Here is a 57,671-nt window from a genome sequence, read left to right on the forward strand (position 1 = left end):
TCTCCACGACGTCGGGGTCCGACGGATCGCGCACGACGACCTCGATCCGCAGCGGGAGCGGGTCGGGCCCGGCGGTGAACGGCTGACGGGCGGTGCGACGCGCCCACCGGAGCCGATGGCGCTCGGCGGGGTCGGCCGGTTCGCGGGCGGCCAGGACGGAGGCCCAGCCGGGCGTGGTGAGAAGCGAGTCCAGGGCGTCGAGCAGTGCCTCCCGCTGTCCGGGCCGCCAGTCCAGCAGCACGCTGGGCCCGCTGTGCAGGTCGAGCGCGAGAGCGAGCAGCGTGGCGTAGTGATCGAGGGACGGGGTGAGACGGGAGGCCCGGGCGATCACGGCGGCGTACACGGGCACGGCGTCCCGGTAGTTGCGGATCTCCGACTCGTCGTGCCGCGGACTCGTCATCCGCGCCAGCAGACGTGCCCCCTGAGCCAGGATCCCCTTGTCGACCGGATCCTCGCGGAGAAGGTCGGAGAGGAGAACGCTCTGTGCGATCCGCCGGGCGATCGTGGAGTCCACGGCGCGCGGATCCATGGGCACCCGAAGCAGCCAGGCCCGCGCCGACTCGTCGTCGCGGGCGGTAAGGGCGTCGATCAACGGTCGCAGCTCACGCCCTTGAGTGCAGCGACCGAGCCACAACAGGGCTGCGGTCGGGGCGTCGATCGCATCGAGTGCCCGGATCGCGGACCGGGTGAAACCTGGCAGCAGGCCGAGGGTCCTGAGGTAGGGCACGTCCTCCGGCTCGCCGAGGCGCGTGAGGAGGACGATGCCGGTGCCCACGGCGTACGCCGTCGTGCCGGTACGCGTGAGTCGCCTCCCGAGTGTCCTGGCCCGCCCCTCGTCGTGCAGTGTCATCTTGTCGACGGCCGTGGAGATGTGACGGATGTTCACCCGGGCCTCGCGCAGGCGGCGATCCACCTCTTCGGCGGCACGGGCCGTGTCCGCCTCGGTCAGCAGGGGTTCGAGGGCCTTACGCGCGGCCTCCACGGACTCCCGCCAGTCGCGGCGGGGCCGGGTCCGGCGCTCCGGTGACGGGGGCCGGGTGTCCGGTCGTGAGCAGCCGCCCTTCGGCAGACGGTCGTCGGGCTCCCCGCGCTGCAGGCGCAAGGCGTAGGCGTACAGGGAGGCCGGCCGGGGCAGAGCGCTGCGCTCTTCCAGGGCGCTCACCAGGCGGGGTGGGACTCGATTCCGTAGGTCATGCGGGGATCATGGCACGCCGATTCCGTTGACACCAACGGGATTTACCTGCCGGCCGAACGCGAGAGTCACGCATCCGTACGACGTGCCGACAACCTGCGCCGACGACCGCGGGCGCAGGCCCCGACCCCCGGAGCAGCTGTGACAAGGGCGTGGGGTCGCCGGCCTGACCGGAGGCGGCGCAGTCGGCCGGAACTGCCGCGAGCGGCGAATTCATCGCGGCCATGAGGGACTTCGTCGCATCACGCCGCCGTCGGCACCGCCCCCGGTCAGTCCGGGAAGAAGTCGATCGGCGCCGGCGCGCCGGCACATGCGGCGCCACCTCGTGCGTCTGCCCCGTCAGGGTGCGGTGGCGGCCTCGGGGGAGGGCGGGGCCACCGTGCGGGCACGGCGGCCCGTACCGTTGGGCACATGAACATCTGTGTCTTCCTCTCCTCCGCCGACCTCGACGACCGGTACACCGTCCCGGCTCGCGAGTTCGCGAAGCTCATCGGCAAGGGCGGCCACACGCTCGTGTGGGGCGGCTCCGAGTGCGGGCTGATGAAGGTCGTCGCGGACGGTGTGCAGGAGGCGGGCGGACGGCTGGTGGGCGTGTCCGTGGAGTTCCTGGCCGCGAAGGCCCGGGCGAACGCCGACGAGATGGTGATCGCCAAGGACCTGGCCGAGCGCAAGGCGCTGCTGCTCGCCAAGTCGGACGCCGTGGTGATCATGGTGGGCGGTGCCGGGACGCTCGACGAGGCCACCGAGATCCTGGAGCTGAAGAAGCACGGCAGGACCACCAAGCCGGTCGTGCTGCTGAACACGGCGGGCTTCTACGACGGGCTGAGGCAGCAGTTCCTGCGGATGGAGGAGGAGGGCTTCCTTCCGGTGCCCTTGACCGAGCTCGTTTTCTTCGCCGAGGACGGGGCCGGGGCGCTGGCATACCTGGAGGAGTCGGCGGGCGTGCAGTAGCGCCGAAGTGCGAGCATGACGGGCATGGCTACACATCTGATCACCGGCGCGGGATCCGGCATCGGCGCGGCGGTCGCCCGCCGGCTGCACGAGCGCGGCGACTATCTCGTCCTCGTGGCACGGGACGCGGGCCGGGCCAAGGAGCTCGCGGACCGTTACCCCGGCGCCCGTACGCTCGTCGCCGATCTGGCCACCCCGGACCGCATCTCCTGGGCGCTGGGTCACCAGAGCCTGCCCGACCGGATCGACTCGCTGCTGCACATCGCCGGCGTCGTCGAACTCGGACCGGTCGGCGAACTGACCCCCAGGACCTGGCACCACCAGCTCGACGTCAACCTTGTCGCACCGGCGGAACTGACCCGTCTCTTCCTTCCCCAACTGCGCGTCGCCCAGGGCCAGGTGGTCTTCGTCAACTCAGGCGCCGGGCTCAACGCCCATGCCGAGTGGGGTGCGTACGCCGCCTCCAAGCACGGTCTGAAGGCGCTCGCCGACTCGTTGCGCCACGAGGAGCACGGCAACGGCGTACGCGTGACATCGGTGTACCCGGGGCGTACCGCGAGCCCGATGCAGGCCAAGGTGCACTCCCAGGAGGGCAAGGAGTACGACGCCTCCCGCTGGATCGACCCGGAATCGGTGGCGACGACGATCCTGCTCGCGCTGGACCTGCCGCGCGACGCCGAGATCAACGACCTGACGGTGCGGCCCGGACGCTAGGGCCGCGGCGGGAACGGGGGTCCGGCGCCGCGACGTACGCTTCCCGGGTGAGCGAGAAGAACGACTTCAGCTGGGGCCCCGCGACCGGTGTCGGGTCCATGCCCGGCGGCGACGTACGCGAGAGCGCCAAGACCGTCGCCGGGTCCTTCGAGGACTTCCCCTACCTGGCCGAGCTGCCTGCCCGCGGCCCCGGCGCCGACATGATCGGGCGGACCATCGGGCTGCTCGTCGAGATGTACGCCCATGTCGAGCCCAGCGGCTGGCGGATCAGCGACCGGCCGGGTCGTGAGACCCGCCGGGCCCACTCCTGGCTCGGCGAGGACCTCGACGCACTGGAGGAGTTCACCCAGGGCTACCGGGGACCGCTGAAGGTCCAGGCTGTCGGGCCGTGGACACTCGCCGCCGCACTGGAACTGCGAGGCGGCGAGGCGGCGCTCGGCGACCCGGGCGCCTGCCGCGACCTCGCGGCCTCGCTCGCCGAGGGGCTGCGCGGCCATCTCACCGAGGTACGCCGCCGGGTGCCCGGCGCCGAGGTCGTCCTGCAGCTCGACGAGCCGTCGCTGACCGCCGTACTGCGCGGGCAGATCAGGACCGCCAGCGGCTATCGCACCCACCGGGCCGTGGACCGCCAGATCGTCGAGAGCAGGCTGCGGGACGTCGTCGAGGCCGGTGGCGGCGGCCCGGTGATCGTGCACTCCTGTGCACCGGATGTGCCCTTCGCGCTGCTGCGCAGAGCGGGGGCCGCGGGTGTCTCGTTCGATTTCGGACTGCTCACGGAGCGTGATGAGGAGTCGATCGGCGAGGCGGTGGAGGCGGGTACCAAGCTGTTCGCGGGCGTGGTGCCCTCCACCGACGCCGCATTGTCGGACCCTGCGGGTAGCGTCATGGGTGTCAGGACGCTGTGGCGCAGGCTGGGGCTGAATCCGGGGACTCTCGCCGAGTCCCTCGTCATCACCCCGTCGTGCGGGCTCGCGGGCGCTTCGCCCGCGTATGCGCGGGCGGCGCTCGCCCACTGCCTCCGGGCCGCGCGATCGCTCGCAGACAACCCTGAGTGACGGGGTGCACGCAATACGGGAGGACGAAACGGTGGCTGGCGAACAGCAGACGGCACTGCCCGCGGACGCACGGGAGCAGCATGCCCGACTCGCCGAGCAGATCGAGGAGCACCGCTTCCGGTACTACGTGAAGGACAGCCCCGTCATCAGCGACGGGGAGTTCGACAAACTGATGCGCGCGCTCGAGGCGCTCGAGGAGGAGTACCCCGCGCTGCGGACCCCCGACTCGCCGACCCAGAAGGTCGCAGGGGACTACGAGACCGAGCTGACCAAGATCGAGCACCGGGAGCGCATGCTCTCCCTCGACAACGCCTTCGACGAAGCGGAGCTCGCCGCCTGGGCCGATCGCGTCGCCCGTGATGTCGGAAGCTCCGGCTACCACTTCCTGTGCGAGCTCAAGGTCGACGGACTCGCGGTGAGCCTGACGTACGAGAAGGGCCGGCTGGTCCGCGCCGCGACCCGCGGTGACGGCCGGGTCGGCGAGGACATCACGCCGAACGTGCGTACGATCGCCGACATCCCGAACCGCCTTCAGGGGGAGCGCATCCCGGAGTTCGTCGAGATCCGCGGCGAGGTCTACTTCCCCATGGAACAGTTCGCGGAGCTCAACGCCCGACGGGTGGCGGACGGTGAGCAGCCCTACGCCAACCCGCGCAACTCCGCGGCCGGTTCACTGCGCCAGAAGGACCCCAAGGTCACCGCGAAGCTCCCGCTGCACATGGTGGTGCACGGCATCGGCGCGCGTGAGGGCTTCGACATCGACCGTCTGTCGCAGGCGTACGAGCTGCTGCGCGAGTGGGGTCTGCCCACGGCCCGGCACAACAAGGTCGTCGACTCGCTCGACGCCGTACGGGAGTTCATCGCCCACTTCGGCGAGCACCGCCACTCGGTCGAGCACGAGATCGACGGTGTCGTCGTCAAGCTGGACGAGATCCCGCTCCAGGGCCGGCTGGGCTCCACCGCACGCGCCCCGCGCTGGGCCATTGCCTGGAAGTACCCGCCGGAAGAGGTCAACACCAAACTGGTCAACATCCGGGTGGGCGTGGGCCGCACGGGCCGGGTCACACCGTACGCCCAGGTCGAGCCGGTCACGGTGGCCGGTTCCGAGGTCGAGTTCGCCACCTTGCACAACCAGGACGTGGTCAAGGCCAAGGGCGTGCTCATCGGCGACACGGTCGTGATCCGTAAGGCCGGTGACGTCATCCCGGAGATCCTCGGGCCCGTAGTGGACCTGCGGGACGGCACCGAGCGGGAGTTCGTGATGCCGGCCGAGTGCCCCGAGTGCGGTACGGCGCTGATGGCCATGAAGGAGGGCGACATCGACCTCCGCTGCCCCAACTCACGTTCATGTCCTGCCCAGTTGCGGGAGCGGGTCTACTATCTCGCCGGCCGGGAAAGCCTGGACATCGAGAACTTCGGCGAGGTGGCCGCCGCCGCGCTGACCCAGCCCCTGGAGCCCGCCGAGCCGCCGCTCGCCGACGAGGGCGATCTCTTCGACCTCACCATCGAGCAGTTGCTGCCCATCAAGGCCTATGTCCTGGACCGCGACAGCGGACTTCCCAAGCGCGACCCGAAGACCGGTGAGGACAAGATCGTCACGGTCTTCGCCAACAAGCAGGGCGAGCCGAAGAAGAACGCCCTGGCCATGCTGGAGAACATCGCCGCGGCCAAGGAACGTCCGCTCGCCCGGTTCATCAACGGCCTGTCCATCCGCCATGTCGGACCGGTCGCAGCCCAGGCGCTGGCCCGCGAATTCCGCTCACTGGAGCGGATCGAGCAGGCCACCGAGGAGGAGCTCGCCGGCACCGACGGGGTCGGTGAGATCATCGCGGCCTCGCTCAAGCAGTGGTTCGCCGAGGACTGGCACCAGGAGATTTTGCGCAAGTGGCGTGCGGCGGGCGTCCGGTTGGAGGTCGAGGGCGCCGGCGAGGACACGGGGCCGCGACCGCTCGAGGGACTGACCGTCGTCGTCACCGGAACGCTCCAGAACCACACCAGGGATGGCGCAAAAGAAGCGCTCCAGAGCCTCGGCGCGAAAGTGGCTGGTTCCGTTTCCAGGAAAACGGCGTTCGTCGTGGTGGGCGACAACCCCGGTTCCAAGTACGACAAGGCAGTGCAGCTGAAGGTGCCCGTGCTGGACGAGGCAGGCTTCGCCGTACTGCTCGAGGAGGGCCCGGAAGCGGCGCGTGAGGCAGCTGTGCCTGCGGAGGCGTGACAAAGGGGGGCATGGGCGGCGCTCACCGGGGGCGCACGGGGCACTCGAGTACGACAAGAGGGGCCGGAAACAGACGTGTTGAGCGCCGGTGGAACGCCCAGTACAGGTCACCCGTTCAGCGCATAGCAGATGGAGAAGGGTGGCCTGGTCGCATTCGGGCAAGAGCTGTAGAGCGCTGCCCGTCCGAGCCTCCTGCGGCCTACTGTTGAGATGTGCGCCTGTCGTGCACGGCTGCGTGGTGGGATTTCAGTCGTGGTGGCATGACAACGGGAGCCATCGCGAGGCATCGGCACCGCCGGCTGTGAGAGGGACGGGAATGAAACCGACCGAGAGCGCCGCCCCGGTCCCACGGCCGCGTGCACTCGCGGCCCTGGCGGGCAGGACACCCGGGCTGGCCGCAGCCGTTGTCGCGAGTGCCGCGCTCGTCCTGCTGACGGGCATCGTCCAGACCGTCCGGGAGGGCCGTGCGCTCTTCCCCTCGGGCACTGTCGGCTGGTCGCTCGCCCTGCTCACCGGGATCATTGTCGGCCATCTCGTCGCACTCGGCCGCGAGCGCTGGTGGGGCGGCACCGGTTCGGGCTCCGCACTGACCCTCGCCGCCCTGCTGGTCTTCGGCTGGGTACCGGCCGGGCTGGTCAGCCTGGCCGTCGTGACCCTGGTCGGCGCCGCCTGCCCCAGCCGCCGGCGCAGGGGCGTGCTCCACGGGGCCGTCGACATCCTGGGCATGGGCGCCGCCGCGCTCACTCTCGCCGCGTTCTCCGTCGTCCCCACCGTCGAGAATCCCTGGGACCCGCTCGGCTGGGGGATCTCGGCGGTGCCGGAGGTGATCCTCGCGGCCACCGCATATCTCGCCGTCACCCGGCTGCTGCTGTGGTACGTGACGGCCCCGCAGGGCAGCGGGCTGCCCACCGTGGCCCGTTCGTCCTTGCTCCGGCAGGGACTTGTCGCCGTCGCCCTTGTCGCCATCGCCCCGCTGATCTGCGTGGTCGCCGTCGCCATGCCGCTGCTGCTGCCCCTGTTCGCCGTGCCGCTGATCGCCCTCGACTCCACCCTGTGGATAGCCAGGGTCAGGGCGGAAGAGCAGCTGCGCGACCCTCTGACGGGGCTGCCCAACCGCCAGTGGCTGCTGGAGCGCACCTGGGCCGCCCTGGAGGACGCCGAGAGCAGCGGCGCCCGGTCCGCCCTCGTGCTGATCGACCTCGACCGCTTCCGGTCCGTCAACGACACCCTCGGTCATCTCGCCGGCGACCGGCTGCTGCTGCAGATAGCCGAGCGGCTGCGCAACGCCCTGCCGCGCGGGGCCGAGGCGGCACGGCTCGGCGGCGACGAGTTCGCCGTCCTGCTGCCCACCGCCGACTCCACCACCAGTGCGCAGCGCGTCGCACGCCAGCTCGTCGCCGAACTCTCCTCGCCCCTCGACCTCGACGGCCTCACGCTCGTCCTGGAGGCCAGCGCCGGAGTCGCGGTCTTCCCCGACCACGCGCTCGACGCCGAGGGCCTGCTGCGCCGCGCCGACGTGGCGATGTACCAGGCCAAGCGCGACCGCACCGGCGTCGAGGTGTACGAGTCCAAGCGCGACAGCAACACCCCCGACCGGCTCGGTCTGCTGGGCGATCTGCGCCGGGCGCTGGACGCCGGCGACGTGGAGCTGCACTACCAGCCCAAGGTCCGCTTCGACGGTCAGGTCGCCGGCCTCGAGGCGCTGGTGCGCTGGGTCCACCCGGAGCGCGGCCGGGTCCCCCCGGACGAGTTCATCGCCATCGCCGAGTCCTCCGGTCTGATGCCGCATCTGACGGAGTACGTCCTGGAGACGGCGCTCGCCCAGGTCGCCAAGTGGCGCGCCCAGGGCCTGGAGGTGCCGGTCGCCGTCAATGTCTCACCGCGCGACGTCCACACGCCCGGATTCGCCGGGGCCGTCGCCGCCCGTCTCGCCCGCCACGGCGTCCCACCGGGCGCGCTCCAGCTGGAGATCACCGAGCATGTGCTGCTCGAGGATCCGCAGCGGGCCGCCGACACGCTGGCCGGGCTCGCCGACCACGGCGTGAAGATGTCGCTGGACGACTTCGGTACCGGCTACTCCTCCCTCGTCCATCTGCGCCGCCTGCCGGTCAGCGAACTGAAGATCGACCGGTCCTTCGTCGCCCGGCTCGCCGTCGACAACGAGGACGCGGAGATCGTCCGCTGCACGGTCGACCTCGCCCATTCGCTCGGGCTGCTGGTGGTCGCCGAGGGCGTCGAGGACGACGAGACCTGGGAGCGGCTGCGCGATCTGCGCTGCGACGCCGTACAGGGCTGGCTGGTCGCGGCCGCGATGCCCCCGCAGGAGACCACCGCCTGGCTCCGGGCCAGGGGCAAGCGCGGCTGGTGCCGTCCGGCGAAACTGCCCGCCACGCCCTCCGGCGCGGACGAGCCGTCGGGCCAGGTCGTGCCCTGAGCGCACCCGACCCGCGGTAGGCGTCGACCGGGCTGCTACGGCCCGCCCCGAGCAGCCCGGTCCTCACCGTTTCGTGGGCAGGGGCCCGTGACCCATAGGATTGGCCCAGAGCCCCGTAACCACCACACTCTCACCCCTGAGGATCGCTGCATGCCTGGCATTACGCGCGAGGAGGTCGTCCACCTCGCCCGGCTGGCACGTCTGGAGCTGTCCGGCGACGAGCTCGACCACTTCGCCGGACAGCTCGACGACATCATCGGCGCGGTCGCCCGCGTCTCCGAGGTCGCCGACCAAGACGTACCCCCGACCTCCCACCCGCTGCCGCTCACCAATGTCATGCGCGCGGACGAGGTCCGTCCGTCGCTCACTCCCGAGCAGGCGCTCTCCGGCGCGCCGGCCAAGGAGCAGCAGCGTTTCAAGGTGCCGCAGATCCTGGGGGAGGACTGATCATGACGGCCATCAACAAGATCGAGATCATCAGGCTCACCGCCGCCGAGACCGCCGCGAAGATCGCCGCGGGCGAGCTGACGGCCGTGGAGGTCACCGAGGCCCACCTGGCCCGAATCGAGGCCGTGGACGAGAAGGTGCATGCCTTCCTGCACGTGGACCGCGAGGGCGCGCTGGCCCAGGCCCGCGCCGTCGACGCCAAGCGCGAGGCCGGCGAGAAGCTCGGCCCGCTTGCCGGTGTGCCGCTGGCGCTGAAGGACATCTTCACCACCGAGGGCATCCCGACCACGGTCGGCTCCAAGATCCTCGAGGGCTGGATCCCGCCGTACGACGCGACGCTGACCAAGCGGCTGAAGGCCGCCGACATCGTCATCCTCGGCAAGACCAACATGGACGAGTTCGCCATGGGGTCATCGACCGAGAACAGCGCCTACGGCCCGACCGGTAACCCATGGGACCTGACCCGTGTACCCGGCGGCTCCGGCGGCGGCTCCTCGGCGGCGCTCGCCTCCTACCAGGCCCCGCTCGCCATCGGCACGGACACCGGCGGCTCCATCCGCCAGCCCGCCGCGGTCACCGCCACGGTCGGCGTCAAGCCGACCTACGGCGCGGTCTCCCGCTTCGGCATGGTGGCGTTCTCGTCCTCGCTCGACCAGGGCGGTCCCTGCGCCCGTACGGTCCTGGACGCGGCGCTGCTGCACGAGGTCATTGCGGGGCACGACCCGCTCGACTCGACCTCCATCGACGCCCCGGTCCCGCCGGTCGTCGAGGCCGCGCGCAACGGCTCCGTCGCCGGGATGCGCGTCGGTGTAGTCAAGCAGTTCCGCGGCGAGGGCTACCAGGCCGGTGTGGTCCAGCGCTTCGACGAGTCCGTCGAGCTGCTGAAGGAGCTGGGCGCCGAGATCGTCGAGCTGGACTGCCCGTCCTTCGACCTCGCGCTGTCCGCGTACTATCTGATCGCGCCGTCCGAGTGCTCCTCGAACCTGGCCCGCTTCGATGCCATGCGGTACGGACTGCGGGTCGGCGACGACGGCACCAAGTCCGCCGAGGACGTCACCGCGCTCACCCGTGAGGCCGGCTTCGGCGACGAGGTCAAGCGCCGCATCATGCTCGGCACGTACGCGCTCAGCTCCGGCTACTACGACGCGTACTACGGCTCCGCCCAGAAGGTCCGCACTCTCATCACGCGCGACTTCGAGAAGGCCTTCGAGCAGGGCAGTGGTGTCGATGTGATCGTCTCCCCGACGACCCCGACCACCGCCTTCCCGATCGGCGAGCGCGCCGACGACCCGATGGCGATGTACCTCGCCGACCTGTGCACCATCCCGACCAACCTGGCCGGCAACGCGGCGATGTCGCTGCCCTGCGGCCTTGCGCCGGAGGACGGCCTGCCGGTCGGTCTGCAGATCATCGCCCCCGCCATGAAGGACGACCGGCTGTACAGGGTCGGCGCCGCCGTCGAGGCCGCCTTCGTGGAAAGGTGGGGGCACCCGCTGCTGGAGGAGGCTCCGTCGCTGTGAGCGCAATGACCAAGAAGGCCAAGAACTTCAAGAAGTCCAAGTCCGGGCTGTATCTGTCGATCGGCACCACGGCGTTCGGTGCCATCAGCGTCTTCAAGCAGGCCAGGCTGGCTCACAACGAGAGCGACACGCTCCGGCTCATCGACGCCGCCGTGTCGGCCGCGGCCATCGCCACTGGCCTCGCCATCCTCTACCGCGAGCTGAAGCGCCTCGGCGACGACGACGTCCTGCTGGGCTGAGAGGGAAGTTTCACCGTGACCGTCACTGAACTGGTGTCGTACGAGGACGCGCTGGCGTCCTACGACCCCGTCATGGGCCTCGAGGTCCATGTCGAGCTCGGCACCAAGACCAAGATGTTCTGCGGGTGTTCCACCGAGCTGGGCGCCGCGCCCAACTCGCAGACCTGCCCGACCTGCCTCGGCCTGCCCGGCTCGCTCCCGGTCGTCAACGCGATCGGCGTCGAGTCGGCCGTCAAGATCGGCCTGGCGCTGCACTGCGAGATCGCAGAGTGGTGCCGCTTCGCCCGGAAGAACTACTTCTATCCGGACATGCCGAAGAACTTCCAGACCTCGCAGTACGACGAGCCGATCGCCTTCAACGGCTATCTGGACGTCCAGCTCGAGGACGGCGAGGTCTTCCGTGTGGAGATCGAGCGCGCCCACATGGAGGAGGACACCGGCAAGTCGACGCACGTCGGCGGTGCCACCGGCCGAATCCACGGCGCGCAGCACTCGCTGCTCGACTACAACCGCGCGGGCATCCCGCTGATCGAGATCGTCACCAAGCCGATCGTCGGTGCCGGCGAGCGTGCCCCTGAGGTCGCCAAGGCGTACGTCGCCGAGCTGCGCGAGCTCATCAGGGCGCTCGGCGTCTCCGAGGCCCGCATGGAGATGGGCCAGATGCGCTGCGACGTGAACCTGTCGCTGCGGCCGAACGGCACCGAGAAGTTCGGTACGCGCAGCGAGACGAAGAACGTCAACTCGCTGCGCTCCGTCGAGCGTGCCGCGCGGTTCGAGATCCAGCGCCACGCCGCTGTGCTCTCGTCCGGCGGAACGATCATCCAGGAGACCCGCCACTTCCACGAGGAGGACGGCTCCACCACCTCCGGCCGGGTGAAGGAGGAGGCGGAGGACTACCGCTACTTCCCCGAGCCCGACCTGGTGCCCATCGCCCCGCCCCGCGAGTGGGTCGAGGAGCTGCGCGCCACACTGCCCGAGCTGCCGCGGCTGCGCCGCAAGCGGCTGCGCGAGGAGTGGGGCATCTCCGAGCACGACATGCAGTCGATCCTCAATGCGGGCGCGGTCGACCTGATCGTCGCCACGACCGAGGCGGGCGCCCCGGCCGACCAGGCCCGTAAGTGGTGGATGGGCGAGCTGGCCCGTAACGCCAACGAGTCGGGCAAGGGCCTGGACGAGCTCCCGATCACCCCGGCCCAGGTCGCCCGGGTGACCGCCCTGGTCGCGGAGGGCTCGCTCAACGACAAGCTGGCCCGCCAGGTCATCGAGGGCGTGCTGGCAGGCGAGGGCGACCCGGACACGGTCGTCGACAAGCGCGGGCTGAAGGTCGTCTCGGACGAGGGCGCGCTCGGCACGGCCGTCGACGAGGCGATCGCGGGCAACGCGGCGATCGCCGACAAGATCCGCGGCGGCAAGGTCGCGGCGGCCGGTGCGCTGGTGGGCGCGGTCATGAAGGCCACCCGCGGGCAGGCCGACGCGGCGCGCGTCAAGGAGCTGATTCTCGAGCGGCTCGGCGTGAGCGAATGATCGAGCACCGTCCGGGGAAGGCCGGCGTCGTCGAGGGCTGACGGCGCGGGCCTCCACAGGCAGTACGTCACAGGGGTGGCGGGCACGGAACGGCGCCCGCCACCCCTGTCGTATGCCGCCCCCCTGGTGTGGGCGTGCGCCTGCCCCGACCCGTGGCCGCCGGGCCTTGCCCGGGCTCTCGTGTCCGCCCCCCCCGGCAGCTGGAGCCGATCTGCGCCTCAGTGGCGTATGCCGAGCCCAGGGAGCCACATGTCGCCGCGGTCCTTGCAGCTCACATCGCGGGCCCGCAGTTCCTCCGGCTCCCTGGTGCCGCGGGCGCGCAGTTCCGTGACCACCAGGTGGGCCAGCGCGGCGGCGTCCGCCCGGTCGGGGTCCGTGAAGTCCCGCTGCCACCAGCCGCGGTCGCAGGTCTGCCAGCCGCGCGCGAGCATCTGGTGCGCACGCTCCTCGCCGTCCGCGGCGTCGCGGTCGTCGATCGATGCGTGCAGCCCGTCCTGAAGGCTGTACGAGACCAGCAGTTGACGGCCTCGGTCGGCCGCGCTGGTCAGACAGAAGCTCGTCCAGTCCGTGCCCACCTGGACCGGTAGCTGTTCCACCCAGGCAGCGAGCAGCAGCTCCAGGGCGCTCTGGACATGGTCGAGGGAGGAGGCCGGCCGGCCGCCGGGCCGGTCGGCCGGGCGCTCGCCCGGGCCGCCGCGGTCCAACTGCCAGACGTACGGCAGGAAGTCGAAGTCGTGCGGCTCGCCCGCGGCCCAGGCGCCGCCCCATTCGAAGGTCCGGTGCTCCTCTTCCTCCAGGGCCCCGGGATCATGCACCGAGAGCCTCGCCCGCTGCCGGTCGCCGGCGAGGAGTACGAGTCGTGTGCTGTCGCGCCAGCGGACGTTCGGACCGTCCGACGAGCCTCCGTAGAGTGTCGGTTCGCCGATACGCGCCACTATCGCGTCGTACACCGCGCGGAACGCCTCCCGTCGCTCCCGCAGCGGCGCGCCCGGCTCGTACCCGAGCACCGGGACGGGGGGCCGGCCGAGGTGCGCGCCGGGTGAGTCATGGAGCAGCTGGGCGAACTCCGCGGCATCGCCCGGCGACAGCGTGGGTTGGTCGGTCCACGTGTGAATCCCCGTATTCTCCATACCGGCCATCGTGCCAGCCCCGCCGACAATTCCCGGGGCTCTTGCGGACCAAGGCCGATTCCCGCCGCAGAGTGCCCGCCGGCCGTCCGTACTTCATCGGCCCGGGCGGCCGGCGGGTGCATTGGTGACATGTGCAGACCAAAGCCGAAAGGGTATCGAGGGGGGCCGTGAACTGCCCGACGTTCACTGTCCGGCCGCCCCCGGGACCGGTTCACGCCATCCGGCCTCACTACTGTCCCGGCTGCAGCACTGGAGTCAGGAGGAACCCTTGTCCAAGGACATGTCACGGCGGCGTCTGTTCGCACTCGGCACAGGCGTCGTAGGTGCCGCGGCTGCCGGATCGCTGCTTCCACCGTCCCTGCGGGCCGCACTCGCCGCCGAGCCGCCGCCCGGCGGGCTGCGCGCCGTCAAACACGTGGTCGTCCTCATGCAGGAGAACCGGTCCTTCGACCACTACTTCGGCACCCTGCGCGGCGTACGCGGCTTCGGTGACCGCAACGCCGTCGAACTGCCCTCCGGAAAGCCGGTCTTCGAACAGCCCGGACCGCTCGGCACCGTGCTCCCCTTCCCGGTGCGCGACGCCGCCGAGACCCAGAAGCGGGACCTCCAGTACATCGGCGACCTCGACCACTCCTGGAGCGGCGGGGCCAAGGCATGGCGCCAGGGCTGGATGGACGGCTGGGTGCCGGCCAAGACCGCCGCGACCATGGCGTACTACGACCGGCGCGACCTGCCCCTGCACTACGAGCTCGCCGACACCTTCACCGTCTGCGACGCCTACCACTCCTCCACCCACACCTCGACCAGCCCCAACCGCAACCATCTGTGGAGCGGCTGGACCGGTTACGAGGCCGACGGCAGCCGGGCCGTGACGAACGCCGCGTACGCCGAGGGCACCCACCCCGGCTACCCCTGGCCGACCTACGCCGAGCGGCTGGAGGAGGCCGGCCGCAGCTGGCGGACGTACCAGGAGTGGGAGAACTTCACCGACAACAACATCGAGTTCTTCACCACCTTCAAGAACATCGCCCGCAAGGCCCTCGCCAAAGCAGGCGGCTTCACCTACATGGAGGCCTTCTACGCACAGGTCCGCGACAGTGCCGACGCCGCCGAGCGGGCCAGGCTGCTGGCAGCGCTCGAGGAGGGCGTGGCCACCCTCACCGAGCACGAGCGCTCGCTCTTCGAACGCGGACTGCGGCGCGGTGAGACCGGCACCCTGGCCGAGCAGTTCCGGGCGGACGTGGCGGGTGGCCGGCTCCCCGAGGTCTCGTACCTGGTGCCGTCCGCCGTCGACTCCGAGCACCCCGGGGCCTCGTCGCCCATCGCGTCCGCGTCCCTGGTGTACAAGATCCTCGACGCGCTCGCCTCGCACCCCGAGGTGTGGCGGCACACCGTCCTGCTGATCAACTACGACGAGAACGACGGCTTCTTCGATCACGTACCGCCGCCGGTGCCGCCCGCCGACAACACCGACGAACGCTGGAACGGGCTGCCGACCGGGCTCGGCATCCGTGTCCCGATGCTCGTCGTCTCGCCGTGGAGCACCGGCGGGTATGTGTGCTCCGAGGTCTTCGACCACAGCTCGGTCATCCGTTTCCTCGAGAAGTGGACGGGCATCGAGGAGCCCAACATCACCGGGTGGCGGCGCGCGGTCACCGGCGATCTGACCTCCGCCTTCGACTTCCGGCGGGGCCGGCCGCAACCCGAGGTGGAGCAGCCGGGACCGGTCCCGCCGTTCACCGGACGGTGGCGGCCGGTCCCCCCGGCCGTCCAGCGGATGCCCCTCCAGGAGGCGGGGACCCGGCCCGCGCGCCCGCTCCCGTACCAGCCCGACGCGCACGGGAAGGTGTCCGGCCGGGCCGTCACCGTGTCGCTCAGCAATCGCGGCCGGGCCGGCGCGCCCTTCGCGCTGTACCCGTACGCCGGTGAGTTCCCCCTCCCGCAGCACAAGGACGTCAGGGGCGAGGCGCAGTGGTCGGTACCCATGGCCGGGGATGCCTACCGCTTCACGATCACCGGTCCGAACGGCTTCCGCCGTGAGTTCGCCGGCCGGGCACGGGGCGGGGCCGAGGTCACCTCGGCCATCGACCACCACGACCGCGATGTCCATCTCACGCTGCGCAACAACGGAAGCGCTCCCCTGACGTTCACCGTCCGGCCGCTGGGCTATGTCGACCGGGCGGACCTGCACGGCTGGACCCGCCGGATCACGGTCAGGCCGGGCGGCAGCCGCACGGCCGTCCACTCGGCGGCCGATGCGCACGGCTGGTACGACATCGAGGTGACCGCCGAGGGCGACACCGGCTTCCGCCGCCGTCTGATGGGGCACATCGAGAACGGCCGCGCGAGCGTCTCCGGCTGAGCACGGCACGGGCCGCAGTGGTGCGGGGGAGCCGGTCGGACCCGAAGTCCGGCTTCCGCGCGCCGCTGTGAGGCAGCCGCTTGTGAGTATGGCCACGAAAGGGGCAATTGATCACGTTTGGCTGCCAGAATATCCCGTTGTAGGTCCTAAGTTCTTTGCGGGCTGTTCCCGGTCAAAGATCCGTGAACCCCGCAGGGAGCATGTCCGTTGGCCGCAGTCGCCCGGTGGTGCGTCGAGCACCGCCTTGTCGTCGTCCTGCTCTGGCTGCTCACACTGGGCGGTTCCGCGGCCGCTGCGGGCGTCGCCGGATCCGCGTACTCCAACGACTACGAGGTCCCGGGCACCGAATCCGGCCGAGCCACCGCCCTCCTCGAGCAGGGCTTCCAGGGCCGGGGCGGTGACAGCGCCACCATCGTCTGGCACGCCGACGACGGCAGCGTCCGTGCCTCCCGGGTCGAGCAGCGCATGTCCCAGATGCTCGACGACGTCGGCCGGCTCGACGGGATCGCCTCGGTCACCGGCCCCTACGGCAGCCGGGCCGCGCAGATCAGCGCCGACCGGCAGACCGCCTACGCCACCGTCACCTTCGACCGGCAGACCGACGACATTCCCGAGGCGCAGGCCAAGGCTCTCGTCGAGACCGCCAAGGCCGCCGAGACCGACGGCGTACAGGTCGAGTTGGGCGGTGCCGCCATCGCGCTCACCGCGACCCCCGGTGGCCATGCCGCCGAGATCGTCGGCGTGGCCGTCGCCGCCGTCGTCCTCTTTCTCGCGTTCGGCTCACTCGCCGCCAGCATGCTGCCCATCGCGACGGCGCTGGTGTCCGTCGGCACGGCCTACGCGGGCATCGTGCTGCTCGGCCACGTGATGACCGTCGCCGACTTCGCGCCCATGCTCGGCCTGTTGATCGGCCTGGGCGTCGGCATCGACTACGCGCTGTTCATCGTCACCAGACACCGCAAGGGCCTCAAACGCGGCCTCCCCGTCGCCGACGCGGCCCGCGAGGCCGTGGCCACCACCGGCCGCGCCGTGGTCTTCGCCGGTGCCACCGTCTGCATCGCGCTGCTCGGCATGCTGATCCTGCGGCTCGGCTTCCTGGACGGCGTCGCGATCGCCGCCTCCCTCACAGTCGTCCTCACCGTGGCCGCTTCGGTGACGCTGCTGCCCGCCCTGCTCTCCTTCACCGGCATGCGCGTCCTGAGCCGCCGCGAACGCCGCCGGCTGAGCCGGGCACGCTCCCGTGCCCGCGCTTCCCACGGCTTCGCCGCGCGCTGGTCCGCCTTCGTCGAGCGCCACCCCAAGCTGCTGGGCACCTTCGCCGCCGTCGTCATGCTGGTGCTGGCCCTGCCGACCTTCTCGCTCCACCTCGGCACCTCCGACCAGGGCAACGGGCCGGACACGGCCACCACCCGCCGTGCGTACGACCTGCTCGCCGGGGGCACCTCCCCGAACGGAGGCTCCGGAGGAGGCTTCGGACCCGGCGTCAACGGCCCGCTGACGCTGGTCGCCGCCCTCGACGGCGCGGACGACCAACTGGCGATGGAGCGGCTGCCGAAGGCGCTGCGCCGCACCGACGGCGTCGCATCGGTCGGCACCCTCACGTACAACAGCAGCGGCGACACCGCGGTGCTCACTCTTGTGCCGGAGTCCTCGCCCCAGTCCCGGTCGACGAGCGCTCTGGTCGACCGGCTGCGCTCGGACGTCCTGCCCGCCGCCGAACAGGGCACCTCCCTCGAGGTGTACGTGGGCGGAGTCACCGCAGGTTACGACGACTTCGCCGAGATCATCATCGGCAAACTGCCGCTCTTCGTCGGTGTCGTGATCACGCTGGGTGCTCTGCTGCTGCTCCTGGCCTTCCGGTCGATCGGCATTCCGCTGAAGGCCGCGGTGATGAACGTGGCAGCCGTCGCCTCGGCGTTCGGCATCGTCGTAGCGATCTTCCAGTGGGGCTGGGGCAGCGAGCTGCTCGGCCTCGGCAGTGCGGGCCCCATCGAGCCCTTCCTGCCGGTGATCATGGTCTCCGTGCTCTTCGGTCTGTCCATGGACTACCAGGTGTTCCTGGTCAGCCGGATGTACGAGGAGTGGCTGGAGACCGGCGACAACCGGCGGGCCGTGCGGATCGGCCTCGCCGAGACGAGCCGCGTGATCAACTCCGCGGCGGTCATCATGATCTCCGTCTTCCTCGCCTTCGTCCTCAGCGGCGACCGGGTCATCGCGATGTTCGGCATCGGACTCGCCGCGGCCGTCGCCCTCGACGCCTTCGTGCTGCGCACCCTGCTGGTGCCCGCGCTGATGCACCTGCTCGGCGGCGCCAACTGGTGGCTGCCGCGATGGCTCGACCGGTGGCTGCCGCGGATCAGCATCGAAAAGCCGGAGTGCCGTGACGGCGCGCATGCGAGGATCCCGGAGCACCGCGCGAGCCGGGACCGGGAGCTCGTGCCGTAACACCGGAGGAGCACTGTGTTCGCGACAAGCCTGGGCCACGACGGAGCCGAGCTGCGCCCCCTGGAACCCTGCCAGGCCGAGGAGTACTTCGCCAACATCGAGCGCGGGCGCGAGTACATCGGCCAGTACGTCGCCCTGCCCACCGTCGCCACGGACGTGGCATCGGCCCGCGCCTTCCTCCAGTCGTACGCGGACAAGGCGGCCGCCGACGCAGGCCGGCTGTTCGGTATATGGCTGGATGACACCCTCGTGGGCGGCGTGCTGTTCCGCACCATGGACGTCGCGGCCGGCACCTGCGAGGCGGGCTGCTGGCTGGAACCGTCCGCCGTCGGCCGCGGTCTGGTCACGCGCGCGACGACGGTGATCATCGACTGGGCGGTGGAGCAGCGCGGGATCCACCGGGTGGAGTGGCAGGTCTCCTCCGCGAACAAGGCCAGCATCAACGTGGCCCGACGGCTCGGGATGACGCACGAGGGTGTACTGCGCGAGAGTTACCCCTACGGCGGTGTACGGCACGACATGGAGGTCTGGTCGGTCCTGGCCCCGGAGTGGCGCGCGCGCCGGGCGGCGCGGACAGCCGACTGACACGGTCGGCCACCTGGCGCCGGACCCCAGCCCGACCGGCCCTCACGCGGCGCGGCCCGCGTCCGGGGCGGGACCGGCAGGCCCCGGACGGTCGTCCCGGTCCGGCTCCCCGCTCGTCCCCTGCGGGCTCGTGCAGCCCATCCGCGAACGTCTCGGGTTCGTCCCGCCGACCGCCACCACCGCGTACATCCACCGGATCCGAGAGGGGGGCTTAGGTCCTCGGACCCACTCGTACCGCACGGCCTAAGGCCCCGCGCCCCCCGAAGATGCGGAACTCGCCCGATGCGGCGCCACCCCCTGGGAGACGAAGGTTGAGGTACCCGCAGGGGCCGCCGAGGCCCCGCTCACCAGGAGGTACGAGATGTTCGAGTACGAGATCCAGCAGCTGCGCCAGGCCGAGCTGATCCACGAGGCCGAAAACCAGCGCTTGGTCCTCCAGGCGCGCCGCGCCCGCCGCGCCCGCCGCGCCAGACCTTCCGCCAAGAAGACAGGGGAGGGCCGGGTGAGTCCGTCCGAAAGCAGTTCCTACCGCCGCGTCGCGTGACCTCTGCGTGATGACCGTCATCGCGATCAACGGTCCCGCGCTGCCGGACAGCTGTGCGATGCTCAGCAGCGTGGAGACCAGGTCCGTCAGCCCGGTGTTCGTCGGCCGCGCCGACGAACTGGCCCTGCTGACCGATGCACTTGCCCGAGCCGTCGGCCCGGACACCCCCGGGGCCGGCGGCCCCGGGGGTGAGCCGCAGGCATTTCTTGTCGGTGGCGAGGCCGGCGTCGGGAAAACGAGGCTCGTCGAGGAGTTCCTGGGCGAGGCGAGCAACGGGGGCGCCGTTGTCGCCGTCGGCGGGTGCGTCGAGCTCGGGGCGGACGGGCTGCCGTTCGCGGCTTTCTCCACCGCGCTGCGCACCCTGCACCGGCGGCTGCCGGCCGAGTTGGCCGCGGCCGCCGCCGGGCAGGAGGACGAGCTGGCGCGGCTGCTGCCGGAACTGGGCGCCACGGCCCGCGGCGAGCAGACCCGGCACGACGAGGAGGGCATGGCCCGTCTCTTCGAGCTCACCACACGCCTGCTGGAACGGCTCGCCACGGACCGCACGGTCGTGCTGGTCCTGGAGGACATGCACTGGGCCGACGCCTCGACCCGCCACCTTCTCGCCTACCTCTTCCGCACGTTGCGTCGCGGCCGGCTCGTCATCATCGCCACCTACCGCTCCGACGACGTCCACCGGCGCCACCCGCTGCGGCCCTTCCTCGCCGAACTGGACCGGATGCGCACCGTCCAGCGTGTCGAGCTCACCCGCTTCAACCACGCCGAGGTCCGCAGTCAGATGGCCGGGATCCTCGCCGCGGAACCCGACCCGGCCACCGTGGACCGGGTCTTCGACCGCTCCGACGGCAACGCCTTCTTCGTCGAGGAGCTCGCCAGCTGCCTCGGCGACGACTGCTGCTCGGGCCTGCCCGACTCCCTGCGCGACATCCTGCTGGTGCGTATCGAAGCGCTGCCCGAGGACGCGCAGCGGGTCGCCCGGATCGTCGCCGAGGGCGGCTCCACCGTCGAGCACGGCCTCCTGCACGCCGTGGCCGGGCTCAGCGAGGACGACCTCATCGAGGCCCTGCGGGCCGCCGTCGGCGCGAACATCCTGCTCGCCGCGCCCGACGGCGACGGCTACCGCTTCCGGCACTCCCTGACGCGCGAGGCCGTCAGCGACGACCTGCTGCCGGGCGAGCGCTCCCGCCTCAACCGCCGTTACGCCCAGGCCCTGGAGGCCGATCCCGGTCTCGTACGCGAGGACGAGCGCGCGACGCGCCTGGCCACGTACTGGTACCACGCGCACGAGCCCGCCAAGGCCCTGCCCGCCGTGCTCAAGGCATCCGTCGAGGCCCGTCGGCGCCATGCCTACGCCGAACAACTGCGCCTGTTGGAACGGGCGATGGAGCTGTGGGACAGCGCCCCCGAGGAGCTGCGTGCCGAACTGCGGCCCGTCGACCACGCCGAGGTCTACCCTCCCTGCGGCTGCGACCCCGCCACCACGGCGCTGCGCTATCTCGATCTGATGGCCGAGGCGGCCGTCGCGGGCCGGTTGTGCGGCGAACGCGAACGCGCGCTGAAGATCACCAAGCGCGGCCAGCGCCTCGCCGAGGCCGAGAACGACGCGCTGCGTGCCGCCTGGTTCTCCGTCCAGCGCTCCCGCCTGGTCTCGGCGCTGGGCCGAGGCGACGGCTGGGCCGAACTGAGTACGGCGCAGGATCTGGTGCGCGGCCTGCCGCCGTCCGCCGTGCATGCCGAGGTCCTCGCCGAGGCGGCCAGCTGGGGCATGGTCCACGACCCCGGTCCCGCCAGCCTGACGACCGCCGAACGCGCCGTGGACTACGCACGCATGGTGGGTGAGGAGGACATCGAACTGCGCGCCCGCCTCACGCTCGGCAGCCTGATGGCCGACGCCGGTGACGTCGAGGGCGGACTCGCCGAGATGTTCGAGGTCAAGGACCGGGTCATCGCGCTCGGGCTGCCGTCACACGTCGGCCGCACCCATGTGAACCTGCCGTCCGTACTGGAGGGCGTCGGCCGTTCCCTGGAGGCCATGGAGATTCTCACCGAGGGCATCGAAATGTGCCGGAAGTACGGCCTGCTGGACACCGGAGCCTGGATCCGCAACAACCTGGCCGAGTCCTGCCACTCGCTCGGACGCTGGGACGAGTCGGTCCAGCAGGCCGAAGCCGCCCTGCAGATCGCGCAGAGCCCCAAGCCACGCGGCTACGCCTGTACTCGCCTTTCCGCCCTCGCGCTGGAACGCGGTGACGTGGCAAAGGCCGTCGGGCAACTGCAGTCTGCCCAGGGGCACTTCGGCGCCAACGACCCCATGCCCCAGGCGAGCCTGCCGCTGACCACGGTCGCGCTGCGGATCGCCGCGGCCGAGGGGCGGGTGCTCGATGCCCGCGCCGAACTCAGGCGCGTTGCCGAGGCGGGCTTCCCGCCCGGCACCCAGCGCTACGCCTGGCCCCTGCTGCGCGCCGCCGCCACCCTGGAGGCCGACACCCGCGGTCTGCCCGCCGCCGAATCTGGCCGCGCCGACGCGCTGGAGCGGATACGCCGGACGGCCAGAACCCTCGTCACCGCCGTGCCGGTGTGGACCGCCCACGACCGCTGGGTACGCGCCGAACTGCTGCGGGCCGGCGGTGAGGACGCCCCCGCCGACTGGGCGGAGGCCGTGGATGCCTTCGCCGCACTGGGGCGCCCGTACGACCTGGCGCGGGTGCGGATGCGCCTGGCCGAGGCCCAACTGCAGCCGGCTGCTCCGGGCGACCGGGACCGCGCCACGGCCACCGGCCTGCTGCGCCAGGCGCTGGCCACGGCAGAGCAGCTCCGCGCCCGCCCTCTGGCCGAGAGCATCGCTCTGCTCGCACAGCGCGCCCGTATCTCCCTCACCGACGAGAATCCCGCGGGCCCGGCCGCCGCCGAGCCTGCCGCCGGTGGCCCGGCCCTCGGTCTGACCCCTCGAGAACAGGACGTACTGCGCCTGGTCGCCGCCGGGCACACCAACCGCCGGATTGCGGAGGAGCTCTACATCTCGCCCAAGACGGCGAGCGTCCATGTCTCCAACATCCTTGCGAAGCTCGGCGTATCGGGCCGCGGAGAGGCGGCTGCCATGGCTCACCGTCTGCGCCTCTACCCGGACCCGGTGAGCGAGCCGGCGACCTGAGGGAACGGGTGTCCTGAGGGGAGGGGCGTCCTGACCGAGGGACGTGGCCAGACGGATTCCGGCGCCGGGCGGCCTGACGGATCCCGACGACGCGTCAGGTCGCCCGGTCGTCCCGCGTCCCGCCGTCCTGTACCTGTCCGCCGTGAGGCCGGTCGCCGGTGACACGGACCGTGACCTTGCCCGATGCGAGGTCTATGGGCCCGCGCGCGGGGTCGTTGTCCCCCACGTCGACTCTCGTCAGCGCCAGACGGTTGCGCTCCTCATCGGTGTGTTTGCGAGCTGGTGCGAAGCATTCCTCGAGGACGTTGAACACAGACCGCTCACCCCTCTACCTCACCTCCAACAGGAGGATCTTGTCGTCACCCGGCTCGGGTGTGCCCCGGGTGTCCGTCTCGCTCGTGACAAGCCAGAGCCTGTCGCCGCCGGTGGCCAGAACCGTCCGCAGACGGCCGTACTTCTCCACGAGGAACGACTGGGGTTCGGCGGAGGGTTCCGTTCCGTCGAGCGGGATACGCCAGAGCCGCTTGCCCGCCAGCCCCGCCATCCAGATCGACCCCTTGGCGTAGGCGATACCGCTCGGCGACGCGTCTGCCGTCTTCCACTGAGCCACCGGGTCGACGAACCCGTCCTCGCCGCCCTTGCCCTCCACCTCGGGCCAGCCGTAGTTCTTGCCCGGCTCGATCAGATTGAGCTCGTCCCAGGTGTCCTGACCGAACTCCGCGGCCCACAGCCGCTTCTCGGCGTCCCAGGCCAGACCCTGCACATTGCGGTGGCCGTACGAGTAGACGACGGAGTCGGCTTCCGGGTTGCCGTGCACCGGCTGACCGTCCGGAGTCATCCGCAGGATCTTTCCGCCCAGCGAATCCTTGTCCTGCGCAAGCCCCGTCTCTCCGGTCTCACCCGTGCCCGCGTACAGCATCTTGTCCGGGCCGAACGCGATCCGCCCGCCGTTGTGCACGATGCCCTTGGGTATTCCCCTCAGCACCGTGTCCGGCGCGCCCAGCTGCTGCCCGGCCGGTTTCCGCTCGTCGTACAGCAGGCGGGCGATGCGGTTGTCCGAGGCGGTGGTGAAGTACGCGTACACCTGGTGGTCGGAGGCGAACGAGGGGGAGACGGCCAGCCCGAGCAGCCCGCCCTCGCCGCCCGGTGCGACCCCGGGCACCGAACCGATCACGGTCTTCCTGCCGCCGTCCGCCGCGACGCGGGTGATCGTCCCCTCGTCGCGCGAAGCGACCAGCAGATCGCCGCCGGGCAGCGCCGCCACGCCCCAGGGCGACGCCAAATCCTCGGTCAGCGCGGACACGACCTTCACGGACCCCTTGGCGGGCGGCCCGCCCGGACTGGGCGCGGTGCCCTTCCCGGCCCCGGTCGGCGAGGCGGCCGGAGCGGAGGAGGTCCCGGCCGTCCCGGCCGGATTCCTCTCGCCGCCCGACGAGCACCCGGCCGCGAGGACGAGCACGGCGGTGGCCACGAGGGCCGTCACAGCAGGACGGTGCACGGTGGTGATCCCTTCGACGGCTGCTTGAGCTGCCTTCCTGCTCTTCTTACACCGCTGCGGCCGTTCAGGTTCCCGATCTTGGGAGATGGCCTGCGGCAGGGGTCCGCCGTCAGTCCCAGGACCCCTGCGCCGCCGGCAGTCCCGCGATCTCCGCCAGGTCGCGAGCCGTCAGTTCCAGCTCCGCGGCCCCCGCGTTCTCGACTGCCCACTGCTCCCGCTTGGCCCCCGGCACGGCCACCACATGCCTGCCCTGGCCGAGCACCCACGCCAGCGCCACCCGCGCGGCGGTGGCAGTCGGCCCGTGCCGCCGCGCGACCCGCCGCAGCCCCGCCACCACCGGTTGGTTCGCCGCCATCATCTCGGCGGTGAACCGCGGATGCCGCGCCCGCACGTCGTCCGGCTCGAAGCCCTGTCCGGGCGTGAGTGTGCCGGTCAGGAAGCCGTTGCCGAGCGGCATCGCCGCCAGGAAACCCACCCCGCGCGCCTCGCACCAGGGGAGCAGCCGACCCAACGCCTCGGGCGACCACACCGACAGTTCTGCCTGCACCGCGCTCACCGGGAACACCTGCTGCACCCGCTCCAGCTGCCGGATCGTTCCTTCGTGCAGATCCGCCCCCGAGCCGGAATCCGACCCCGGACGGGGCACAGCCCGCATCTGCGCCCCCGCCCGCGTCCCCGGCCGCCGCGCCGCCCGCGCCCCCACCGCGCACATCCCCAGCGCCCGTACCTTGCCCGCTCCGACCAGCTCCGCCATCGCGCCCCAGGTCTCCTCGACCGGGACCTCCGGATCGGCGCGGTGCAGCTGATAGAGGTCGATCACCTCGGTCTGCAGCCGGCGCAACGAGGCGTCACACGCCCGCTTCACATAGCCGGGCCTGCCATTGGCGACCACGTGCTGGTCACCGACCAGCAGCCCCACCTTCGTCGACACGAAAGCGTCCTCGCGCCGTTCCCTCAGGACCCGGCCGACCAACAGCTCATTGGTGAAAGGCCCGTACATGTCAGCCGTGTCCAGCAGGGTCGAGCCGGCGTCTAGCGCGGCGTGGACGGTGCGCAGCGACCGGTCCCCGCGCTGTTGGGAACTGCTGTAGGCCCAGCTCATCGGCATACAGCCGAGCCCCACCGCGCCCACGTCGAGGGCTCCCGCACCGATTGTCCTGCGCTGCAACTCCCCGTACCCCTCCGTCGACCGCCCCCAAAACTAACCAATGGCGCCGGCCGGCCTTCGCATAGCCTCCTGACCATGACTGCTGATGTGTGGCTCCCTCTTCCGGCCGACGAGATCGAGGGCCTTCCCGCGCCTGCGGAGTCGTCTCTCACCTACCGTTTCTGGGACGGCGGTGCGGACTTCCCCGCCGACCCCGCCGACTGCGTCTTCTACGCCGTCCCGTACATGACGCCCATGGAGACCGCGGTACGGCCCCTGGCCGCCATGACCTCCGTGCGGGTCGTGCAGACTCTGACCGCGGGAATCGACCATGTGCAGCCCGGACTTGCCGCGCTGCCGCCCGGCGTGCGCCTGTGCAATGCCAAGGGCGTCCACGAGGCATCCACCGCCGAGCTCGCCCTTGCCCTCGTCCTTGCGTCCCTGCGCGGTGTCCCCGGCTTCGTGCGCGGCCAGGACCAGGAGGAATGGCGATCCGGCTTCTATCCGGCACTCGCCGACAAGTCGGTGCTCATCGTCGGATACGGCTCCATCGGCGCGGCCATCGAGGACCGGCTCGCGCCCTTCGAATGCGCGCGGGTGGCGCGCGTCGCGCGCTCCGCCCGCGCCACGGAGCGCGGCGAAGTGCGCGCACTCGCCGACCTGCCCGCTCTGCTGCCGAAGGCGGACGTCGTGATCCTCTCCACCCCGCTCACCGAGCGTACGAAGGGCCTGGTCAGCGCGGAGTTCCTGGGGCGGATGAGGGATGGGGCACTGCTGGTGAACGTCGCCCGCGGCCCGGTCGTCGACACAAAGGCCCTGCTCGCGGAGGTCGAGAGCGGCCGGATCACCGCCGCGCTCGACGTCACCGACCCCGAACCGCTGCCTGCCGGGCATCCGCTCTGGCATGCCCCCGGCGTGCTGATCAGTCCTCACGTGGGCGGCTCCACCTCGGCGTTCGCGCCCCGCGCGAAGCGACTGCTGGCGAGTCAGCTGACCCGGTTCACCGCCGGGGAGCCGTTGGACAACGTGGTGCTCACGACGGGCTGACGGTCGGTATCGAAACGCTTCGATCACTCTTCGAAGTCACTCGGATGCACCGCGTGCCTGAATAGCCACAGGTCGTCACGCAGAGTAGAGGGACTATGTCCCTGAGTGACGATATTGGTGTATCGTCCCGACCTGGGGGCTGCACCGAAGTGAGGGCGGTGCCGTGACGCGAACTGACTGCCGATCACATCAGAGGGGGGCGAACGGCGATGCGCGGCCAAGGGACCAGCGATCCGACGCGGCGGAGCCGCCATCGGCGACCCCTGTGCGCTTCTGCGTGCAGACCCGATCCGGCACGACCCGCGGAGAACACACCGAAGGGCCGGGCGCCGACGGTCCACCAGGGGGCGGCGCCATGAGCGCGCCCGGGGCTCTCATGGCGTCCGGCGCCCGGCAGACCGTCCCCGGATGCGGCACCGGGCTGCTGGCCCAGCTCGTTCTGGTACTCCTGTGCGTGGGTTACGGAGCAGGGGCTGCCCTGGGCTGGGGCTCGCCTGAACTGGCGGTGTTCATGGGCGACTTCGGCCTCAGTGCCGCCGCCCTGCTCGCGGCCGTCTCGTGCTTGATGTACGCCCGCACCGAGTCCTGCCGTTTCCGGCCGGCCTGGCTGCTGTTCGGGCTCTCGTCGCTCATGGCCTCCGCCGGTAACGCGGTCTGGGGATGGTACGAGTTCGTGCTCGACCGGGAGGTACCGAGCCCGTCCGTCGCCGATCTGTTCTTCCTCTGCTTCGCGCCACCGGCCATCGTCGGACTTCTCGTTCTGGCCAAACGCCCCGTGACCAAGGCCGGCTGGGTCTGCCTGGGCCTGGACGCCTGGCTGATCGGCGGTTCGCTGCTCACCCTCTCCTGGAGTCTCGCTCTCGCGCACACCGCCCACGCCCAGGGTGAGAGCGTGGCACCGGCCGCGCTCGCGCTCGCCTACCCGCTGCTTGACATCGTTCTCGTCAGCATGGTTCTGGCGCTGCACTTCCGCCGCTCGTGCAACCGGTCCGCGGTCAACACCGCGATCGCGGGCCTCGCGCTGACCGTGGTGTGCGACGCCGTGTTCACCTCACCGCTGCTCCAGGAGAACTACCACTCGGGCGGGCTGCTCGACGCGGGCTGGTTCGCGGGCTCCCTGCTGCTCGCCTATGCCCCTTGGGGGGTGCGCAGGGCGGCGGAGGCCGCGCCGCCGCCCCCCAGTACCCGGCCGCGCCCTTCGAACCGCCCGATCGCCGGCTCGCTCGCGGCACTCACGCCGTATCTCGCCGCGGCCGTCTGCACGCTCGGGATCCTCTACAACGTCATCGAGGGCCGCCGCGTCGACCGCGTCGTCGTCCTCACCGGCTGCGCCGTCGTCCTCGCCCTGGTCGTACGCCAGGGCATCATGCTGCTCGACAACATGGCCCTCACCCATGAACTGGCGCAGAAGGAGAACCACTTCCGCTCGCTGGTGCAGGGATCGAGCGACGTCATCATGATCGCTGCCCCCACCGGCGTGCTGCGGTACGTCTCGCCCGCGGCCGCCGGTGTCTACGGGCGCGACGCCGAGGACCTCGTCGGCTCCGAGCTGGCCTCGCTCATCCATCCCGAGGATCTCGGCCGCGTCGTCCATGAAGTACGCCGGTTTCTGGCCGCCTCCGCGGCGCAGGAACACACCACCCGTATCGAGTGCCGCATCCGGTCGGGAGCCGGCGACTGGCTGAACGTGGAGTCCACCGTCAGCCGTCACGAGGGCGGACTGATCCTCAACAGCCGGGACGTCACCGAGCGCGTGCGTCTGCAGGCCCAGCTGCAGCACAACGCGGAGCACGACCCGCTCACCGACCTGCCCAACCGCGCCCTGTTCACCGAGCGCGTCCGGATGGCCCTGACCGGCCGCCGTGCGGGCGATCCCGGCACCGCCGTCCTCTTCATCGACCTCGACGGCTTCAAGGGCGTCAACGACCGCCTGGGCCATCAGGCCGGCGACGAGCTGCTGATCCAGGCGGCCCGCCGGCTCGCCGACTCGGTACGGGCCGGGGACACCGCAGCCCGTCTCGGCGGCGACGAGTTCGCGGCCCTCATCATCGGCGACGGCACCCGCGACCAGGCCGCCCGCGAGTGCCAGGTGCACGAGATCGCCGACCGGCTGCGGCTGATGCTCTCCCAGCCGTATCGCATCGACGGCAGGGAAGTGCGTGTGGCCGCCTCCATCGGGGTGGCCTTCGCCGAGCCCGGTATCACCCCCACCGACCTCATGCGCAACGCCGACCTCGCGATGTACCGCGCCAAGGCCGGCGGCAAGGACCGCGTCGAGCTGTACGCACCCCAGATGCAGGCCGACGTGGTCCGTCGCACCGAGCTGGCCGCCCGGCTGCGCAGCGCCCTGCGCGACGGAGAGTTCGCGCTGCTCCACCAGCCCGTGGTGAGCCTCAGTACCGGCCGGATCGCCGCCGTCGCCGCCCAGGCCCGCTGGCGCTCCGCCCAGGGCATCCTGTTCACCCCGGCCGAGTTCCTGCGCGTCGCCGACGACGGCGACCGCACCGCCGAGCTCGGCCGCTGGCTGATCGAGGAGGCCGTCGGGCAGGCCGCCGAGCGCGCCAGGACCGGCCACCGGGCTCCCGTCTCCGTGCGCCTCACGGCCCGGCTGCTGCTCGACAGGTCCCTGCCGCTCGGCTCCATCGAAGCCCTGCTGACCCGGCACGAGCTGCCGTCGGGCGCGCTGGTCATCGAGCTGGCCGACAGTGACCCGCGGATCTCCTTCGACGAGCTGGAACAGCGCCTGGTCGCGCTGCGCAGGCTCGGCGTCAGGATCGCCCTGGACGGGTTCGGCAGCGGTTACGCGGCGATCAACGCGCTGCGCCGCCTGCCCGTGGACGTACTGAAACTGGACAGAGGACTGGTGGAGGGCGTCGTCGAGTCGGCCAGGCTGCACAAGATCACCAGCGGCCTGCTGCGTATCGCCCGTGACCTCGGTATGCAGTCCGTGGCGGACGGCGTGGACGTGCCGGAACAGGTGCTCGCCCTGCGCACGATGGGCTGCACACACGGGCAGGGCATGGCGTTCTCCGGGCCGCTGGACGAGTACCGGCTGCGCCGCGCACTGGTCCGTGGCGAGTTCCCGGTACCAGGCGGAATGGCCCTGCCGGTGCTGTCCGGCGGCGTTCTCCCGGCCCCCCGCTTTGGCTCAAATAATGAGACGCGCGTCCCACCCACTTGACAGTGATGGCGCGCCGGGGGGAGGGTCAGTGCCATGCGCACCCGAATTCTCGTACTTGGAAAGCGCGTCGGCTGAGCAGAGGCGTTCACACGCTCTGCTGACCCTCCCGACGCGCTCCCCTCGCTTGCCTCACGGCACGAGGGGTTTTTTGTTGCACCGGAACCCACCAAAACCACGCAAAAACCCTCAGCTTCGAGAAGAGAATGCCGATGACCGAGCAGGCCACCGGGGCCCACCATCCGCAGCCGCGGGCCCGTAGCGGCGGACAGACATCCGCCACCGTTGAGCACGTCACGGGCGCGCAGTCCCTCATTCGCTCTCTCGAGGAAGTGGGAGCCGACACGGTCTTCGGTATCCCGGGCGGCGCGATCCTCCCGGCGTACGACCCGATGATGGACTCGACCAAGGTCCGTCACGTCCTGGTCCGCCATGAGCAGGGTGCCGGACACGCCGCCACCGGCTACGCCCAGGCGACGGGCAAGGTCGGCGTGTGCATGGCCACCTCAGGCCCCGGCGCGACCAATCTGGTCACCCCGATCGCCGACGCGCACATGGACTCCGTGCCGCTGGTCGCGATCACCGGCCAGGTCGCGTCCAAGGCGATCGGTACCGACGCCTTCCAGGAGGCGGACATCTGCGGCATCACCATGCCGATCACCAAGCACAACTTCCTGGTCACCAAGGCCGAGGACATCCCGCGCACCATCGCGCAGGCGTTCCACATCGCCTCGACCGGCCGCCCGGGCCCGGTCCTGGTCGACATCGCCAAGGACGCCCTCCAGGCGCGCACCACCTTCAGCTGGCCGCCGCAGATGGACCTGCCCGGCTACCGCCCGGTCACCAAGCCGCACGCCAAGCAGATCCGCGAGGCGGCCAAGCTGATCACCGGGGCCAGGCGCCCGATCCTGTACGTCGGCGGCGGTGTCCTCAAGGCCGGCGCCACCACCGAGCTGAAGGTCCTCGCCGAGCTCACCGGCGCCCCCGTCACCACCACCCTGATGGCGCTGGGCGCTTTCCCCGACAGCCACCCGCTGCACGTGGGAATGCCGGGCATGCACGGAGCGGTCACCGCCGTCACCGCGCTGCAGAAGGCCGACCTGATCGTCGCCCTCGGAGCCCGATTCGACGACCGCGTCACCGGCAAGCTGGACAGCTTCGCCCCCTACGCCAAGATCGTCCACGCAGACATCGACCCGGCCGAGATCGGCAAGAACCGCACCGCGGACGTGCCGATCGTCGGTGATGCACGCGAGGTCATCGCCGACCTGGTCCAGGCCGTCCAGGCCGAGCACAACGAGGGCAACACCGGCGACTACAGCGCCTGGTGGAACGACCTCAACCGCTGGCGCGAGACCTACCCGCTCGGCTACGAGAGGCCGGCCGACGGCAGCCTCTCGCCCCAGCAGGTCATCCAGCGCATCGGTGAACTCGCCCCCGAGGACACCATCTACGCCGCGGGCGTCGGCCAGCACCAGATGTGGGCCGCCCACTTCATCAACTACGAGAAGCCGGCCACCTGGCTGAACTCGGGCGGCGCGGGAACGATGGGCTACGCGGTCCCGGCCGCCATGGGCGCCAAGGCCGGAGCGCCGAACCGCACGGTCTGGGCGATCGACGGCGACGGCTGCTTCCAGATGACCAATCAGGAACTCACCACCTGCGCCCTGAACAACATCCCGATCAAGGTCGCGATCATCAACAACGGTGCGCTCGGCATGGTCCGCCAGTGGCAGACGCTGTTCTACAACGAGCGCTACTCGAGCACCGTCCTGCACTCCGACGAAACCGGCCACCACACCGCCGGCTCCCAGCTCGGCGCGAGCCAGGGCCCCCGCAAGGGCACCCGCGTCCCGGACTTCGTGAAGCTGTCCGAGGCCATGGGCTGCGCCGCCCTGCGCTGCGAGGACCCGGCCGACCTGGACAAGGTCATCGCCGAGGCCAACGCGATCAACGACCGGCCCGTGGTGGTCGACTTCATCGTCCACGAGGACGCCATGGTCTGGCCGATGGTCGCCGCAGGCACCTCCAACGACGAGGTCATGGCCGCCCGGGGCGTCCGCCCCGACTTCGGCGACAACGAAGACGACTGAGAGCCGTAGGAAGAGGTACGACGCACATGTCCAAGCACACGCTCTCCGTCCTGGTGGAGAACACCCCCGGCATCCTCGCCCGGATCGCCGCGCTGTTCTCCCGCCGCGGCTTCAACATCGACTCGCTCGCCGTCGGTGTCACCGAGCACCCCGACATCTCCCGCATCACGATCGTGGTCAACGTCGAGGACCTGCCGCTCGAGCAGGTGACCAAGCAGCTCAACAAGCTCGTCAACGTTCTGAAGATCGTCGAACTCGAGCCCGGCGGCGCGATCCAGCGCGAACTCGTGCTGGTGAAGGTCCGCGCCGACAACGAGACCCGCTCCCAGATCGTCGAGATCGTCCAGCTCTTCCGCGCCAAGACGGTGGATGTCTCGCCCGAGGCCGTCACGATCGAGGCCACCGGTTCGAGTGACAAGCTGGAGGCGATGCTCAAGATGCTGGAGCAGTTCGGCATCAAGGAGCTCGTCCAGTCCGGCACCATCGCCATAGGGCGCGGCGCCCGCTCCATCACGGACCGCTCCCTGCGTGCCCTGGACCGATCCGCCTAGCGGACCGCCGTTCCGCCTGGCGAGACCCACAAACGTCCACATCCCTCCCCGCCGTACGGTGGGACGTAACACCAGCACTCCAAGGAGATATCCCAGTGGCCGAGCTGTTCTACGACGACGATGCCGACCTGTCCATCATCCAGAACCGCAAGGTCGCGGTCATCGGCTACGGCAGCCAGGGCCACGCCCACGCGCTGTCGCTGCGTGACTCGGGTGTCGACGTCCGTGTCGGTCTGCACGAGGGCTCGAAGTCCAAGGCCAAGGCCGAGGAGCAGGGCCTGCGGGTGGTGACTCCGGCCGAGGCCGCCGCAGAGGCCGACGTCATCATGATCCTCATCCCGGACCCGATCCAGGCCCAGGTCTACGAGGAGTCGATCAAGGACAACCTGAAGGACGGCGACGCGCTGTTCTTCGCCCACGGTTTCAACATCCGCTTCGGCTTCATCAAGGTCCCGGCCGGTGTGGACGTCGCCCTCGTCGCTCCGAAGGGCCCGGGCCACCTGGTCCGCCGCCAGTACGAAGAGGGCCGCGGCGTCCCGGCGATCGCCGCCGTCGAGCAGGACGCCTCCGGCAACGCGTTCGGCCTGGCGCTCTCGTACGCCAAGGCCATCGGCGGCACCCGCGCCGGCGTCATCAAGACGACCTTCACCGAAGAGACCGAGACGGACCTCTTCGGCGAGCAGGCCGTCCTGTGCGGTGGTGCCTCCGCGCTGGTCAAGGCGGGCTTCGAGACCCTGACCGAGGCCGGCTACCAGCCGGAGATCGCGTACTTCGAGTGCCTCCACGAGCTGAAGCTGATCGTGGACCTCATGTACGAGGGCGGCCTGGAGAAGATGCGCTGGTCGGTCTCCGAGACCGCGGAGTGGGGCGACTACATCACCGGCCCCCGCATCATCACCGACCAGACCAAGGCCGAGATGAAGAAGGTCCTCGCCGAGATCCAGGACGGCACCTTCGCCAAGAACTGGATGGACGAGTACCACGGCGGTCTGAAGAAGTACAACGAGTACAAGAAGCAGGACGAGAACCACCTGCTGGAGACCACCGGCAAGGAGCTGCGCAAGCTCATGAGCTGGGTCGACAACGACGAGGCGTGAGCCGTGCAGGTGAGGGGGCCGCATCCGGCCCCCTCACCGGGGCGTTCCCCGCCCTGCCCCGGCCGACGGCGACCGCTTCTCCACTCTGTCCAGCCACGGACGAGTGATCCTTCCAACGAGGCGCAAGACGCGCCTCGCGGCCCCACTACACTCATCGATACATACGCGTCAGGCCCACAGTGTCGTGCGTCTTCCACGCGGCTAGCCCCTCCACCGCCTGCGGCCGTCGGGACGGCCGTCCGCACTGGACTTGTGAGGACCCACGTGAGCTCGAAACCCGTCGTACTGATCGCTGAAGAGCTGTCGCCCGCCACCGTCGACGCCCTGGGCCCGGACTTCGAGATCCGGCACTGCAACGGCGCCGACCGTGCCGAGCTGATCCCCGCCATCGCCGATGTCGACGCGATTCTGGTCCGCTCGGCCACCAAGGTCGACGCGGAGGCCATCGCGGCGGCCAGGAAGCTCCGGGTCGTCGCCCGCGCCGGTGTCGGCCTGGACAACGTGGACGTCTCCGCCGCCACCAAGGCCGGCGTCATGGTCGTCAACGCACCGACGTCCAACATCGTCACCGCCGCCGAGCTGGCCTGCGGTCTGCTGGTCGCCACAGCGCGCAACATCCCGCAGGCCAACACCGCCCTCAAGAACGGCGAGTGGAAGCGCTCCAAGTACACCGGTGTCGAGCTCAGCGAGAAGATTCTCGGTGTCGTCGGCCTCGGCCGCATCGGCGTGCTGGTCGCGCAGCGCATGTCCGCCTTCGGCATGAAGATCGTCGCGTACGACCCCTACGTCCAGCCGGCGCGCGCCGCACAGATGGGCGTCAAGCTGCTCTCGCTCGATGAGCTGCTCGAGGTCTCGGACTTCATCACCGTCCACCTGCCCAAGACCCCCGAGACGCTCGGCCTGATCGGCGAGGAGGCGCTGCACAAGGTCAAGCCGACCGTCCGCATCGTCAACGCCGCTCGCGGCGGGATCGTCGACGAGGAGGCGCTGTTCTCGGCGCTCAAGGAGGGCCGGGTCGCCGGCGCGGGCCTGGACGTGTACGCGAAGGAGCCGTGCACGGACTCCCCGCTGTTCGAGCTGGACCAGGTCGTCTGCACCCCGCACCTCGGCGCCTCCACCGACGAGGCCCAGGAGAAGGCGGGTGTCTCGGTCGCCCGCTCGGTGCGTCTCGCGCTCGCCGGTGAGCTCGTGCCTGACGCGGTCAACGTCCAGGGCGGCGTGATCGCCGAGGACGTGCGCCCGGGTCTGCCGCTCGCCGAGAAGCTCGGCCGGATCTTCACCGCGCTGGCCGGCGAGGTAGCGGTCCGCCTCGATGTCGAGGTGTACGGCGAGATCACCCAGCACGACGTCAAGGTGCTCGAACTGTCCGCGCTCAAGGGCGTGTTCGAGGATGTCGTCGACGAGACCGTGAGTTACGTGAACGCCCCGCTGTTCGCGCAGGAGCGCGGCGTCGAGGTCCGCCTGACGACCAGCTCGGAGTCCCCGGACCACCGCAATGTCGTCACCGTGCGCGGCACGCTCTCGGGCGGCGAGGAGGTCGCGGTCTCCGGCACGCTGGCCGGTCCCAAGCACCTCCAGAAGATCGTCGCGGTCGGCGACCACGACATCGACCTGGCGCTCGCCGACCACATGGTCGTGCTGCGCTACGACGACCGTCCCGGTGTGGTCGGTACGGTCGGCCGGATCCTCGGCGAGGCCGGTCTGAACATCGCGGGCATGCAGGTCTCGCGCGCGGAGGAGGGCGGCGAGGCGCTGGTCGTCCTCACCGTCGACGACACGGTTCCGCCGGCGGTGCTGACGGAGATCGCGGACGAGATCGGCGCGGCGTCGGCCCGTTCGGTGAACCTGGTCGCCTGACTCCGTTCCACGCACGGAGAGCAACACCGAAGGGCCCGGGAGACCGGGCCCTTCGGTGTGTACGCATCTCAGCCGGCCGGCAGGACTTCCGTGACCGGCTCGTCGGTGGCCTGCTGAGGGGCGGGCGCCACGGCCTGGCAGCAGGCCGTCGTACGCAGGAGTACGGCGGCGAGCACCGCGGCCGCGACCAGTACCACCGCACCCCCTGCCGCGGCGATCTGCATCCCGTGGACGAAGGCCTCGCGCGCCACCTCAAGTACGGCCTCCCCGGACTTCCCCGGCAGCTGCCCGGCGACCACGGTCGCGCCACCGAGCGTCTCGCGGACGGTGTCCAGGGCGTCGGCCGGCAGACCCGCGGGGGCGAAGTCCGCGATGTCGTCGCGGTAGACGGCGGTGCCGAGGCTTCCCAGGAGCGCCATGCCCAGCGCGCCGCCGAACTCCTGGCCGGTCTCCAGCAGTGAGGCCGCCGAACCGGCCTTCTCGGCGGGGGCCGCACCCAGCGCCATGTCGGAGACCAGAGCCATGACGGTGACGATGCCGCATCCGATGACAGCCGCGCCGGCCAGCAGGATCCACAGTGAGTCGGTGCTGGCGAGCAGCAGGATCGCGAATCCGGCGGCGGCGACGAGAAAGCCCGCGGCGATGACGTAGTCGCGGCTGACCCGCTGGGCGACGACACCCGCGGTCGGGGCGGCGACGCCCACCGCGAGGGACGGAGCCAGGCTCCACAGCGCGGCCTCCATGGAACCCATGCCGAGCACCGACTGCAGATACTGGGTCGTGAAGTACGCCGAACCCATCATGGCGAACATGGCGACAGTGTTGAGGACGATCCCCGAGCCGAAGCCGCGTCCCGTGAACAGCTCCCGGCTGATCATGGCGTCGGCACGGCCGCGCTGACGCCGTACGAAGACGAAGCCGACAGCGAGGCCGCTCGTGATGCACAGGGCCATGGCCGGGCTGTAGCCCTCGGCGGCGATCTCCTTGAGCCCGTAGACGACGGGCAGCACGGCGCCCATCGACAGCGGAACGCTCAGCAGGTCGAAGCGGCCGGGGGAGGGGTCCTTGAACTCCGGTACCAGCACGGGCACCAGGACCAGCAGAAGCAGCATCGCGGGCACGTTGACGAGGAAGACCGAGCCCCACCAGAAGTGACCCAGCATCAGGCCGCTCATCACCGAGCCGAGTGCGACCCCGCCGGCCATGGCCCCGGACCAGATGCCGATGGCCTGGCCGCGCTGCTTGTCGTCCTGGAACATGCTGCGTACCAGAGCCAGGGTCGAGGGCATCAGCGTGGCGCCCCCGACGCCGAGCAACGCCCGTGCGGCGATGAGCATTTCGGCGCTCTGTGCGTACGCCGCTCCGATCGAGGCCATCCCGAAGGCGGTGGCTCCCATGAGCAGGAGCCGGCGCCGGCCGATGCGGTCGCCGAGCGAACCCATGGTGATGAGGAGCCCGGCGAGGGCGAAGGCGTAGATGTCGAAGATCCACAGCTGCTGCGTGCTGCTCGGGTCGAGCTCGCGGCTGATGGCCGGGATGGCGAAGTAGAGGACGGAGACGTCCATCGAGACCAGGAGGAGCGGCAGCAGGAGGACGACGAAGGCGGTCCATTCCTTGCGTCCGGCGCGCGAATCGGCGCTGCGTGCAGTGGAGTTCGTCATGAGCAGCAATGTACGGGTGTATTAAACGTCCGTCTAGTACGGGCGTTTAATACGTGCGTATGGGACGGCTGTATGGCTGCGGGTAGGCTGCCGACATGGGACATCGCGAGGATCTGCTCGAGGGCGCTAAGCGCTGCCTGCTGGAAAAGGGGTTCGTGCGCACCACGGCGCGCGACATCGTCAAGGCGTCGGGGACGAACCTGGCGTCGATCGGGTACCACTACGGTTCGAAGGACGAGCTGCTCGCGCAGGCGTACGTCGCCCTGGTGGAGGGGGTCTCGGACGACTTCGACGCCCCCGAGCAGGCGCCGAGCAGGACGGAGCCGGGTTCGCTGGAGCGTTTCCAGGAGGTCTGGTCGAACATCATCGCCACCATGCAGGGGCCCGACTCGATGTGGCGGCTCAGCATGGAGATCGTGGTCATGGGTGACCAACTGCCGGCAGTGCGCGACCACTTGGCGAAAGCCCAGCGCGAGGGAGCGCGCGGCATCCTCCCGATGTTCATGGGCGGTGAGGAGTCCGACGTCAGCGACGAGGAGGTCGACACGCTCGGAATGCTCTACATGACGCTCATGACGGGCCTGATCGCGCAGTGGATGTTCGACCCCGAGACGGCCCCTCGGGCCGACCAGCTGACGGAAGGGCTACGACGCCTGATGAACGCCGCCACCCGGTCGTCATAGCCGCGCGCTCTTGAGCGCCATGTGCAGCAGCAGCCGGTGCTCGCCGTCGTCGAGATCCAGCCCCGTGAGCTGCTCGACCCGCGAGAGGCGGTAGTAGAGCGTCTGGCGGTGGATGCCGAGTGCCGCCGCCGTGCGGCCCGCCTGGCCCGCGCAGTCGAGGAACACCTCCGCGGTGCGGGCCAGTTCGGCGTGGGAAGGCGCGAGCAGCTCCTGTACGGCCGGGTCCTGGGAGGCGCCTTCGGGCAGGGCCGTCAGCATCCGGTACGGACCGAGCTCCGACCAGCGGGCGACAGGGCCCAGTTCGGGTTCGGCCTGGGCCGCGCGGGCGGCGGACCTCGCCTCCCGCCAGCCGGTGTCGAGCTCGGCGAGCCCGCGGCGCGGCACGGCGATCCCTGCCGTCACCGGCCCGCCCGTCGCCACCTCCCGCAGCCGGGCCGCCGCCGTCAGGGCCGACGCCTGCGCATCCGCCGAGCGCAGCCGGATCAGCGCAGCCATGGCATGAGTGCCCCCGATGACGGAGTCCGCCGGCAGCGGCACCGTGCACAGTGCCGACGTGCCGGGCAGCGAGCGCGCCGACGGGGCGTCGCCCGCGGGCCAGGGTGTCACGCACACCACCGTGTGCAACCCGTCCGCGTCCGGGCCCAGCGCCGTACGCAGCGCCGCCACCGCCATGTCGTACGGCCATCCCCGCTCGGCCACCAGCACCGCACGGAACTCCCGGGACAGGTCCGCGCCCGCCCGCTCCTCGTCCGCGAGCAGGGTGCCGATGCGCTCCGTGACCTCCATCGCCGCGGCCAGCTGCCCGGTGGTCGGCCCGGGGACGGTGTCGAGCAGCCACACGTACCCGAGCACGATGCCCCGGTGCCGTACGGGCAGGCAGATGCGATCCCGGAAGACGCCCGCGTCCGGGGCGGCGGGGATGCGGACCGGTCCTGTGGCCCGTGTGATGCCGTACCCCTCGAACCAGGCGCGCACCGCCGGAGTGGACTTCCGGGTGAGGATCGAGCGGGTCCGCACGGGGTCCATCGCCGTGTCGTCCTCGCTGTCGTGCGCGCCGAAGGCGATCAGGCCGAAGTCGCGGTTCTCCAGCGTCGCCGGGACAGCCAGCAGCGCCGAGATCTCATCGACGAGTTCTTGGTAGTCGCCCTTCACGGGCACATTCTCGCACCGCCTTCAGACAAATGTCTGAGATCCGGACCGGCGATGCGTGACAGCTGTCGATGGCAGAGGATCGGAGCGATCCTTAGGTTTCACGGTGGTTCTTCGTGCCGTTCCCGGTTCGTTCGGATTCGGCCTCCTTCAACCTGCTCCGTGGAGGTGCCCCGTGCTGGGTCCCGTGATCCTCGCCGCGTCGCGCAGCGACAAGATGCGACGCTTCGTGTCGGTCGCCCCGGGGACCAAGCAGGTCGTCGCCCGGTTCATCGCCGGTGAGACGGTCGAGCAGGTTGTCCCGATCGTCAAGGAGACGATCGGCAAGGGGCTCGAGGTCACGCTGGACGTGGTCGGCGAGGACATCACCACCCGTGAGCAGGCCGCCGCCGCGCGCGACGCCTACCTCGAACTGATCGAGCACCTGAAGGGCCTCGGTTTCGGTACCAGGGCCGAGATGTCCGTCAAGCTGTCGATGTTCGGCCAGTGTCTGGAGGGCGGACACGAGCTGGCGCTCGCCAATGTCCGCCCGGTCGTCGAGGCCGCGGCCGCGATCGGTACCACGGTCACCCTGGACGCCGAGGACCACACCACCCTCGACTCGATGTTCGCCATCCACGAGGAGCTGCGGAAGGACTTCCCGCAGACCGGCTGCGTCATCCAGGCGTACCTGTTCCGCACCGAGGACGACGCGCGCCGTCTCGCCGCGAGCGGCAGCCGGGTCCGCATCGTGAAGGGCGCGTACAAGGAGCCCGCCTCGGTCGCGTACCAGGACAAGGGCGAGATCGACAAGGCGTACGTCCGCGTTCTGAGGATCCTGCTGGAGGGTGAGGGGTACCCGATGATCGGGTCCCACGATCCCCGCCTGATCGCCATCACCCAGGAGCTGGCCCGCAGCGCCGGGCGCAAGCTCGACGAGTACGAGTTCCAGATGCTGTACGGGATCCGCGGTGACGAGCACATCCGGCTCGCCGCCGAAGGACACCGGATGCGTGTCTACACCGCGTACGGCACCGACTGGTACGGCTACTTCATGCGCCGCCTCGCGGAGAAGCCGGCCAACCTGCTGTTCTTCGTCCGCTCGATGATCACCAAGGGCTGAGCGACGGCTGTCGTCATCCAGGCGTTCGGGCGCATCCTGGATGACGACAGCCACAGCTCTTCGGCCGGCCGAGCCGGACCCGTTCCGTTTCGTCGTCGAAGAAGGAGCTACGGAACTCGTGACTCCGCCCCATGGGGGCTTCTCACCCACCCGCCGAAGCAAGCTCGTGACGGTCAAGCCCTGACCGCCGCTCAACGTAAGCCACCGCTTCAGTTCCTCTCGGCTGAAGTCAGGGATTCACTCGGAAGAGGTAACTCATGGACGCTGTGACCCAGGTCCCCGCTCCCGTCAACGAGCCGGTGCACGGCTACGCCCCCGGTTCGGCGGAGCGCATTCGCCTCGAGGCCAAGCTCAAGGAGCTGGCCGAGAACCCGATCGAGCTGCCGATGACGATCGGCGGCGTCAAGCGGATGGGCGGCGGCGAGCGTGTCGACGTGGTCCAGCCGCACAACCACAAGGCCGTGATCGGCACCTTCGCCGCCGCGACCCAGCAGGATGCGCAGGACGCGATCGACGCCGCCCTGGCCGCCGCGCCCGCGTGGCGTGCGATGTCCTTCGACGACCGCGCCGCGATCATTCTGCGTGCCGCCGAACTGCTGGCCGGCCCCTGGCGCGAGACGCTGGCCGCCTCGACCATGCTCGGCCAGTCCAAGACCGCGCAGCAGGCCGAGATCGACACCCCGTGCGAGCTCGTCGACTTCTGGCGCTTCAACGTCAAGTACGCGCGTGACCTGCTCGCCGAGCAGCCGCCGGCCAACTCGCCGGGTGTGTGGAACCGGCTGGACCACCGCCCGCTCGAGGGCTTCGTCTACGCGATCACCCCCTTCAACTTCACCGCCATCGCCGGCAACCTGCCCACAGCCCCCGCCCTCATGGGCAACGTGGTGGTCTGGAAGCCGTCCCCGACGCAGACCCACGCCGCCGTGCTGCTGATGCAGCTCCTGGAGGAGGCGGGCCTGCCCAAGGGCGTCATCAACCTGGTGACGGGCGACGGCATCGCGGTCTCCGAGGTGGCGCTGAACCACCCCGACCTGGCCGGTATCCACTTCACCGGCTCGACCAAGACCTTCCAGCACCTGTGGAAGACGGTCGGCAACAACATCGAGAAGTACCGCTCCTACCCGCGCATCGTCGGCGAGACGGGCGGCAAGGACTTCGTCGTCGCCCACCCGAGCGCCGACCGCGCCGTTCTGAAGACCGCGCTGACCCGCGGCTCCTTCGAGTTCCAGGGCCAGAAGTGCTCCGCCTCCTCGCGTGCGTACATCCCCGCGTCCATCTGGAACTCGGGCTTCAAGGAGGAGTTCGCCGCCGAGGTCGACGGCATCAGGATGGGTGATGTCACCGACCTGACGAACTTCATCGGCGCCGTGATCGACGAGCGCGCCTTCGCGAAGAACAAGGCCGCGATCGACCGGGCGAAGGAGGACCCGACCTGCACGATCGTCGCGGGCGGCAGCTATGACGACTCGGTCGGCTACTTCGTGCGCCCGACGGTCGTCGAGTGCTCGGACCCGGGCAACGAGGTCTTCACCACCGAGTACTTCGGCCCGTTCCTCGCGGTGCACGTGTACGAGGACGAGGACTACGACGCCATGCTGGAGCAGATGGAGTCGGTGTCCGCCTACGCCCTGACGGGCGCGGTCATCGCCAACGACCGCGCCGCGGCGGCCCGCACGATGGAGAAGCTGCGGTATGCCGCGGGCAACTTCTACATCAACGACAAGTCGACCGGCGCCGTGGTCGGCCAGCAGCCCTTCGGCGGCGGCCGCGCGTCCGGTACGAACGACAAGGCAGGCGCCCCGCAGAACCTGATGCGCTGGACGCTGACCCGCGCGATCAAGGAGACGTTGGTCGCGCCGACGGACTACACCTACCCGCACATGGGCTGACGCCTGCCAGGTCCCGTGCCCGTTCCGTGAACCCCGCCCCCTGCCGGTCCCCCTACCGGCCGGGGGCGGCTCACGTTCGGCGGGCTTACGCTGCTGGGGAGGGGGGTCGTGCCGAGGAGGACAAGATGCCTGGTTCCACGACTCTCGGCCCCGGCCACGGGGTCGACGCGATCGAGCATCCCGATGCGCAGCGGCTCGCCCTGGTGACGCGGGAGCTGCACCGGCTGCTGGAGATGGCAGGACCGAACCGGATCACGGATGCGCAGGTGGCCGCGTTGTGCGGAGGCGAGGTGCATCATCGCGACGAGTTCACGCAATGGGTCGGGCGGGTGGCGCAGCAGCTCGAACGGGCCACAAGGTCCTGACCGCCCCTGCGATGCGGTCGGCGTGAGGCCGACAGCGGCGCCGGACCCGCCGTCCGGACCTTGACGCCGGTGTGCCTCGCGCCGAAATCACTTCGAACGGCGCACGTCCGGCGGGAACTTGCGCGCTCAGGAACAGCGGCGCTGTTTGCCGTGACGTTGGCCGGATACCCGGACTCCATGACTGAGGCCAAGAAGAAGACGACCCAAGAACGTACGACGACGAGCAAGCGGACACAGGGAGCGGCCCGCAGCGCGGCCAACGGGACGGCGGAGGCCGGGCGTACGACAGCCGAGACCGCACGTTCGGCGGAGGATGCCGGACGTACGACGGCGGAGTCCGTGCGCGGTGCCGCCGGGGCGACAACCGAGAAGCTCACGTCCGCCCTCGGCACGGGCGGGCGGGCCGTCAGCGCCGCGGCCGGCCAGGCGGCAGGTCACATCGCGGGGAAGGCGGCCCTCGTCTGGGCGCTGGCCAAGGCCCGCAAGGCCGTTCTGGCCGGCGCCGGGACGGGCGTCGCGACCGCCGCCGTGGCCGGTTCCTACGCCCTCGGCCGCCGGGCGGGACTGCGGCAGCGCGGCCCGCTGTCCCGCCTCAGTGGCGGCAGGCTGTAGACCGCCGCCGCTGAGCCCGTCCGGCCGGCCCGCCGAAGACACCCAGGAACGGGAGCGTCGCGGCGGGCACGGCAGGGACACCGGCGAGACGGTCCGCGAAACGGGCTCGAGGGCGCAGAGGCCGTCCACGGCTCCAACTCTCCTTTCGGGGGCGGTTTTCCGACACCGGGTGTGTCCTCGGCCGCGGTCCGGGTGCCTGGTACGGGACGCGCCTGCCAGGGTGGCGCCATGACGGACCACGCGACGGACCTGCTGACCACGGCCCACACCTGTCAGCTGTCCGATACCGCCCTCGCCGGGATCCGGTCCCTGCTCGTCACCGTCTTCGAGGGCGACTTCGGGGACGAGGACTGGGCCCATGGCCTGGGCGGCATCCACGCCTTCGTACGGGACCGGAAGGGACTGGCCGCCCACGGCAGCGTCATCATGCGCCGGGTACTGCACGGCGGCCGCTCGTACCGTGTCGGATACATCGAGGCGGTCGGCGTCCGCGCCGACCGCCGCCGCCAGGGCCTGGGCGGCCGGGTGATGGCGGCGCTGGAGCCGGTCATCGACGGGGCGTACGACCTCGGCGGCCTGTCCGCTTCCGACGACGGCGCCGAGCTGTACCGCGTCCGTGGCTGGCAGCTGTGGCGCGGACGCGTCGAGGCCCTGAGCCCGGACGGCGCGGTGCACCTCCCGGACGAGGAGGACTCGACGTATCTCCGCCAAGCGGCACACCGCCCGCTCCCGGACCCGGCGGCCGGCGCGCTGCTCTTCGACTGGCGCGACGGAGACGTGCTGTAGCGCGCGTCCTTTCGGATGTGCCACAAAGGACGCCCTGTTCAGTCGGCGCGGGTCACCGGCATCTTGCCCACGTTCTCGCCGCGCAGCGTCACCACGAACGCGTCCACGATCCGTTCGAAGCCCTCCACCACCGTCTCGTCCGGGGTGATGCGCCCGCTCTGCAGATGGGGCACCAGGAAGTCCTCGAACTCCTCCTGCAGGTCCGTGTGGTTGCGCACGAGTACGCCCTCCAGCCGCAGCGACTTGCCGACGATGTCGAAGAGGTTCCGGGGCGCGGGCGGCGGCTCGGAGGCGTTGTACTGCGCCACCGCACCGACCCACGCGATCCGCCCGAAGTCGGGAGGCGACGACCCGGCCGATGGTGCGGCCCTCCGGAACGGCTGACGCGCCGGTCCCCGGGCCTGGTGCCGGAGGTACGGGTCGTGCGGGAACTGGGGCGCGGCACGGCGGACGAGGTCGCGGACGGGCGGGCCGACCTCGGCATCGCGACGATCGGGACGACTTCTCCGGTGCCGCCCGAGCTGGTCGTGCGCGTGCTGGTGGAGGAGGGGTACGCGCTGCTCCATCCGGCCGGGCATGCCGCGCCGCGCTCGCTGCCGCTGGTCGACTTGGCCGAGAACTGCACGTCGTACACGCGCGAGCGGTGGGCGCGGCAGGAGTGGCTGCCCGGGCAACCGTGGAGGCGGAGGACGATGGAGCGGTGCTCTCGATGGTGCCGGCGGCTTCGGGATGGCCGTGATGCCCCAGCTGTCCCTGATCGGAGCACCGGACACCGTCGAGTTCACCGATCTCAAACCGGGGCGCCGCACGCGCTCCGTGGGGTACGTCACCACGCCCGAGCAGGCCGCAACCGTCGCCGTACGCGCACTGATGCGCGAGCTCAGGGTGCTCCCGCCAGGATCTCTTCAAGATCGCGTCTCAGATAGTAGGAAGTCCGAGTAATTGTGGAGACAGGGGCGCGTGGCTGTCCTAACTTTGTAGGAGCCGAACGTATCGCTCGATCCAGCGAATGGCGGTCGTGAGCCAGTGCCCCAGGCAGGCAACCCCTGCGCACCGCTCCCCGCCCCTTCCGGCGCCTTCGAAATCTCTCGCGATCTCCAAGGAGTCGATCACCATGCCCGCTGAGACCGTCCGTCGAGTCCGCCGTTCCTCCCGTACGAGCGAGTCCGACCGCAAGAACGCCGCCGCCGCCCTGCAGCGAGCCCTCGACCGCAGGGACAACGGCGGCGAGACCGGCCACTGACCCGCCCCCGGCCCGTCCCTGTTCCTCACGGGTCCCGCCCGGCGTAGGTCCATATGATGGACATCGTGTGTCATTGAATGGGACGCGGAGTAGGGTGCCGACATGTCTCGCAGCATCAATCTCGCAGTGATCCCCGGTGACGGCATCGGCCAGGAGGTCGTGGCCCAGGGTCTGAAGGTCCTTGCCGCCGTCCTCCCGCAGGATGTGAAGCTGGAGACCAAGGAGTACGACCTCGGCGCCCAGCGCTGGCACCGCACCGGGGAGACCCTCCCGGACGCGGAGCTCGACTCCCTCAAGAACCACGACGCGATCCTGCTCGGCGCCATCGGCGACCCGTCGGTGCCGTCCGGAGTGCTGGAGCGCGGGCTGCTGCTCAAACTGCGGTTCGCCTTCGACCACTATGTCAACCTGCGGCCGTCGAAGCTGTTCCCGAACACGGCGACGCCGCTGGCCGGCCGTCCCCAGATCGACTTCGTCGTGGTCCGCGAGGGCACCGAGGGCCCGTACACGGGCAACGGCGGCTCGCTGCGTACGGGTACGGAGCACGAGGTCGCCACCGAGGTCAGTCTCAACACCGCGTTCGGCGTGGAGCGCGTCGTCCGCGACGCGTACGAGCGGGCCAATGCCCGCCCCCGCAAGAAGCTGACGCTGGTCCACAAGAACAACGTCCTCGTCTACGCCGGCCACATGTGGAAGAACATCTTCGACAAGGTCGGCCAGGAGTACCCCGAGGTCACTACCGACTACCTGCACGTCGACGCCGCGACGATCTTCTTCGTCACCCAGCCGGAGCGCTTCGACGTCATCGTCACCGACAACCTTTTCGGTGACATCCTGACCGACCTCGCCGCCGCCGTGACCGGCGGTATCGGCCTGGCCGCGTCCGGCAACATCAACCCGACGGGCGCGTTCCCGTCGATGTTCGAGCCCGTCCACGGCTCGGCGCCCGACATCGCGGGCACCGGCAAGGCCGACCCGACGGCCACCATCCTCTCCGTCGCCCTCCTGCTGCGTCACCTCGGCTTCGAGGCGGAGGCCGTGCGCATCGAGGAGACCGTGTCCGCCGACCTCGCGGAGAGGGACGGCAGCACCTTCCGTACGACGGACCAGGTCGGCGACGCGCTCGCGGTACGAGTAGCGAGCTGACCTGCCGGTACCACCACAGCCGCCGGGTCGCATACGCACCCGGCGGCTTCTCCTGTGCGGCCCGAGGGTGCCACCATCCATCCAGGGCCGTACTCACCCCGTTCCCTGCACGGTTTCCCACGGGCGATAATCGTCCGTGGGCCGTGACACGCGGGAGAACTCGGACGTCCAAGCATCAGCAGCGGCGTGCGCGCGGTCCGTCACAACAACCGGTGAAGGACACTGCACTCATGACGACGCCCTCGATCGAGCTCAAGCCCTCCTCGCACCCGCTGTCCGACGCGGAGCGCGAGGCGATCCTGGTCAACCCCGGATTCGGCCGCCACTTCACCGATCACATGGTGACGATCAAGTGGACCGAAGGACGCGGTTGGCACGACGCCCAGCTCGTCCCGTACGCGCCGCTGTCGATCGACCCCGCCAACATGACCCTGCACTACGCGCAGGAGATCTTCGAGGGGCTCAAGGCCTACCGCCGTCCCGACGGCTCCGTAGCCACCTTCCGCCCCGAGGCCAACGCCAGGCGCTTCCAGGCGTCCGCCCGCCGCCTGGCCATGCCCGAGCTGCCCGTCGAGACCTTCCTCGCCGCCTGTGACGCCTTGGTCCAGCAGGACAAGGCATGGGTGCCCGCGCACGGGGGCGAGGAGTCGCTCTACCTGCGCCCGTTCATGATCGCCACCGAGGTCGGCCTGGGCGTGCGCCCCGCCAACGAGTACCTCTTCATCGTCATCGCGTCGCCCGCGGGCGCCTACTTCCCCGGCGGCGTCAAGCCGGTCTCCATCTGGCTGTCCGAGGACCGCGTACGCGCCGTCCCCGGCGGCATGGGGGACGCCAAGACCGGCGGCAACTACGCCGCGTCCCTGCTCGCCCAGGCCGAGGCGGCCGCGAAGGGCTGTGACCAGGTCGCCTACCTCGACGCGGTGGAGCACAAGTGGGTCGAGGAACTGGGCGGCATGAACCTGTACTTCGTGTACGGGGACACGATCATCACGCCCGAGCTCACCGGCTCGCTGCTCGCCGGCATCACCCGTGACTCGCTCCTTCAGCTGGCCGAGGACCTCGGCTACAAGTCCGAGGAGGGCAGGGTCTCCATCGACCAGTGGAAGGCCGACAGTGAGAACGGCACGCTCACCGAGGTCTTCGCCTGCGGTACGGCCGCGGTCATCACCCCGGTCGGCCGTGTCAAGAGCGCGAGCGGCGAATGGACGCAGTCCGGCGGCCGGCCGGGCGAGGTCACGCTGAAGTTGCGCAAGGCGCTGCTGGACATCCAGACAGGCAAGGCGGAGGACGTCCACGGCTGGACGCACCCGGTGGGCTGAGCACGTCCGGCGAAGAGGAAGCCCGTCCCGGGGGCGGGGCGGGCTTCCTCGCTTCTTCACGGGCCGGGGACGGTTCACAGGCCCGCGCACTCTCCGGCACCGGCGCAGCGATCGCGGGCCGGCACCGACGGGGCCCGTCGGTGCCGCGTACACGGCTCCGCCCACCAGGCCCGACAGGACGAAGCCGCGGTCCAGGCTGCCGGTCTGCGCGAGCAGGGGCCCTCGTACAGCGAGGTGGACACGGCGCCGAGGCCCACCACCGCGCCCACGCCGATGGCGTCGTGGCATGGGGTGCCATCCGATGCGGCACCAGTGGGGCCCGCCGCACGCCTTGCGGTGTGATGAAGGCGAATCGGGCCGCTCAGGCCCGCGCGACCATGGAAAGTCCCCAGGTCGGCCAGAGGGCGGGCACGGTCTCGACTTCGCGCTGTTCGATCGGCATGAGGCTTCCCTGGACGTTCGATTATTTGAGTATCGCTCTAATTGAGTGCTGCTCAATGTGGGTCATCTCTCTCCTGAAGCCAATATGTGATTCCGATGCTTCCGCTCAAAGGAGGGTTCTCATTAGAGTGATGCTCAAACGAGGAGGTGCGATGACGTGCGACTGACCCCGAGCGAACGCGACCGGCTGCTGCTGTTCGGCGCCGCCGAGCTGGCGAGGGCGCGACGGGCGCGCGGACTGCGGCTCAATGTCCCGGAGGCGACCGCGCTCATCGCGGACACCGTCTGCGAGGCGGCCCGCGACGGACAGCGCCTCGCCCAGGCCATCGAGGCGGCGCGCGCCGTGCTCGGCCCCGATGACGTGCTCCCGGGCGTCGCCGATGTCGTCACCGAAGTGCACGTCGAGGCCGTCTTCGACGACGGGTCGCGGCTCGCCGTCGTCACCGACCCGATCGGCGGCGGCGCACCGGGGGCGGGCGCGCCGGGCGCGCTGCTGCCGGGACCCGGGTACGACGAGCCCGGGCCGGCGCTCACGCTGACCGTGCACAACACCGCCATCGTGCCCGTCAGCGTCACCTCGCACTTCCACTTCTTCGAGGCCAATCCGCGGCTCCGCTTCGACCGGGCCGCGGCCTACGGCATGCGGCTCGCCGTGCCGGCCGGCTCCTCGGTCCGCTTCGAACCCGGCGGCCAGGCGGAGGTCGGCGTGCTGCCCATCGGCGGCGACCGGATCGCCATCGGCTTCGCCGGCCTGGTCGACGGCCCGCTGGATGCCCCCGGCGCGAAGGCGGAGGCGCTGCGGCGGGCGGCGGCCTGCGGCTATCTCGGAGCGGAGGAGAACTGATGGACCCCTATGAATACGCATCCGTGCACGGCCCCCGCGCCGGCGACCGGGTCGTGCTCGGGGACTCCGGACTCGTCGTCCGCGTCGAGTCCGACGCGCAGAAGCCCGGCGACGAGTTCCTGGCCGGCTTCGGCAAGACCGCCCGCGACGGGCTCCACCTCAAGGCCGCGGCCGTACGCGAGACGTGTGACGTCGTGATCAGCAACGTCGTCGTCATCGACGCCGTGCAGGGCATCCGCAAGGTCTCCATCGGCATCCGCGAAGGCCGTATCCACGCCATCGGACGTGCCGGTAACCCGGACACGCTCGACGGCGTGGACGTCGTCGTCGGCACCGGCACGTCGATCGTCTCCGGCGAGGGGCTGATCGCGACCGCGGGAGCCGTCGACACCCACGTACACCTGCTGTCGCCGCGCATCATGGAAGCCTCGCTCGCCTCCGGCGTCACCACCGTCATCGGCCAGGAGTTCGGCCCGGTGTGGGGCGTCGGCGTCAACTCGCCCTGGGCGCTGAAGCACGCCTTCAACGCCTTCGACGCCTGGCCCGTCAACATCGGCTTCCTGGCCCGCGGTTCGTCCTCCGACCCGGCCCCGCTGGTCGAGGCGCTGGCCGAGGGCGGGGCGTCCGGCTTCAAGGTCCACGAGGACATGGGAGCGCACACCCGTGCCCTGGACACCGCCCTGCGCGTCGCCGATGACCACGACGTCCAGGTCGCGCTGCACAGCGACGGTCTGAACGAGTGTCTGTCCGTCGAGGGCACCCTGCGCGTCCTCGACGGCCGTACGATCCACGCCTTCCACATCGAGGGCTGCGGCGGCGGACACGTACCGAACGTCCTGAAGATGGCGGGCGTGGCCAACGTCATCGGCTCCTCCACCAACCCCACCCTGCCCTTCGGCCGGGACGCGGTCGCCGAGCACTACGGCATGATCGTCTCCGTCCATGACCTCAAGACCGACCTGCCCGGCGACGCGGCGATGGCCCGCGACCGGATCCGTGCCGGGACCATGGGCGCGGAGGATGTACTGCACGACCTCGGCGCGATCGGCATCACCTCGTCCGACGCGCAGGGCATGGGCCGGGCGGGGGAGACCGTACGCCGCACCTTCGCCATGGCCGGGAAGATGAAGGCAGAGCTCGGCCCGATGGACGGCGACGGCGCGCACGACGACAACGCGCGCGTTCTGCGCTACCTGGCCAAACTGACCATCAACCCCGCACTCGCGCACGGCCTCGCGGACGAGATCGGCTCCATCGACGTGGGCAAGCTGGCCGACATCGTGCTGTGGCGCCCGGAGTTCTTCGGCGCGAAGCCCCAACTGGTGCTGAAGTCGGGCTTCCCGGCCTACGGTGTCGTGGGCGACCCCAACGCCGCGACCGACACCTGCGAACCCCTGGTCCTCGGGCCGCAGTTCGGGGCGTACGGCGCGACCCCTGCCGACATCTCCGTCGCGTTCGTGGCGAAGGCCGCCGTCGACCTCGGCTCGGACCTGATGCCCACCCGCCGCCGCCGGGTCGCCGTCCGCGGCACCCGCGGCATCGGTCCGGGCGATCTGCTGCTCAACTCCCGCACCGGGGAGGTGTCGGTGGACGCCCGCACGGGCCTGGTCACACTCGACGGTGCTCCCCTGCGCTCCGAGCCCGCCGACTCGATCTCCCTCAACCGCCTCTACTTCCTGTAGACCGACGAAGCCTCGAGGACCGACTCATGTTCCGCATGGCGCCCGAGTGGGCCGCGCACGAGCGCACCTGGATGGCCTGGCCCGGCCCCAACGCGACCTTCACCGACGAGGCGGAGCTGGCCGAGGCCCGCGCGGCCTGGGCGGCGGTCGCCCGCGCCGTACGCCGCTTCGAACCGGTGACGATGGTCGTCGGACCGGGGCAAACGGCATCCGCGCGTGAGCTCCTCGGACCGGACATCGACCTCGTCGAACGCGAGCTGGACGACGCGTGGATGCGCGACATCGGTCCCACCTTCGTCACCGACGGCAGCCGACTCGCCGCCGTGGACTGGGTGTTCAACGGCTGGGGTGCGGCCGACTGGGCACGCTGGGAGCACGACGAGAAGATCGCCCGCCATGTCGCCGACCTCGCCGGCGTCCCCGTCCACCCCTCGCCACTGGTCAACGAGGGCGGCGCGTTCCATGTCGACGGCGAGGGCACGGTCCTGCTCACCGACACGGTCCAGCTCGGCCCGGAACGCAACCCCGGATGGACCCGTGCCCAGGTCGAGGCCGAGATCCACGCCCGCCTCGGCACGAAGAAGGCGATCTGGCTCCCACGCGGCCTGAGCGGCGACTACGGCATGTACGGCACCCGCGGCCATGTCGACATCGTGGCGGCGTTCGCCGGCCCGGGCGTCGTGGTCGCGCACACCCAGCCCGACCCGTCCCACCCCGACCACGAGCTCTGCGAGGCGAACGTCGCCCTCCTCCGCTCCCAGACGGACGCGAAGGGCCGCCGCCTGGAGGTCGTCGAGGTCCCGGCCCCGACGGTGCTCGAGGAGGACGGTGAGTGGGTCGACTACTCGTACATCAACCACTACGTCTGCAACGGGGGGGTGGTGCTGTGCGGCTTCGACGACCCGCGGGACGAGAGCGCGGCGGGCATCCTCCGTCGGCTGTACCCGGGCCGGACGGTGACGCTGGTGGACGCGAGGGCGATCTTCGCGGGCGGCGGCGGTATCCACTGCATCACGCAGCAGCAGCCGAAGGTCTGACATTCGCCGGGGCGGCCGTGGGCTTGTCACGCAGGTCCCGGCAGAGCGAGCGCCCGCGGCCTGCCCGACCGAATGGCGGACTACGGATGGACGATCAGGTAGAACGTACGAGTGAACGTACTGCCCCCGGCGGCCGCCGTATGACCCCCGCGGCCCGCCGTCGCAATGTCGCCCCGCCCCGTGAGGCGCTGCTCGCCGCGGCCATGTCCACCATCGCCGAGCGGGGACTGGACGGGCTGACCATGGCCGGCCTCGGGCGCGAGGTCGGGATGAGCAGCGGGCATCTGCTCTATTACTTCCGCACCAAGGACGAACTGCTGCTGCAGACCCTGGAGTGGAGCGAGGGGCGGCTCGGTGCCGCGCGCAGCGCGCTGCTGTCCCGGCAGGCGACGGCGCGCGAGCGGCTCGACTCGTACGTCGATCTGTACGTCCCCGACGGGCCGCGCGACCCGCACTGGACGCTCTGGCTCGAGGTCTGGAACCGCTCGCAGAACGCCGCCGACGACGCCCGCGCCCGCCAGGCCGCCATCGAGGGCGCCTGGCACCGGGACCTGGTGGCGCTGCTCGCCGAGGGCATCTCCCGCGGCGAGTTCCGGGCCGTGGACCCGGACCGCTTCGCGGCCCGGCTGCGCGCTCTGCTCGACGGTTTCAGCGTTCATGTCGCGGTCGGCATACCGGGTACAAGCCGGGCTCAAGTGCTCGCCCACATGCGGGAGTTCATCGAGGACGGGCTGTACCCGGGAACGTAACGAACACAAGTACTCCCGATCGTTGCCCGCTGCAGGCTTGTTCGGCTCAGGGCCGTTCCGGCACGGTTCGGATCATGGGACGAGAGCACTGGAAAAAAATCTGGGTCGGATCCGCCGGGAACATGGTCGAGTGGTTCGACTGGTTCGTGTACGCGAGTTTCGCGACCTACTTCGCGGGGGCGTTCTTCCCCGAGGGCAACGACACCGCCAAGCTCATGAACACCGCCGGCATCTTCGCCGTCGGCTTCTTCATGCGTCCGGTCGGCGGCTGGCTGCTCGGCCGGGTCGGTGACCGCAAGGGCCGCAAGGCGGCGCTGACACTGACCGTCACGCTGATGTCCGCTTCGGCGGTGCTGATCGCGGTCGCGCCGACGTACGGGGTCGCCGGATACGGCGGCGCGGCCGTCCTGCTGATCGCGCGCCTGCTCCAGGGACTGTCCGTCGGAGGCGAGTACGCCGCCAGCGCCACCTACCTCACCGAGGCGTCCGCACCGCGGCACCGCGGCTTCGCGTCCAGCTTCCAGTACGTGTCGATGACGGCGGGCCAGATCCTCGGCCTCGGACTGCAGATCCTGCTGCAGCGCACCATGTCGGACGACGCTCTGCACAGCTGGGGCTGGCGCATCCCGTTCATCGTCGGCGCGCTCGGCGCGGCGGTCGTGTTCTATCTGCGCCGCACCATGCTCGAGACCGACGTGTACGAGGAGTCCGCCGACGGCACCCCCGCCGAGGGCAAAGGCACGCTCAAGGCGCTGTGGGCGCACAAGCGCGAGGCGTTCCTGGTCGTCGCGCTCACCATGGGCGGCACGGTCGCGTATTACACCTACACGACGTATCTGACGAAGTACCTGTCCAACTCCGCGGGTCTGCCCAAGCAGACCGCGACCCTGGTCTCCTTCTGCGCGCTGATCGTCTTCGCCTGTCTGCAGCCGCTCGCGGGGAGGCTGTCGGACCGCATCGGTCGGCGCCCGCTGCTGATCACCTTCGCGCTCGGCTCGACCTTCCTGACCGTGCCGATCATGACGATGCTCAAGCACGCGGGCTCGTTCTGGCCCGCCCTCGGGCTCTCGCTGCTCGCGCTCGTGGTGATCACCGGCTACACGTCGATCAACGCGTGCGTGAAGGCCGAGCTCTTTCCGACCGGGGTGCGCGCACTGGGAGTCGCCCTGCCGTACGCCATCGCCAACGCGCTGTTCGGCGGCACTGCGGAGTACGTGGCGCTGTGGTTCAAGGACGCGGGGCTCGAGTCCGGCTTCTCCTGGTACGTGGCGGGCTGCGCGGCGGTGTCGCTGGTGGTCTACCTGACGATGCGCGAGACCCGTGACATCGACCTCGGGCGGGTCGGTGAGCCCGCTCCCGTACGGGAGCCCGAGCCGGCGAAGACTCCGGCCGCATCCGCCTGACGAGGGCAGGGCAGCCGGTGAGCGCGGTGCGCCCGCGCGGCGGTCACCGGCCCGCGGCCGCGGCCGCCTGCTGCGTCAGGCGTTGCCGCATCGTGCGAAGGCCGTCGGCCGCCTGCTCGCGGATCCGGTCCGTCTGCTTCGCGTCCCCGCTGGCGCTCGCGGTCAGCACTCGCTCGTTCGCCCGCCCGGTGAGCAGGACGTAGACGAAGTTCGTCTTCGTCCCGTCGTCGGCGACGACCTGCTTGCCCTCCTCGGACACCAGCTCCTCGAAGCCGGGCACCTTCGGAGGGGCCGCCTCGCGCACCCCGGTCCAGCGCGCATTGCCCTGGTGCTGGTCGGGGCAGCGGTGGATCGCTTCCCTGGCATCGGCCACGTACTGCTCCGCTGCGGCCTCGTCGGCGTACACCCGTACCTCGGAGGTCGCGGAGAGAGTGAACTCCTCGTTGTAGACGGTGCGTGAGATGGAGGCCAGCGTGCCGGCGCGGCTGGCGCGGGTGGACCACTCGCAGGTCTCCAGCACCACGGATTCAGGCACCGGCGAGGTCTCGTAACGATCACTCTCGACGAATCCGGGCCCCCAGTCCGTGGTGGTCAGAGCCACCCGTGCCGCGAGATCCCGGGCTGCCGCCCTCGCGGCCGCCGAGTCGACCGGCGAGGGCGACACGGAGTCGCTGCCGCTCTCGGCCCCACCGTTGCCGCCCCCTCCCCGCAGCAGGGTCACCAGCACCACGGCAAGCGCCAGTACCACGGCCGCGAGGACGCCGCCGATGATCAGCGCGCGCGTGCGGCGGGGCGGCCGGCGGCCGGGCCCGGGTGCGGGGAGAGAGGCCAACGGGCCGGTCGGCGGGCCGGGGGGAGGGAGTGAGCTCACGCTGTTCCCTTACCACCGCACACCGTCGGACCCCGCCCGCCGATCGGGTGCACAGGGCCCGACGCACCTTCGCCCAGCGGCCCGCCCGCATGCTGAGACCGGTGTCCATGAGGACGCGCGCGTGTGGCAGACTGCCATCGTGCTCTCGTTCGCCATGATTATCGGCAGCAGCGCGCCGGTCCGCAGTGACCGCTGAACCGTGAACAGCAACCCCTCGCGGCAGCGGCACCGTGCCCCAGACCCGCGCGCAGACCTCTCGCACCCGCGAGGGGTTTTTTCGTTTTACGGCCCCACCCAGGCCAGAGGCGAACCGCGCGAAGATGGGGGCAGTGGAGCCAGAACTTCCGGAGCCACTCATCCGACAGGAGTCAAGACAGCCATGACCACCAAGGCCACGGAAACGGAGACCGACGGCAGTCTTCGTGCCGACGACAGCTTTCATGTCTTCGACACGACGCTGCGCGACGGTGCGCAGCGCGAAGGCATCAACCTCACTGTCGCGGACAAGCTGACGATCGCCCGGCACCTGGACGAGTTCGGCGTGGGCTTCATCGAGGGCGGCTGGCCCGGCGCCAACCCGCGGGACACCGAGTTCTTCGCCCGTGCGCAGCAGGAGATCACCTTCCGCAACGCCCAGCTCGTCGCCTTCGGCGCCACCCGCCGTGCCGGTGCCAGGGCCAGTGAGGACCCCCAGGTCAAGGCCCTCCTCGACTCGGGTGCCCCGGTGATCACGCTGGTCGCCAAGTCCCACGACCGGCATGTCGAGCTCGCGCTGCGCACGACGCTGGAAGAGAACCTGGAGATGGTCCGCGACACCGTCTCCTACCTGTGCGAACAGGGCCGGCGGGTGTTCGTGGACTGTGAGCACTTCTTCGACGGCTACCGCGCCGATCCCGAGTACGCCAAGTCCGTGGTCCGCACCGCCGCCGAGGCGGGCGCCGACGTCGTCATCCTGTGCGACACCAACGGCGGCATGCTGCCCGCCCAGGTCCAGGCCGTCGTCTCGACGGTGCTCGCCGACACCGGCGCGCGTCTTGGCATCCACGCCCAGGACGACACGGGCTGCGCCGTCGCCAACACCCTGGCCGCCGTCGACGCGGGTGCCACGCATGTGCAGTGCACCGCCAACGGTTACGGCGAGCGGGTCGGCAACGCCAACCTGTTCCCGGTGGTCGCCGCGCTGGAGCTGAAGTACGGCAAGAAGGTGCTGCCCACGGGCGCGCTCGCCGAGATGACCCGTATCTCGCACGCCATCGCCGAGGTCGTCAACCTCACGCCTTCCACCCACCAGCCCTATGTGGGTGTATCCGCCTTCGCCCACAAGGCCGGGCTGCACGCGTCCGCGATCAAGGTCGATCCCGACCTGTACCAGCACATCGACCCCGAGCTGGTCGGCAACACCATGCGGATGCTCGTTTCCGACATGGCCGGCCGGGCGTCCATCGAGCTGAAGGGCAAGGAGCTCGGGATCGACCTCGGCGGCGACCGCGAGCTGGTCGGCCGGGTCGTCGAGCGGGTCAAGGAACGCGAGCTCAAGGGCTACACCTACGAGGCGGCCGACGCGTCCTTCGAGCTGCTGCTGCGCGAGGAGGCGGAGGGCCGCGCCCGCCGCTACTACCGCACCGAGTCCTGGCGCGTGATCGTCGAGGACCGCCCCGACGGCATCCACGCCAATGAGGCCACGGTGAAGCTGTGGGCCAAGGGCGAGCGCATCGTCGCCACCGCCGAGGGCAATGGTCCGGTCAACGCGCTGGACCGGGCGATGCGGGTCGGCCTGGAGAGGATCTACCCGCAACTGGCCAAGCTGGAGCTGATCGACTACAGGGTCCGCATCCTCGAAGGACGCCACGGCACGGGCTCCACCACCCGCGTCCTGATCACGACGGGCGACGGAAGCGGCGAGTGGTCGACGGTCGGGATCGGCGGCAACATCATCGCCGCCTCCTGGCAGGCGCTGGAGGACGCGTACACCTACGGCCTGCTGCGGGCCGGGGTGGAGCCGACGGACTAGATCGTGAACAGCGGAGGGTTCCGGCGGCCGTGTCCGCCGGAACCCTCCGCTTCTGCTGGTCGAGGGGCTGCGATCCCACGTACGCTGCCCGGCCGACCGGCGATCCCACCCAGGGCTTCCGGCCACCTACGTGGGGTGCTCCTGGGCCCAGGTGTCCGGGCGCCGCACGGCGAGGGCCGCGATGTCGTCGTCCAGCCTTCCGCCGCTGTAGCGGAGCAGGTCCCGGTGAAGCCGGTCGAGCAGCTCACGGGGCGGCGCCAGGTCCTGCCGCCGCATCCAGTCCGGCAGGGAGAAGAACTCGCCGGTGCGGTCCCGGGTCTCCGTTACGCCGTCGGTGTACAGCAGTATCTGGTCGCCCGGGGCGAAGACGACGGTGTCGATGCAGTAGTGATCTCCGATGAGGTTCGCGAGGTTGAGGGGCGGCGAGGTGGCGGTGGGCTCCAGTACGTGGATCTCCCCGCGGCGCACGAGCAGTGGCGGGGGATGCCCGCAGTTGAGAAGTCTGATGTGGCCGCTGCCGTGCGGGATCTCGGCGAGAATCGCGGTGGCGAAGCGCTCCGGCAGGTCCTGGGCGGGGAATGCGACGCTGTAGCGGGTGATGCTGGTCTCCAGACGATGGATGATGCCCCGCAGGTCGGGCTCGTCGTACGCGGCCTCCCTGAAGCAGCTGATCACCGCCGCGGCAGCCCCCACCGCGGGCAGGCCCTTGCCGCGTACGTCGCCGATGAGCAGCCGGACCCCGTACGGTGTGTCGGCCGCCTCGTAGAAGTCGCCGCCGATCCGGGCCTGCTCCTGGGCCGCCAGATACAGCGACTCGATCTCGACGTCCTGGATGCTGCGCGGCAGGGGGCGCAGCAGCACTTTCTGGGCCGCGTCGGCGATGAGCCGGATGTGGAAGAGAGCCTCCTCCCGTTGGAGTCGGACATGGCTCGCGTATGCGGCCGCCAGGGTGACCGCGATGATCGCCGCCGCCGTGTACGGCGTCCCCAGGTCGGTGTAGACGAGGCCGAGGCCGATCATGACCAGCAGGCAGAACGACCCCAGCAGGATGGTGGGAAGCACGGGCCACATGGCGGCGGCGAGGGCGGGTGCGGCGGGCAGGAGGCGGCTGAAGGCGATCTCCCTCGGTGTGGAGAACGCCAGGCCGGCGATGAGGACGGTAAGGATCACCGGTGACAGCCGGGCCGCTTCCCACCGGCCGCCATAGAGAGGGCGACGGCGCCGCAGCCGTCCGGGTGTGATCACAAAATGCATCATATCGGGACGAAGTGGCTGTCGAGCTCCGATGCAACATGCGGTGCCCGCCCCGTGATCGGTCGCTTGAGGCAGGGATACGCGGTCTGCCTGTCTGATCGGGCGGTCCGGCTGTCATGGCGAAGCCGTTCGCGCAAGCGGGCCACCTGCTGCTCGGCGGCAACCCGACCGGCGCGGTCGCCGAACTGACCACCGCCTGCGGAGCAGGCCGGTCCGCCGGTCGAGGCCCGGGGTCCTGGGGCGAGGCCCCAGGAAAAGCGCATGGGCAGTATTTATCCTAAAAAGAGCCGTTTCGGGTAGTTTCGAAGTATGAAGACCAGGCTGCTGACCGCACTGTCCGGTCTGCTGCTCGCGCTCTCGGCGTCCGCCCTCGGGGTGGCTCCGGGAGCGCAGGCGGCCACCGGTCCCGAGACCGTGGCCGAGGCGCTCAAGGAGGGTCCGGTCTATG

At 70.5% G+C, this 57,671-nt stretch carries 45 protein-coding genes and 1 pseudogene (2 of these 46 only partly in view); 36 read left to right on the top strand and 10 right to left on the bottom strand.

Annotated elements, in window-relative coordinates; translation table 11 throughout:
* On the bottom strand, positions 1 to 1,162 hold the 5' portion of the coding sequence (locus ACFYWI_RS01535; protein WP_389223752.1) for a hypothetical protein. 644 nt of this gene lie to the left of the window's left edge; only the first 1,162 of its 1,806 coding nucleotides appear in the window; the start codon lies at positions 1,160 to 1,162; the stop codon falls past the left edge of the window.
* Positions 1,163 to 1,603: 441 nt separating this feature from the next.
* Between ACFYWI_RS01535 and ACFYWI_RS01540 the strand changes: the two genes are divergently transcribed.
* From ACFYWI_RS01540 to gatB, 9 genes are all read left to right on the top strand, one after another.
* A complete protein-coding gene (locus ACFYWI_RS01540; RefSeq protein ID WP_389223755.1) occupies positions 1,604 to 2,143 on the top strand; it encodes a TIGR00730 family Rossman fold protein in 540 nt (179 codons plus the stop codon).
* Between the two features lie 24 nt (positions 2,144 to 2,167).
* A complete protein-coding gene (locus ACFYWI_RS01545; protein ID WP_389223758.1) occupies positions 2,168 to 2,857 on the top strand; it encodes an SDR family oxidoreductase in 690 nt (229 codons plus the stop codon).
* 47 nt (positions 2,858 to 2,904) lie between these two features.
* On the top strand, positions 2,905 to 3,912 hold the full coding sequence (locus ACFYWI_RS01550; protein WP_389223761.1) for a methionine synthase: 1,008 nt from the start codon (positions 2,905 to 2,907) through the stop codon (positions 3,910 to 3,912).
* A 31-nt stretch (positions 3,913 to 3,943) separates the two neighbouring features.
* Positions 3,944 to 6,127: an NAD-dependent DNA ligase LigA gene (gene ligA / locus ACFYWI_RS01555; RefSeq protein WP_389223764.1), complete on the top strand. Its 2,184-nt coding sequence runs from the start codon at positions 3,944 to 3,946 to the stop codon at positions 6,125 to 6,127.
* A gap of 316 nt (positions 6,128 to 6,443) precedes the next feature.
* Complete coding sequence (locus tag ACFYWI_RS01560) at positions 6,444 to 8,561, top strand: putative bifunctional diguanylate cyclase/phosphodiesterase (protein ID WP_389223767.1); 2,118 nt, start codon at positions 6,444 to 6,446, stop codon at positions 8,559 to 8,561.
* A 150-nt stretch (positions 8,562 to 8,711) separates the two neighbouring features.
* A complete protein-coding gene (gene gatC, locus ACFYWI_RS01565) occupies positions 8,712 to 9,008 on the top strand; it encodes an Asp-tRNA(Asn)/Glu-tRNA(Gln) amidotransferase subunit GatC (RefSeq protein WP_389223770.1) in 297 nt (98 codons plus the stop codon).
* A 2-nt stretch (positions 9,009 to 9,010) separates the two neighbouring features.
* On the top strand, positions 9,011 to 10,528 hold the full coding sequence (gatA, locus tag ACFYWI_RS01570) for an Asp-tRNA(Asn)/Glu-tRNA(Gln) amidotransferase subunit GatA (protein ID WP_389223773.1): 1,518 nt from the start codon (positions 9,011 to 9,013) through the stop codon (positions 10,526 to 10,528).
* 5 nt (positions 10,529 to 10,533) lie between these two features.
* A complete protein-coding gene (locus tag ACFYWI_RS01575) occupies positions 10,534 to 10,767 on the top strand; it encodes a hypothetical protein (protein WP_389224430.1) in 234 nt (77 codons plus the stop codon).
* A 15-nt stretch (positions 10,768 to 10,782) separates the two neighbouring features.
* Positions 10,783 to 12,291 carry an Asp-tRNA(Asn)/Glu-tRNA(Gln) amidotransferase subunit GatB gene (gatB, locus tag ACFYWI_RS01580; RefSeq protein ID WP_389223776.1) on the top strand — a complete coding sequence of 503 codons (1,509 nt, stop codon included), beginning with the start codon at positions 10,783 to 10,785 and terminating at the stop codon, positions 12,289 to 12,291.
* Between the two features lie 218 nt (positions 12,292 to 12,509).
* On the opposite strand, the gene ACFYWI_RS01585 is transcribed toward gatB, so the two are convergent.
* Positions 12,510 to 13,421, bottom strand: a complete 912-nt coding sequence (locus tag ACFYWI_RS01585) for a hypothetical protein (RefSeq protein WP_389223779.1) — start codon at positions 13,419 to 13,421, stop codon at positions 12,510 to 12,512.
* A 268-nt stretch (positions 13,422 to 13,689) separates the two neighbouring features.
* Between ACFYWI_RS01585 and ACFYWI_RS01590 the strand changes: the two genes are divergently transcribed.
* The 5 genes from ACFYWI_RS01590 (at position 13,690) to ACFYWI_RS01610 (ending at position 22,508) form a co-directional block, all read left to right on the top strand.
* On the top strand, positions 13,690 to 15,783 hold the full coding sequence (locus tag ACFYWI_RS01590; RefSeq protein ID WP_389223782.1) for a phosphocholine-specific phospholipase C: 2,094 nt from the start codon (positions 13,690 to 13,692) through the stop codon (positions 15,781 to 15,783).
* Between the two features lie 207 nt (positions 15,784 to 15,990).
* Entirely contained in the window at positions 15,991 to 18,228 is a 2,238-nt protein-coding gene (locus ACFYWI_RS01595) for an MMPL family transporter (protein ID WP_389223785.1), read from the top strand.
* Between the two features lie 15 nt (positions 18,229 to 18,243).
* Positions 18,244 to 18,813: a GNAT family N-acetyltransferase gene (locus tag ACFYWI_RS01600; protein WP_389223788.1), complete on the top strand. Its 570-nt coding sequence runs from the start codon at positions 18,244 to 18,246 to the stop codon at positions 18,811 to 18,813.
* A gap of 361 nt (positions 18,814 to 19,174) precedes the next feature.
* Positions 19,175 to 19,357 (top strand): hypothetical protein, encoded by a 183-nt coding sequence (locus ACFYWI_RS01605; protein WP_389223791.1) that lies wholly within the window; start codon positions 19,175 to 19,177, stop codon positions 19,355 to 19,357.
* A 10-nt stretch (positions 19,358 to 19,367) separates the two neighbouring features.
* Entirely contained in the window at positions 19,368 to 22,508 is a 3,141-nt protein-coding gene (locus ACFYWI_RS01610; RefSeq protein ID WP_389223794.1) for an AAA family ATPase, read from the top strand.
* Positions 22,509 to 22,602: 94 nt separating this feature from the next.
* On the opposite strand, the gene ACFYWI_RS01615 is transcribed toward ACFYWI_RS01610, so the two are convergent.
* From ACFYWI_RS01615 to ACFYWI_RS01625, 3 genes are all read right to left on the bottom strand, one after another.
* On the bottom strand, positions 22,603 to 22,821 hold the full coding sequence (locus ACFYWI_RS01615; protein ID WP_389223797.1) for a DUF6191 domain-containing protein: 219 nt from the start codon (positions 22,819 to 22,821) through the stop codon (positions 22,603 to 22,605).
* A 15-nt stretch (positions 22,822 to 22,836) separates the two neighbouring features.
* On the bottom strand, positions 22,837 to 23,991 hold the full coding sequence (locus ACFYWI_RS01620) for a PQQ-dependent sugar dehydrogenase (RefSeq protein WP_389223800.1): 1,155 nt from the start codon (positions 23,989 to 23,991) through the stop codon (positions 22,837 to 22,839).
* A 124-nt stretch (positions 23,992 to 24,115) separates the two neighbouring features.
* The gene (locus ACFYWI_RS01625; RefSeq protein ID WP_389223803.1) at positions 24,116 to 25,174 is read right to left on the bottom strand and encodes an aldo/keto reductase; all 1,059 of its coding nucleotides are present in this window, start codon (positions 25,172 to 25,174) and stop codon (positions 24,116 to 24,118) included.
* A 75-nt stretch (positions 25,175 to 25,249) separates the two neighbouring features.
* Here ACFYWI_RS01625 and ACFYWI_RS01630 point away from each other — a divergent pair, with 75 nt between their 5' ends.
* The 6 genes from ACFYWI_RS01630 (at position 25,250) to serA (ending at position 34,976) form a co-directional block, all read left to right on the top strand.
* Complete coding sequence (locus ACFYWI_RS01630) at positions 25,250 to 26,200, top strand: 2-hydroxyacid dehydrogenase (protein WP_389223806.1); 951 nt, start codon at positions 25,250 to 25,252, stop codon at positions 26,198 to 26,200.
* 355 nt (positions 26,201 to 26,555) lie between these two features.
* Positions 26,556 to 29,381: a putative bifunctional diguanylate cyclase/phosphodiesterase gene (locus ACFYWI_RS01635; protein ID WP_389223809.1), complete on the top strand. Its 2,826-nt coding sequence runs from the start codon at positions 26,556 to 26,558 to the stop codon at positions 29,379 to 29,381.
* Between the two features lie 203 nt (positions 29,382 to 29,584).
* Entirely contained in the window at positions 29,585 to 31,471 is a 1,887-nt protein-coding gene (locus tag ACFYWI_RS01640) for an acetolactate synthase large subunit (protein WP_389223812.1), read from the top strand.
* A 26-nt stretch (positions 31,472 to 31,497) separates the two neighbouring features.
* Entirely contained in the window at positions 31,498 to 32,022 is a 525-nt protein-coding gene (gene ilvN / locus ACFYWI_RS01645) for an acetolactate synthase small subunit (RefSeq protein ID WP_005311534.1), read from the top strand.
* Positions 32,023 to 32,117: 95 nt separating this feature from the next.
* Complete coding sequence (gene ilvC, locus ACFYWI_RS01650; protein WP_389223816.1) at positions 32,118 to 33,119, top strand: ketol-acid reductoisomerase; 1,002 nt, start codon at positions 32,118 to 32,120, stop codon at positions 33,117 to 33,119.
* 264 nt (positions 33,120 to 33,383) lie between these two features.
* A complete protein-coding gene (serA, locus tag ACFYWI_RS01655; RefSeq protein WP_389223818.1) occupies positions 33,384 to 34,976 on the top strand; it encodes a phosphoglycerate dehydrogenase in 1,593 nt (530 codons plus the stop codon).
* A 68-nt stretch (positions 34,977 to 35,044) separates the two neighbouring features.
* On the opposite strand, the gene ACFYWI_RS01660 is transcribed toward serA, so the two are convergent.
* Complete coding sequence (locus ACFYWI_RS01660; RefSeq protein WP_389223821.1) at positions 35,045 to 36,637, bottom strand: MFS transporter; 1,593 nt, start codon at positions 36,635 to 36,637, stop codon at positions 35,045 to 35,047.
* Between the two features lie 95 nt (positions 36,638 to 36,732).
* Between ACFYWI_RS01660 and ACFYWI_RS01665 the strand changes: the two genes are divergently transcribed.
* Entirely contained in the window at positions 36,733 to 37,320 is a 588-nt protein-coding gene (locus ACFYWI_RS01665) for a TetR/AcrR family transcriptional regulator (RefSeq protein WP_389223824.1), read from the top strand.
* Here the strand turns inward: ACFYWI_RS01665 and ACFYWI_RS01670 are convergent.
* On the bottom strand, positions 37,315 to 38,472 hold the full coding sequence (locus tag ACFYWI_RS01670; RefSeq protein ID WP_389223826.1) for a PucR family transcriptional regulator: 1,158 nt from the start codon (positions 38,470 to 38,472) through the stop codon (positions 37,315 to 37,317). The genes ACFYWI_RS01665 and ACFYWI_RS01670 overlap by 6 nt on opposite strands.
* Positions 38,473 to 38,644: 172 nt before the next feature.
* On the opposite strand from ACFYWI_RS01670, the gene ACFYWI_RS01675 reads away from it, so the two are divergent.
* From ACFYWI_RS01675 to ACFYWI_RS01695, 5 genes are all read left to right on the top strand, one after another.
* Positions 38,645 to 39,571, top strand: a complete 927-nt coding sequence (locus ACFYWI_RS01675) for a proline dehydrogenase family protein (RefSeq protein WP_389223829.1) — start codon at positions 38,645 to 38,647, stop codon at positions 39,569 to 39,571.
* Positions 39,572 to 39,828: 257 nt separating this feature from the next.
* Positions 39,829 to 41,460 (top strand): L-glutamate gamma-semialdehyde dehydrogenase, encoded by a 1,632-nt coding sequence (pruA, locus tag ACFYWI_RS01680; protein WP_389223832.1) that lies wholly within the window; start codon positions 39,829 to 39,831, stop codon positions 41,458 to 41,460.
* Positions 41,461 to 41,585: 125 nt separating this feature from the next.
* A complete protein-coding gene (locus tag ACFYWI_RS01685) occupies positions 41,586 to 41,825 on the top strand; it encodes a hypothetical protein (protein WP_389223835.1) in 240 nt (79 codons plus the stop codon).
* 177 nt (positions 41,826 to 42,002) lie between these two features.
* The gene (locus ACFYWI_RS01690; protein WP_389223838.1) at positions 42,003 to 42,437 is read left to right on the top strand and encodes a hypothetical protein; all 435 of its coding nucleotides are present in this window, start codon (positions 42,003 to 42,005) and stop codon (positions 42,435 to 42,437) included.
* A 228-nt stretch (positions 42,438 to 42,665) separates the two neighbouring features.
* Positions 42,666 to 43,223: a GNAT family N-acetyltransferase gene (locus tag ACFYWI_RS01695; RefSeq protein WP_389223841.1), complete on the top strand. Its 558-nt coding sequence runs from the start codon at positions 42,666 to 42,668 to the stop codon at positions 43,221 to 43,223.
* Between the two features lie 38 nt (positions 43,224 to 43,261).
* On the opposite strand, the pseudogene ACFYWI_RS01700 reads toward ACFYWI_RS01695, so the two are convergent.
* Positions 43,262 to 43,561, bottom strand: a pseudogene (locus ACFYWI_RS01700) (NADP-dependent oxidoreductase); the annotation flags it as partial.
* A gap of 776 nt (positions 43,562 to 44,337) precedes the next feature.
* On the opposite strand from ACFYWI_RS01700, the gene ACFYWI_RS01705 reads away from it, so the two are divergent.
* The 8 genes from ACFYWI_RS01705 to ACFYWI_RS01740 all read left to right on the top strand — a co-directional run bounded on the left by ACFYWI_RS01705 (position 44,338) and on the right by ACFYWI_RS01740 (position 53,087).
* Entirely contained in the window at positions 44,338 to 44,466 is a 129-nt protein-coding gene (locus ACFYWI_RS01705) for a hypothetical protein (protein ID WP_389223844.1), read from the top strand.
* A gap of 102 nt (positions 44,467 to 44,568) precedes the next feature.
* Complete coding sequence (locus ACFYWI_RS01710; RefSeq protein ID WP_389223847.1) at positions 44,569 to 45,612, top strand: 3-isopropylmalate dehydrogenase; 1,044 nt, start codon at positions 44,569 to 44,571, stop codon at positions 45,610 to 45,612.
* A gap of 230 nt (positions 45,613 to 45,842) precedes the next feature.
* Entirely contained in the window at positions 45,843 to 46,931 is a 1,089-nt protein-coding gene (locus ACFYWI_RS01715; protein ID WP_389223850.1) for a branched-chain amino acid aminotransferase, read from the top strand.
* 598 nt (positions 46,932 to 47,529) lie between these two features.
* Positions 47,530 to 48,216, top strand: coding sequence for an urease subunit gamma (gene ureA, locus ACFYWI_RS01720; protein WP_389223853.1), 687 nt, complete (start codon positions 47,530 to 47,532; stop codon positions 48,214 to 48,216).
* The gene (locus ACFYWI_RS01725; protein ID WP_389223856.1) at positions 48,216 to 49,898 is read left to right on the top strand and encodes an urease subunit alpha; all 1,683 of its coding nucleotides are present in this window, start codon (positions 48,216 to 48,218) and stop codon (positions 49,896 to 49,898) included. Before ureA ends, ACFYWI_RS01725 begins: the two co-directional genes overlap by 1 nt.
* Positions 49,899 to 49,924: 26 nt before the next feature.
* On the top strand, positions 49,925 to 50,935 hold the full coding sequence (locus tag ACFYWI_RS01730) for an agmatine/peptidylarginine deiminase (RefSeq protein WP_389223859.1): 1,011 nt from the start codon (positions 49,925 to 49,927) through the stop codon (positions 50,933 to 50,935).
* 140 nt (positions 50,936 to 51,075) lie between these two features.
* Complete coding sequence (locus ACFYWI_RS01735) at positions 51,076 to 51,684, top strand: TetR family transcriptional regulator C-terminal domain-containing protein (RefSeq protein ID WP_389224432.1); 609 nt, start codon at positions 51,076 to 51,078, stop codon at positions 51,682 to 51,684.
* Between the two features lie 74 nt (positions 51,685 to 51,758).
* Complete coding sequence (locus ACFYWI_RS01740; protein WP_389223863.1) at positions 51,759 to 53,087, top strand: MFS transporter; 1,329 nt, start codon at positions 51,759 to 51,761, stop codon at positions 53,085 to 53,087.
* 43 nt (positions 53,088 to 53,130) lie between these two features.
* On the opposite strand, the gene ACFYWI_RS01745 is transcribed toward ACFYWI_RS01740, so the two are convergent.
* Positions 53,131 to 53,958, bottom strand: a complete 828-nt coding sequence (locus ACFYWI_RS01745) for a hypothetical protein (protein ID WP_389223866.1) — start codon at positions 53,956 to 53,958, stop codon at positions 53,131 to 53,133.
* Between the two features lie 379 nt (positions 53,959 to 54,337).
* Here ACFYWI_RS01745 and cimA point away from each other — a divergent pair, with 379 nt between their 5' ends.
* Positions 54,338 to 55,969, top strand: a complete 1,632-nt coding sequence (cimA, locus tag ACFYWI_RS01750) for a citramalate synthase (protein ID WP_389223869.1) — start codon at positions 54,338 to 54,340, stop codon at positions 55,967 to 55,969.
* A gap of 126 nt (positions 55,970 to 56,095) precedes the next feature.
* Here the strand turns inward: cimA and ACFYWI_RS01755 are convergent, their stop codons facing one another.
* Entirely contained in the window at positions 56,096 to 57,214 is a 1,119-nt protein-coding gene (locus tag ACFYWI_RS01755) for a PP2C family protein-serine/threonine phosphatase (protein WP_389223872.1), read from the bottom strand.
* Between the two features lie 318 nt (positions 57,215 to 57,532).
* On the opposite strand from ACFYWI_RS01755, the gene ACFYWI_RS01760 reads away from it, so the two are divergent.
* Positions 57,533 to 57,671 carry the 5' end (the start) of a hypothetical protein gene (locus ACFYWI_RS01760; protein WP_389223875.1) on the top strand. 1,202 nt of this gene lie beyond the right edge of the window, so the window shows 139 of its 1,341 coding nt (coding positions 1-139); its start codon is at positions 57,533 to 57,535; the stop codon falls past the right edge of the window.

It is taken from the genome of Streptomyces sp. NPDC002889, assembly GCF_042888425.1.
GTDB lineage: Bacteria > Actinomycetota > Actinomycetes > Streptomycetales > Streptomycetaceae > Streptomyces.

Bases quoted from the DNA above. Each gene is read 5' to 3' on its own strand.
- ACFYWI_RS01585 (WP_389223779.1), bottom strand. From the start codon at position 13,421: ATGGAGAATACGGGGATTCACACGTGGACCGACCAACCCACGCTGTCG.
- ACFYWI_RS01630 (WP_389223806.1), top strand. From the start codon at position 25,250: ATGACTGCTGATGTGTGGCTCCCTCTTCCGGCCGACGAGATCGAGGGC.
- ACFYWI_RS01665 (WP_389223824.1), top strand. From the start codon at position 36,733: ATGGGACATCGCGAGGATCTGCTCGAGGGCGCTAAGCGCTGCCTGCTG.
- cimA (WP_389223869.1), top strand. From the start codon at position 54,338: ATGACCACCAAGGCCACGGAAACGGAGACCGACGGCAGTCTTCGTGCC.
- ACFYWI_RS01725 (WP_389223856.1), top strand. From the start codon at position 48,216: ATGGACCCCTATGAATACGCATCCGTGCACGGCCCCCGCGCCGGCGAC.
- ACFYWI_RS01715 (WP_389223850.1), top strand. From the start codon at position 45,843: ATGACGACGCCCTCGATCGAGCTCAAGCCCTCCTCGCACCCGCTGTCC.
- gatA (WP_389223773.1), top strand. From the start codon at position 9,011: ATGACGGCCATCAACAAGATCGAGATCATCAGGCTCACCGCCGCCGAG.
- ACFYWI_RS01560 (WP_389223767.1), top strand. From the start codon at position 6,444: ATGAAACCGACCGAGAGCGCCGCCCCGGTCCCACGGCCGCGTGCACTC.
- gatC (WP_389223770.1), top strand. From the start codon at position 8,712: ATGCCTGGCATTACGCGCGAGGAGGTCGTCCACCTCGCCCGGCTGGCA.
- ACFYWI_RS01610 (WP_389223794.1), top strand. From the start codon at position 19,368: ATGACCGTCATCGCGATCAACGGTCCCGCGCTGCCGGACAGCTGTGCG.
- ACFYWI_RS01690 (WP_389223838.1), top strand. From the start codon at position 42,003: ATGACTGAGGCCAAGAAGAAGACGACCCAAGAACGTACGACGACGAGC.
- ACFYWI_RS01710 (WP_389223847.1), top strand. From the start codon at position 44,569: ATGTCTCGCAGCATCAATCTCGCAGTGATCCCCGGTGACGGCATCGGC.
- ACFYWI_RS01660 (WP_389223821.1), bottom strand. From the start codon at position 36,637: ATGACGAACTCCACTGCACGCAGCGCCGATTCGCGCGCCGGACGCAAG.
- ACFYWI_RS01695 (WP_389223841.1), top strand. From the start codon at position 42,666: ATGACGGACCACGCGACGGACCTGCTGACCACGGCCCACACCTGTCAG.
- ACFYWI_RS01685 (WP_389223835.1), top strand. From the start codon at position 41,586: ATGCCTGGTTCCACGACTCTCGGCCCCGGCCACGGGGTCGACGCGATC.
- ACFYWI_RS01735 (WP_389224432.1), top strand. From the start codon at position 51,076: ATGACCCCCGCGGCCCGCCGTCGCAATGTCGCCCCGCCCCGTGAGGCG.
- ACFYWI_RS01730 (WP_389223859.1), top strand. From the start codon at position 49,925: ATGTTCCGCATGGCGCCCGAGTGGGCCGCGCACGAGCGCACCTGGATG.
- ACFYWI_RS01545 (WP_389223758.1), top strand. From the start codon at position 2,168: ATGGCTACACATCTGATCACCGGCGCGGGATCCGGCATCGGCGCGGCG.
- ACFYWI_RS01605 (WP_389223791.1), top strand. From the start codon at position 19,175: ATGTTCGAGTACGAGATCCAGCAGCTGCGCCAGGCCGAGCTGATCCAC.
- ACFYWI_RS01635 (WP_389223809.1), top strand. From the start codon at position 26,556: ATGAGCGCGCCCGGGGCTCTCATGGCGTCCGGCGCCCGGCAGACCGTC.
- ilvN (WP_005311534.1), top strand. From the start codon at position 31,498: ATGTCCAAGCACACGCTCTCCGTCCTGGTGGAGAACACCCCCGGCATC.
- ACFYWI_RS01705 (WP_389223844.1), top strand. From the start codon at position 44,338: ATGCCCGCTGAGACCGTCCGTCGAGTCCGCCGTTCCTCCCGTACGAGC.
- ACFYWI_RS01740 (WP_389223863.1), top strand. From the start codon at position 51,759: ATGGGACGAGAGCACTGGAAAAAAATCTGGGTCGGATCCGCCGGGAAC.
- ACFYWI_RS01640 (WP_389223812.1), top strand. From the start codon at position 29,585: ATGCCGATGACCGAGCAGGCCACCGGGGCCCACCATCCGCAGCCGCGG.
- ACFYWI_RS01575 (WP_389224430.1), top strand. From the start codon at position 10,534: ATGACCAAGAAGGCCAAGAACTTCAAGAAGTCCAAGTCCGGGCTGTAT.
- ACFYWI_RS01540 (WP_389223755.1), top strand. From the start codon at position 1,604: ATGAACATCTGTGTCTTCCTCTCCTCCGCCGACCTCGACGACCGGTAC.
- pruA (WP_389223832.1), top strand. From the start codon at position 39,829: ATGGACGCTGTGACCCAGGTCCCCGCTCCCGTCAACGAGCCGGTGCAC.